Annotated in this window: 53 protein-coding genes and 4 pseudogenes (2 of these 57 only partly in view); 15 read left to right on the top strand and 42 right to left on the bottom strand. The window is 43.1% G+C overall.

Translation table 11 applies throughout. The annotated features are described in order from the left end of the window. A protein-coding gene (locus ACH59B_RS08590) for a DNA polymerase III subunit alpha (protein ID WP_249507362.1) crosses the window boundary here: on the bottom strand, positions 1–1,776 show its 5' portion. It extends 1,890 nt beyond the left edge of the window; only the first 1,776 of its 3,666 coding nucleotides appear in the window; its start codon is at positions 1,774–1,776; the stop codon falls past the left edge of the window. A 137-nt stretch (positions 1,777–1,913) separates the two neighbouring features. On the opposite strand from ACH59B_RS08590, the gene ACH59B_RS08585 reads away from it, so the two are divergent. Both ACH59B_RS08585 and ACH59B_RS08580 read left to right on the top strand, forming a co-directional pair. Continuing rightward, a complete protein-coding gene (locus ACH59B_RS08585; RefSeq protein ID WP_013309582.1) occupies positions 1,914–2,243 on the top strand; it encodes a YtrH family sporulation protein in 330 nt (109 codons plus the stop codon). A 12-nt stretch (positions 2,244–2,255) separates the two neighbouring features. Beyond that, a complete protein-coding gene (locus ACH59B_RS08580; protein WP_016819615.1) occupies positions 2,256–2,753 on the top strand; it encodes a hypothetical protein in 498 nt (165 codons plus the stop codon). 44 nt (positions 2,754–2,797) lie between these two features. On the opposite strand, the gene ACH59B_RS08575 is transcribed toward ACH59B_RS08580, so the two are convergent. From ACH59B_RS08575 to ACH59B_RS08565, 3 genes are all read right to left on the bottom strand, one after another. Continuing rightward, positions 2,798–4,132 carry a DRTGG domain-containing protein gene (locus tag ACH59B_RS08575; RefSeq protein WP_013370334.1) on the bottom strand — a complete coding sequence of 445 codons (1,335 nt, stop codon included), beginning with the start codon at positions 4,130–4,132 and terminating at the stop codon, positions 2,798–2,800. A gap of 155 nt (positions 4,133–4,287) precedes the next feature. Next, positions 4,288–4,572 carry a hypothetical protein gene (locus tag ACH59B_RS08570; RefSeq protein ID WP_017425916.1) on the bottom strand — a complete coding sequence of 95 codons (285 nt, stop codon included), beginning with the start codon at positions 4,570–4,572 and terminating at the stop codon, positions 4,288–4,290. A 72-nt stretch (positions 4,573–4,644) separates the two neighbouring features. Further along, positions 4,645–4,989 carry a YlbF family regulator gene (locus ACH59B_RS08565; protein ID WP_016819612.1) on the bottom strand — a complete coding sequence of 115 codons (345 nt, stop codon included), beginning with the start codon at positions 4,987–4,989 and terminating at the stop codon, positions 4,645–4,647. Between the two features lie 162 nt (positions 4,990–5,151). Between ACH59B_RS08565 and ACH59B_RS08560 the strand changes: the two genes are divergently transcribed. Genes ACH59B_RS08560 through ACH59B_RS08535 form a run of 6 tightly spaced genes read left to right on the top strand, consistent with a single transcriptional unit; the run spans position 5,152 to position 11,909 of the window. Continuing rightward, a complete protein-coding gene (locus tag ACH59B_RS08560; RefSeq protein ID WP_016819611.1) occupies positions 5,152–6,531 on the top strand; it encodes a YheC/YheD family protein in 1,380 nt (459 codons plus the stop codon). Between the two features lie 43 nt (positions 6,532–6,574). Continuing rightward, positions 6,575–7,729, top strand: a complete 1,155-nt coding sequence (locus ACH59B_RS08555) for a YheC/YheD family protein (protein WP_017425917.1) — start codon at positions 6,575–6,577, stop codon at positions 7,727–7,729. Positions 7,730–7,741: 12 nt separating this feature from the next. After that, positions 7,742–9,112 (top strand): YheC/YheD family protein, encoded by a 1,371-nt coding sequence (locus tag ACH59B_RS08550; RefSeq protein ID WP_016819609.1) that lies wholly within the window; start codon positions 7,742–7,744, stop codon positions 9,110–9,112. Continuing rightward, positions 9,109–10,215 carry a YheC/YheD family protein gene (locus tag ACH59B_RS08545; protein ID WP_017425918.1) on the top strand — a complete coding sequence of 369 codons (1,107 nt, stop codon included), beginning with the start codon at positions 9,109–9,111 and terminating at the stop codon, positions 10,213–10,215. Before ACH59B_RS08550 ends, ACH59B_RS08545 begins: the two co-directional genes overlap by 4 nt. 18 nt (positions 10,216–10,233) lie before the next feature. Continuing rightward, positions 10,234–10,749: a GNAT family N-acetyltransferase gene (locus ACH59B_RS08540; RefSeq protein ID WP_016819607.1), complete on the top strand. Its 516-nt coding sequence runs from the start codon at positions 10,234–10,236 to the stop codon at positions 10,747–10,749. Beyond that, positions 10,731–11,909 carry a YheC/YheD family protein gene (locus ACH59B_RS08535; protein ID WP_017425919.1) on the top strand — a complete coding sequence of 393 codons (1,179 nt, stop codon included), beginning with the start codon at positions 10,731–10,733 and terminating at the stop codon, positions 11,907–11,909. The genes ACH59B_RS08540 and ACH59B_RS08535 overlap by 19 nt, the downstream gene beginning before the upstream one ends. Before the next feature lie 102 nt (positions 11,910–12,011). On the opposite strand, the gene ACH59B_RS08530 is transcribed toward ACH59B_RS08535, so the two are convergent. From ACH59B_RS08530 to ACH59B_RS08520, 3 genes are all read right to left on the bottom strand, one after another. Further along, positions 12,012–12,713 carry an HAD family hydrolase gene (locus ACH59B_RS08530; protein ID WP_016819605.1) on the bottom strand — a complete coding sequence of 234 codons (702 nt, stop codon included), beginning with the start codon at positions 12,711–12,713 and terminating at the stop codon, positions 12,012–12,014. An 83-nt stretch (positions 12,714–12,796) separates the two neighbouring features. After that, positions 12,797–13,459, bottom strand: a complete 663-nt coding sequence (locus ACH59B_RS08525; RefSeq protein ID WP_017425920.1) for a class I SAM-dependent methyltransferase — start codon at positions 13,457–13,459, stop codon at positions 12,797–12,799. 24 nt (positions 13,460–13,483) lie between these two features. After that, a complete protein-coding gene (locus tag ACH59B_RS08520) occupies positions 13,484–16,327 on the bottom strand; it encodes a bifunctional glycosyltransferase/class I SAM-dependent methyltransferase (RefSeq protein ID WP_017425921.1) in 2,844 nt (947 codons plus the stop codon). Positions 16,328–16,721: 394 nt separating this feature from the next. Here ACH59B_RS08520 and ACH59B_RS08515 point away from each other — a divergent pair, with 394 nt between their 5' ends. Then, complete coding sequence (locus tag ACH59B_RS08515) at positions 16,722–17,795, top strand: glycosyltransferase family 2 protein (protein ID WP_016819602.1); 1,074 nt, start codon at positions 16,722–16,724, stop codon at positions 17,793–17,795. A gap of 162 nt (positions 17,796–17,957) precedes the next feature. Here the strand turns inward: ACH59B_RS08515 and ACH59B_RS08510 are convergent, their stop codons facing one another. The 7 genes from ACH59B_RS08510 to ACH59B_RS08480 form a co-directional block, all read right to left on the bottom strand. Next, positions 17,958–18,527 (bottom strand): manganese catalase family protein, encoded by a 570-nt coding sequence (locus ACH59B_RS08510; protein WP_016819601.1) that lies wholly within the window; start codon positions 18,525–18,527, stop codon positions 17,958–17,960. A gap of 40 nt (positions 18,528–18,567) precedes the next feature. Next, positions 18,568–19,050, bottom strand: a complete 483-nt coding sequence (locus ACH59B_RS08505; RefSeq protein WP_016819600.1) for a spore coat protein CotJB — start codon at positions 19,048–19,050, stop codon at positions 18,568–18,570. Between the two features lies 1 nt (position 19,051). Continuing rightward, entirely contained in the window at positions 19,052–19,276 is a 225-nt protein-coding gene (locus ACH59B_RS08500; protein ID WP_016819599.1) for a spore coat associated protein CotJA, read from the bottom strand. A gap of 293 nt (positions 19,277–19,569) precedes the next feature. Then, entirely contained in the window at positions 19,570–20,928 is a 1,359-nt protein-coding gene (locus ACH59B_RS08495) for a hemolysin family protein (protein WP_016819598.1), read from the bottom strand. 106 nt (positions 20,929–21,034) lie between these two features. After that, positions 21,035–22,165: a radical SAM/CxCxxxxC motif protein YfkAB gene (yfkAB, locus tag ACH59B_RS08490; protein WP_013370310.1), complete on the bottom strand. Its 1,131-nt coding sequence runs from the start codon at positions 22,163–22,165 to the stop codon at positions 21,035–21,037. Positions 22,166–22,262: 97 nt separating this feature from the next. Beyond that, complete coding sequence (locus ACH59B_RS08485; RefSeq protein WP_017425923.1) at positions 22,263–23,423, bottom strand: HD-GYP domain-containing protein; 1,161 nt, start codon at positions 23,421–23,423, stop codon at positions 22,263–22,265. Continuing rightward, entirely contained in the window at positions 23,377–24,831 is a 1,455-nt protein-coding gene (locus tag ACH59B_RS08480; RefSeq protein ID WP_017425924.1) for a bifunctional UDP-sugar hydrolase/5'-nucleotidase, read from the bottom strand. The genes ACH59B_RS08485 and ACH59B_RS08480 overlap by 47 nt, the downstream gene beginning before the upstream one ends. A gap of 270 nt (positions 24,832–25,101) precedes the next feature. Here ACH59B_RS08480 and ACH59B_RS08475 point away from each other — a divergent pair, with 270 nt between their 5' ends. After that, positions 25,102–26,166 (top strand): HD-GYP domain-containing protein, encoded by a 1,065-nt coding sequence (locus tag ACH59B_RS08475; protein WP_017425925.1) that lies wholly within the window; start codon positions 25,102–25,104, stop codon positions 26,164–26,166. Positions 26,167–26,337: 171 nt separating this feature from the next. Here ACH59B_RS08475 and ACH59B_RS08470 read toward each other — a convergent pair whose 3' ends face one another. Continuing rightward, positions 26,338–27,192 carry a manganese catalase family protein gene (locus ACH59B_RS08470; RefSeq protein WP_016819593.1) on the bottom strand — a complete coding sequence of 285 codons (855 nt, stop codon included), beginning with the start codon at positions 27,190–27,192 and terminating at the stop codon, positions 26,338–26,340. 228 nt (positions 27,193–27,420) lie between these two features. Between ACH59B_RS08470 and ACH59B_RS08465 the strand changes: the two genes are divergently transcribed. Beyond that, a complete protein-coding gene (locus ACH59B_RS08465) occupies positions 27,421–28,260 on the top strand; it encodes a manganese catalase family protein (RefSeq protein ID WP_016819592.1) in 840 nt (279 codons plus the stop codon). Between the two features lie 211 nt (positions 28,261–28,471). On the opposite strand, the gene ACH59B_RS08460 is transcribed toward ACH59B_RS08465, so the two are convergent. The 7 genes from ACH59B_RS08460 to ACH59B_RS08430 form a co-directional block, all read right to left on the bottom strand. After that, positions 28,472–28,834, bottom strand: coding sequence for a YmaF family protein (locus ACH59B_RS08460; RefSeq protein ID WP_016819591.1), 363 nt, complete (start codon positions 28,832–28,834; stop codon positions 28,472–28,474). A gap of 254 nt (positions 28,835–29,088) precedes the next feature. After that, on the bottom strand, positions 29,089–30,486 hold the full coding sequence (gene sufB / locus ACH59B_RS08455) for a Fe-S cluster assembly protein SufB (protein WP_016819590.1): 1,398 nt from the start codon (positions 30,484–30,486) through the stop codon (positions 29,089–29,091). A 30-nt stretch (positions 30,487–30,516) separates the two neighbouring features. Further along, positions 30,517–30,939 (bottom strand): Fe-S cluster assembly sulfur transfer protein SufU, encoded by a 423-nt coding sequence (gene sufU, locus ACH59B_RS08450; protein WP_013309555.1) that lies wholly within the window; start codon positions 30,937–30,939, stop codon positions 30,517–30,519. Then, complete coding sequence (locus ACH59B_RS08445) at positions 30,929–32,152, bottom strand: cysteine desulfurase (RefSeq protein ID WP_025364501.1); 1,224 nt, start codon at positions 32,150–32,152, stop codon at positions 30,929–30,931. Before ACH59B_RS08445 ends, sufU begins: the two co-directional genes overlap by 11 nt. After that, complete coding sequence (gene sufD / locus ACH59B_RS08440; protein ID WP_019686826.1) at positions 32,149–33,453, bottom strand: Fe-S cluster assembly protein SufD; 1,305 nt, start codon at positions 33,451–33,453, stop codon at positions 32,149–32,151. The genes ACH59B_RS08445 and sufD overlap by 4 nt, the downstream gene beginning before the upstream one ends. Positions 33,454–33,476: 23 nt before the next feature. Then, positions 33,477–34,259, bottom strand: coding sequence for a Fe-S cluster assembly ATPase SufC (sufC, locus tag ACH59B_RS08435; RefSeq protein WP_017425928.1), 783 nt, complete (start codon positions 34,257–34,259; stop codon positions 33,477–33,479). Positions 34,260–34,651: 392 nt separating this feature from the next. Beyond that, positions 34,652–35,122: a Dps family protein gene (locus tag ACH59B_RS08430; protein ID WP_013309551.1), complete on the bottom strand. Its 471-nt coding sequence runs from the start codon at positions 35,120–35,122 to the stop codon at positions 34,652–34,654. Between the two features lie 309 nt (positions 35,123–35,431). Between ACH59B_RS08430 and mtnK the strand changes: the two genes are divergently transcribed. Both mtnK and mtnA read left to right on the top strand, forming a co-directional pair. Beyond that, a complete protein-coding gene (gene mtnK, locus ACH59B_RS08425) occupies positions 35,432–36,664 on the top strand; it encodes an S-methyl-5-thioribose kinase (protein WP_025364500.1) in 1,233 nt (410 codons plus the stop codon). Then, a complete protein-coding gene (mtnA, locus tag ACH59B_RS08420; protein ID WP_090887731.1) occupies positions 36,661–37,770 on the top strand; it encodes an S-methyl-5-thioribose-1-phosphate isomerase in 1,110 nt (369 codons plus the stop codon). Before mtnK ends, mtnA begins: the two co-directional genes overlap by 4 nt. A gap of 152 nt (positions 37,771–37,922) precedes the next feature. Here mtnA and ACH59B_RS08415 read toward each other — a convergent pair whose 3' ends face one another. After that, the gene (locus ACH59B_RS08415; RefSeq protein ID WP_123797037.1) at positions 37,923–38,225 is read right to left on the bottom strand and encodes a YunC family protein; all 303 of its coding nucleotides are present in this window, start codon (positions 38,223–38,225) and stop codon (positions 37,923–37,925) included. Between the two features lie 1,108 nt (positions 38,226–39,333). Here ACH59B_RS08415 and ACH59B_RS08410 point away from each other — a divergent pair. Continuing rightward, a complete protein-coding gene (locus tag ACH59B_RS08410; protein WP_016819581.1) occupies positions 39,334–40,806 on the top strand; it encodes an amidase family protein in 1,473 nt (490 codons plus the stop codon). Between the two features lie 768 nt (positions 40,807–41,574). Here the strand turns inward: ACH59B_RS08410 and ACH59B_RS08405 are convergent. The 8 genes and pseudogenes from ACH59B_RS08405 to ACH59B_RS08370 form a co-directional block, all read right to left on the bottom strand. Beyond that, positions 41,575–41,889, bottom strand: a complete 315-nt coding sequence (locus tag ACH59B_RS08405) for a hypothetical protein (protein ID WP_100212680.1) — start codon at positions 41,887–41,889, stop codon at positions 41,575–41,577. Between the two features lie 706 nt (positions 41,890–42,595). Next, positions 42,596–42,715 (bottom strand): annotated as a pseudogene (locus ACH59B_RS08400) (DUF1805 domain-containing protein); the annotation flags it as partial. 193 nt (positions 42,716–42,908) lie between these two features. After that, a pseudogene (locus ACH59B_RS08395) lies at positions 42,909–43,447 on the bottom strand (RNA 2'-phosphotransferase). A 284-nt stretch (positions 43,448–43,731) separates the two neighbouring features. Then, positions 43,732–44,007 carry a hypothetical protein gene (locus ACH59B_RS08390; protein WP_225164900.1) on the bottom strand — a complete coding sequence of 92 codons (276 nt, stop codon included), beginning with the start codon at positions 44,005–44,007 and terminating at the stop codon, positions 43,732–43,734. A gap of 26 nt (positions 44,008–44,033) precedes the next feature. Further along, positions 44,034–44,848, bottom strand: a pseudogene (locus tag ACH59B_RS08385) (WXG100 family type VII secretion target); the annotation flags it as partial. 96 nt (positions 44,849–44,944) lie between these two features. Then, positions 44,945–45,274, bottom strand: a complete 330-nt coding sequence (locus ACH59B_RS08380) for a hypothetical protein (RefSeq protein ID WP_225164864.1) — start codon at positions 45,272–45,274, stop codon at positions 44,945–44,947. A gap of 610 nt (positions 45,275–45,884) precedes the next feature. After that, positions 45,885–46,067: a hypothetical protein gene (locus tag ACH59B_RS08375; protein ID WP_225164863.1), complete on the bottom strand. Its 183-nt coding sequence runs from the start codon at positions 46,065–46,067 to the stop codon at positions 45,885–45,887. Between the two features lie 15 nt (positions 46,068–46,082). Next, positions 46,083–46,130 (bottom strand): hypothetical protein, encoded by a 48-nt coding sequence (locus ACH59B_RS08370; RefSeq protein ID WP_249507498.1) that lies wholly within the window; start codon positions 46,128–46,130, stop codon positions 46,083–46,085. 232 nt (positions 46,131–46,362) lie between these two features. Here ACH59B_RS08370 and ACH59B_RS08365 point away from each other — a divergent pair, with 232 nt between their 5' ends. Beyond that, a complete protein-coding gene (locus ACH59B_RS08365; RefSeq protein ID WP_123796968.1) occupies positions 46,363–46,854 on the top strand; it encodes a hypothetical protein in 492 nt (163 codons plus the stop codon). A gap of 192 nt (positions 46,855–47,046) precedes the next feature. Here ACH59B_RS08365 and ACH59B_RS08360 read toward each other — a convergent pair whose 3' ends face one another. The 11 genes and pseudogenes from ACH59B_RS08360 to ACH59B_RS08310 all read right to left on the bottom strand — a co-directional run. Continuing rightward, positions 47,047–47,685 (bottom strand): restriction endonuclease, encoded by a 639-nt coding sequence (locus tag ACH59B_RS08360; RefSeq protein ID WP_123796967.1) that lies wholly within the window; start codon positions 47,683–47,685, stop codon positions 47,047–47,049. Positions 47,686–47,844: 159 nt separating this feature from the next. Next, positions 47,845–48,390, bottom strand: coding sequence for a hypothetical protein (locus tag ACH59B_RS08355; RefSeq protein ID WP_123796966.1), 546 nt, complete (start codon positions 48,388–48,390; stop codon positions 47,845–47,847). Positions 48,391–48,909: 519 nt separating this feature from the next. Next, a complete protein-coding gene (locus ACH59B_RS08350) occupies positions 48,910–49,152 on the bottom strand; it encodes a DUF1871 family protein (RefSeq protein ID WP_123796965.1) in 243 nt (80 codons plus the stop codon). Between the two features lie 332 nt (positions 49,153–49,484). Next, complete coding sequence (locus ACH59B_RS08345; protein WP_123796964.1) at positions 49,485–50,039, bottom strand: hypothetical protein; 555 nt, start codon at positions 50,037–50,039, stop codon at positions 49,485–49,487. 101 nt (positions 50,040–50,140) lie between these two features. Beyond that, on the bottom strand, positions 50,141–51,283 hold the full coding sequence (locus ACH59B_RS08340) for a hypothetical protein (protein ID WP_107735294.1): 1,143 nt from the start codon (positions 51,281–51,283) through the stop codon (positions 50,141–50,143). A 1,312-nt stretch (positions 51,284–52,595) separates the two neighbouring features. Further along, the gene (locus ACH59B_RS08335) at positions 52,596–52,988 is read right to left on the bottom strand and encodes a hypothetical protein (protein WP_123796963.1); all 393 of its coding nucleotides are present in this window, start codon (positions 52,986–52,988) and stop codon (positions 52,596–52,598) included. Between the two features lie 935 nt (positions 52,989–53,923). Next, a pseudogene (locus tag ACH59B_RS08330) lies at positions 53,924–54,043 on the bottom strand (DUF1805 domain-containing protein); the annotation flags it as partial. A gap of 193 nt (positions 54,044–54,236) precedes the next feature. After that, positions 54,237–54,785, bottom strand: coding sequence for an RNA 2'-phosphotransferase (locus ACH59B_RS08325; protein ID WP_123796962.1), 549 nt, complete (start codon positions 54,783–54,785; stop codon positions 54,237–54,239). Between the two features lie 667 nt (positions 54,786–55,452). Further along, a complete protein-coding gene (locus ACH59B_RS08320) occupies positions 55,453–55,578 on the bottom strand; it encodes a hypothetical protein (RefSeq protein WP_016820444.1) in 126 nt (41 codons plus the stop codon). A gap of 129 nt (positions 55,579–55,707) precedes the next feature. Then, entirely contained in the window at positions 55,708–56,487 is a 780-nt protein-coding gene (locus tag ACH59B_RS08315) for a hypothetical protein (protein WP_225164862.1), read from the bottom strand. A 722-nt stretch (positions 56,488–57,209) separates the two neighbouring features. Further along, positions 57,210–57,671 carry the 3' portion of a hypothetical protein gene (locus ACH59B_RS08310; RefSeq protein ID WP_016820446.1) on the bottom strand. It continues 27 nt past the right edge of the window, so the window shows 462 of its 489 coding nt (coding positions 28–489); the start codon falls outside the window, past its right edge — the gene reads right to left on this strand; its stop codon occupies positions 57,210–57,212.

Raw genomic sequence — 57,671 nt, 5'->3', positions numbered from 1 at the left:
GTCATCGTCGGGAATACGGCTAAAGTCAGGTGTTTCTCCATGCTGCTCCGCAACCCAGCGCATGCACCGTTCAATAATGGAGAGCGTACGTAGTCCAAGAAAATCCATTTTCAACAAACCAATGCGCTCCAGATTTTCCATTGAGTACTGCGTTAAAGGAACCCCTTCGCTCCCCTCTTGCAGCGGAACCGCATCGGTCAATGGAGTCCGCGAGATGACAACACCCGCCGCATGTGTCGAAGCATGGCGAGGCATTCCTTCTACTTTGATCGCCATATCCAGCAGTTCACGTGTCTTGGGCTTCGTTTCATACAGAGCCTTCAGCTCAGGGGTAATCTCCAGCGCATGCCGGATATTAATACCGAGCTGCGCCGGGATCAACTTGGCCGCCTTGTCCACCTCACCATACGGCACATTCAATACACGGCCGACGTCACGGACTGCGGCTCTTGCCGCTAATGTCCCAAAGGTAATAATTTGCGCAACATGCTCATTTCCGTACTTCTGTACTACATAGTCGATAACCTCGTCACGGCGTTCATCGCTAAAATCAATATCTATATCTGGCATGCTGATCCGTTCAGGGTTCAGAAACCGTTCAAAGAGCAGATTGTATTTTATCGGATCGACATTCGTGATATTAAGCACATAGGCGACCAAACTACCAGCGGAGGAACCCCGTCCCGGACCGGTTGCAATCTTATGCTTATGAGCAAAAGCAATAAAATCCCATACAATCAAGAAATAATCGCTGAAGCCCATACTGTCAATCGTATTTAATTCGTAGTTTAGCCGCTGGTCCAGTCTTTCCCGCTCCTCCGGCTGCTCCCATACAGGATCGCCTCCGTAGCGACGCTCTAGCCCTTGCATACACAGACTACGCAAATAGGACGAAGATGTCATGTCCTCTGGCAGCGGGCGATATTCAGGCAAAATCGATTGGCCGAATTCCAGCTCCAGCTCGCATTTTTCAGCAATACGCACCGTATTAGCGATGGCTTCTGCTACATGTGGAAATAAACGAGCCATGTCCTCTTGACTTTTCAGATACAACTGACGTGTTGGTATACGCAAGCGCTCCTCATCGTCAACTGTCTTCCCTGTTCCGATACAAATCAGAACGTCCTGGACATCAGCATCCGGCTCGGTTAAGTAATGCACGTCATTCGTCGCCACTAGCGGAATATCCAGTTCCTTCGCCAATGCGATCAATTGAGGATTTACGCGTTTTTGCTCCGACAGACCATGATCCTGAAGCTCCAGATAAAAATCTTCGCCAAAAATGCTACGGTATCGTTCGGCCGCACGCCGTGCTTCGGCTTCCCGACCATGCAGCAAATGCTGCGGCACTTCACCGCCCAAGCAAGCGCTCAAGCATATGATGCCTTCATGATGGGCAGCCAAAGCATCCATATCGATGCGCGGCTTATAGTGAAAACCCTCCAAATGGCCAATGGAGCACAACTTCATCAAATTTTGATAGCCTGTTTTATTTTTGGCGAGCAAAATTAAATGATATATGGGCTGATCCTTCCGGCTGCCACGCTCCTTGCGCGATCCTGCCGTCATATAAGCCTCACACCCGATAATCGGCTTAATGCCGTTCTCTACACATGCTCTATAAAAAGGAATGGCACCGTACATGACCCCATGATCTGTAAGAGCCAGCGCCTCCATTCCATAAGCTGATGCCTGTTTGACCAATTCCGCGGTACGAGCCGCGCCGTCCAGCAGGCTGTACTCGCTGTGAACATGCAAATGCACAAATGAACTCATGCGCTTCTCTTCCCTTCACCGCTTGATTTTCTTCAAACTATTTTATCATATCCACGTTAGTAGCGCCCATAGAATAAAAGTACAGACCCGGGCGGACAAGCGCGGTCCTGATTCGTATACCCAAGGAGGAAAAGAGCATGAGCACTTTTATATCCAAAGCGATTCTCGACTTCTTCATTGCCTTCGGCATCGTGCTCGGAGGAGCCATGCTCGGCGGAATGGGAGCTGTAGTATCGCTTCAGCCGCCTACCCAGACGATGCTGGAGGTTGCAGGAAGGATTAAAATATGGGCGCTTGCCGCCGCTGTGGGAGGAACGATGGACCCGATCCGGGTCATTGAGAGCAATATGTTGGATGGTAATTTGTCACCTGCCATTAAGCAGATATTGTATTTGATTTTCGCCTTTTTAGGCGCTCATATGGGTGCAGAGCTGGTCAAGTGGGTATGCGGCAACGGACGGCCGTGAGGTGAAACGACTATGAGAGTCCCTCCCTTTGAGCGCCTGCGCCCTTTTATGCAATTATCCTCCGTTTTTGTACTCGGTATGATTACGGGAGGATTGATCTACAATGCCATCTGGCATGCGAGCTTCAATCAGCTGTGGATGAACAACCAGGACCTTCAATTCCAGCTCCAGCAAGCTGAAGAGGACAACAAAACATTACGTAAATACAGCAAGCGCCAAACCGTCATCAAAGAAATCAAGCTGATTGCGGAGGAAGCCACGGCTGAAAAAATTGACTCTATTAATCTGAAAGAGCTTCTTCGCCGCGTCAGTCGTGATCTGGAGGTGCTGCGCGGCAGAGATATGTTTGAGATTGACTCTGACAGCAAGCTGGTACGTATGTTGCTGCACCAAAAAAAATACACCGTTCGTGACAAGGAGTATACAATCCAGGTCAAAACGATGCTTGTAATGGAAGGTGTGCTGCAAATCTGGCTGGAGGCCAAAGAAAGACTGCCTCAAAGCCACTAAGTCGATCTATTTAACTCCATCTTCTGCTCCAATCCAGAGGTGGATTAACCATGTTCAATGGATTGAAGCGTCATCACTGCTTTGCACACCAAATGATTTTCCCGAGAAATCGCAATTTCTAGCTTGCATGTGCGGCGACTCATCTCAAGCAGTAAAGGACGAAGAACGACAGCATCCTCAATCTGTACTGGTCGAATAAAATAAGTTGTCAAATTATCCAGCACATAATCCTTGCCGCTCATATCTCTAGCTGCCCGGTAGCCCGCTTGTGTCATCACGTTGACCAGTACGCCTTCCGAGATCGTCCCTAAATTGGTAGCCATCTGTGGAATGATAAAGCCGCGAAAAAATAATGATCCGTCCTCATTACGCTCCTCAGCAAAACCGTTCCAGATCAGCTGGTCGAACGTCTCGCCAAGTTGTGGCTGCTTTTGGGCGTTACGCAGCGCCTCCAGCACCTCACGCCGTGTAACGGACCCGAGCAGCTTACGGTTGCGGTCCACGACCGGCAAGTAATCTACACCTTCCCATGCCATCATTTGAGCAGCAGAAGCCAGCGAGGTCTGGTAGGTGACCGTAATTGGGTTACGGATCATACATTTATCCATCGTATGCTCAGGTTGAAGTCCTTCCACATCTTTACGGCTGACGATACCAATTAAACGATTCCATTCATCCACTATGGCAAAATGATGATATCCCGTGGTCGCTGATAGCTCTTCAAATTCGGTCAGCGTGCTGTTGATTTTCAAGGTCAGCGTCTTCGGTTTGCTGGCCGCAATGTCTTCAATCAACATAATTTTCTTTTTGATCAAGCGGTCAAATATCGCCCTATTAATCATAGAAGCCACGGTAAATGTATCATGACGCGAGGAAATAATCGGCAGACTGATCTGGTCTGCAAGCTGCTTAACCTCCCGACTCGTACCGAACCCCCCTGTAATCAGCACACCTGCTCCTTGCTCTAATGCAAGCGAATGCGCATCCTCTCGGTTACCTACGATCAGCAAACTGCCTGCGTCAATATAACGAGCCATGGCTTCCTCACGCATCGCCCCGATCACATACTTGTGCAGCGGCTTCTCGAGCCCCTCGCTTCCGCCCAGCACATGTCCCTCTACAATATTCACAACATCCGCAAAGGTCAGCTGCTCAGACAAGCCGCGTGGACGCTTCTCCACTCGTACTGTTCCGATCCGTTCCTTGGTAATGACAATTCCCAAATTCTCTGCTTCTTTCACAGCCCGATAAGCCGTGCCTTCGCTAACGCTCATTTCTTTAGCCAACCTGCGCACAGAAATTTTGGAGCCTATTTTTAACTGCTCGATATGACGCAATAGCTGCTCATGCTTCGTAACTGTTTCATCTAGCCCGTCCAACTCTGTTACACCCCCAACGTTCAATCTGTATCATTCTGTATCTATTATACCACAAAACCCCTTTGTTTTAGACCCTTGTTATTAGGATATCTTTGCTTTGAAAATAACAAAAAAGCGGTCCCTTGTTACAAGAGACCGCTTCGTACTAGAAACACTTACAGCATTTTGCCTTTGTCAGCTTTGTTATCCCATTTCATCTGCCACTGCTGCATTTTGGCCCGTCGCACACGCTCCAGCGTTTTACGCTTTTCCTCATCTACACCCAGCAAAAAATGGAGGTTCGCTCCGATGACAAGCAATGCAAAAAGTACCCATACCATCCCAAAGCCGTTGACCCAGTTCAAACCACCTGCCAACGAGATGCGTGGTAATGCGACCAATACCATAGCCAATGCAATCAGTGTGTACAAACCGTGTTTCCATTTCTTAAATGAACCCAATCGTATCCCTTCCTCTCCCTGTGACTCTATGTATCTAGTCTATGAGAGGACAGGAAGGAATATGAGACAAACTTACAGAGACGAACCGTACAAATGTTGAAGACTGTCCGCAATAATCTTATTTACGTCCTCAATAATCACGCTCAAGCGACGTTCAGCGTCGAACAGACGACGGATGTTGAGGTTCAAGCTGAGTACCTCGAACATTTTTTCCATCTTTTCCATCTCTTCCTGTGCTGGCATATCGCCGCTCATCATCCGCTGTTGCACTTCCATTTGGCGTTCACGGAAATCGTCGAGCATTTTCTTGGCTTCTGGATCCGTTTCAATCAGCTTCATCGCTGACGTAATTTCCTCTACCTCTTTGCTTTCTTTCAATGCTTTTGCTAAATCATGGGCTTTGTCATAGATATTCATGATTGTTCATTCCTCCATTACAAGTTTTGTGTCAACATTTCACATTGTCCGTCAATCACCAAGGTATATATGTCCTCATATGATGAATCAGTGCTATTACAGCCCATTCACGTTTCCCGTTACTTTCAAGACATCAAGTTGCTGCCCGGAAGGAGATCCACGATGTCCATCAAAAAAACAACGATTCAAATCATCGGATCGGGCATCTTGCAGGATGACGTACTCATGGTCGGCGAGTCCCTGCTTCGCAAATGGAAAATATCCGCAGGCCACCCCGTTCAGCTCGCCTTCGGTTCGTTCCGCCAAGAGGTTACCGTCATATCGGTACCCCGATACAGCGGTCTACGCGTGGGAAGCGTACTGGCCCGAAAAATGGGGCTTCATGCCAGTCATGACAGTTGTAATCTGCGAGTAACCTACAGCCGAGGCCGCCGGACACTTCGAGTGGGCCCACTTATTAGCGTGCTGGTTAGTCGGGATTATCCCGAACAACCCGACAAGCCTTTCGGGTCGATCACCCTGTTCTGCCGTGAACTAGTCGGGGAATGCCGCAGACAAGGAGCATATGTGTATTTCTTCACCCCGGAGCATATCGGAAGTCAGCCCGGGCGAGTTCAGGGATGGGTGTATGACGGAGGCTGGAAAAAGACGGTCATGCCTGCCGGCGATGTCGTCAATAACCGGCTTACCTCCCGTAAACTCGAGAACAGAACTAGCGTACAGCATTTCATGAAAGAAGTAAAATCGCAGTACGGCACAGCCTTTTTTAATGAAAAGTTTTTGGATAAGAATGAAGTGTTTGATGCACTCAAATCGAATTCTTCCCTACGCAAGTATTTACCCGAGTCCCACTTGCTGCAAACCTTTGCCGTTTTCAAAAAAATGTGCACCCAGTATCCCTCTGTTTTTCTCAAACCCGTGCGCGGAAGCCTTGGTAAAGGCATCATGCGCATTAACAAGCAAACCGATGGTACCTTTTCAGTGCTATCCACGACAGCAGGCACACCCCGAAAGCAAACGTACGCCAATGTCGATAAACTGTACAAAAGCTTAGCGGGAAAAATGAAATCAACACGCTTTCAGCTGCAACAGGGTCTTACCTTGATTGATCACGGTAAACGTCCGGTCGATTTTCGCGCGCTTGTACAAAAAAATGCGTCTGGAACCTGGACCGTAACATCCATTGTCGCTCGGATCGCCGGAGGCAGCCACTTTGTATCCAATCTGGCAAGAGGCGGTACGCTCAGTACAGTCAAGGAAGCACTGGCCAAAACCACGCTGCCCGCAACTGTTAAATCGAATGGTCTTACCTCTCTTAAAACAGCAGCACTGGATATCGCAAGCGGAGTAGAAAAGGCAATTCCCGCCCATTTCGCGGAATTTGGTATTGATTTGGCGATTGACAGCACGGGGCGTATCTGGTTGCTGGAGGTCAATTCCAAACCATCAAAAAATGACAATACGCCGTTAAACGATCAGAAAACCCGCCCGTCCGTAAAAAAAATGATTGAATATTGCTGTTATTCAGCCGGATTCAAATGAATCCATCTCTTCCAGAGTCCGGCTGCCAAAGGAGCTGTTGTCGGTGTCTCTTGTTATGCCAGGCATGCTGGGCGTGCTTGTTAGCCGAAAGCAGGACGCTACTCCCCCTATTACCGAAGCCGACTTCTGCCGCAGGCTAAGCTTGTTGGGCAAGCGCTCTGGTATTAGCGTAATGGCGTTTACCGCCGAAGGAGTTTCACCTGAAGATCATTCCATACGGGGTTATGTTTATCGTGCTGGAGTATGGACATTTGGCCGCTTTCCCTTGCCGGATATTATTTATAACCGCTGTCTCCATATCCATGAGAGCCAGAATGTCAAGCGCACACTGGGAGACATAGCGGAGCAAAAGTCGCGCAAGCTCATCTACTGGTCGCGTAACTTGCCAGGCAAATGGCAGGTGTATCGCGCTCTGCATACGGTAGATAAAGTACGGCCCTTTGTACCGCCTACGGCCCCATACCGGGATACGACCCAGCTTGTGGAGTGGCTGCAACGCCATTCGGAGCTATTTATGAAACCACAGTCCGGAACACATGGCAAGGGCACGCTGTATCTCCGGCTGGCGGAAGGAGGGCAGGGACTGTACGTACAAGGCAGGAACTCCCAAAACCGCCCGTTCCGTCGCTTGTTTACTGAATTGGATGCAGGATTGTCATGGATTGACGGTATTGCACACAAACGCGCCTATATCGTGCAGCCTTATTTGAAATTAACAAGCCAAAGCAATCATCCCTTTGATGTTCGCGCGCTCATGCAAAAGGACGGCAACGGCTGTTGGCGCCTGACGGGCTTTGCCGTGAGGGAAGGCAGAAAAGGAACTCTGACTTCCAATCTGCACGGTGGGGGCGAAGCCCATCCGGCAGAGCCTTACCTTCGTGAACAATTTGGTGTGGACAGCACACGTCTCATCATCGGACAGATGATAGAGCTGTCCTTGACCATTGCCGGGGCGTTGGAGGAACGCTATGGCCGCCTTGGCGAGTTGGGAATTGATTATGGTATTGACCGGAGCGGGAATATCTGGCTGTTGGAGGTTAATTCCCGCCCTGGCCGGGCCTCCTTTTTTCAGACTCGTCAGCCAGAGTGCGCTTTTCGGTCGGTCAACCGCCCGCTCGAATATGCTCGATATTTAATGACCCATTCCAAAGCGACAGGGCCAAAGGGCGCGGGCGCCTCCCTTGAACATACGGTATAGGAGGATAAACAGATGAGTTTAACGCATTGCAATGTGCATTTCTCACAGCAGCCCGACAAGGTGGCGTATATATCCACTGCCTTGTTGAAAAGCCTTAAGTTATCTGGAGCCAAGTCCATTCGTCTGCGACTTGGCAAGGATCAGATTCCCGCAACAGTAAAACCCATTCAGAAGGCGGGACGTCATCTATACTTGACCTCCGGCTTGCGCAACGCAATCCGTGTTCCCAAAAGCGGGTCTATTTATTTGCGGAATCTGGACGGAGATGTTCAGCTTGGACCGTTGATTGGAGTATTGTCTGATGCTACTAACTCCACCACCCGCCCTTTCGGATCACGCACAGGCTTTATTAAACAACTTTTGAAGGAAGGCAGCAAAAAATCTTATATTTTTGCCTTCACCCCACGGGATATCAACTGGCAAAATGATACGATTAACGGCTATTTCCTGTCATCCAGCGGGGAGTTTACACGTAAACTCGTACCTCTGCCGGACGTAATTTATAATCGTTTGCCGAGCCGCCGCTCAGATTTTTCCCCAGCGATTAATCAACTACGCGAACGCTTTTCCCGCAAACGAATTCCTTTCTTTAACTGGAGCTTTTTCAATAAATCCGATATCTATCATCTGCTAGAAAATAATCCAGAGGTTAACCGTTATGTCCCTGAATCCTATATGAATCCCAGCTCTGAACGTATCCGAGGTATGCTGGAGCGGCATCAATTTGCTTATTATAAGCCAAGTAGCGGCAGTCTGGGCAAAGGAATCTATCGTCTGTCCTATGTCCCCAAGCAAGGATACTATGTGAGGTATCGGAAGAAAAATAGCAATGTACTGCTGCGGTTTACCACTTTTAACTCCATGCTGCGGATGCTTCACTCCAATAAGGGACAGACGCTAAAAGGCTACGTCATTCAGCAGGGCATTCAGCTGATCGAGATTGATAATTGCCCGATTGATTTCCGGTTTCATATGCACAAAGACGGCAATAACCAATGGGTCGTCGTTGGCATTGGAGCCAAAAAAGCCGGACGTGGCAGTGTCACGACTCATATCAAAAACGGCGGTTCCCTGATGACACCCGAGCAAGCGCTCGGTCGGGTATTCGGAGACCGAGCGGGTGAAGTGCTTCAACGTGCCAAGAATGTAGCAGTTACGCTAGCAGAAGCCATTGAATATCACCACCAGCATCTACTGGGTGAAATCGGATTCGACCTGGGCATTGATCAGGATGAAAAGGTATGGATGTTTGAAGCCAATTCTAAGCCAGGTCGATCCATTTTTCAGCATCCATCGTTGCGTGCGGAGGGTAAAGCATCCGTGGAGCATATTTTGGACCACTGTCTTTACCTCAGTAAATTCCGCAGAAAAGAGGAACTATGAATACCCGGGCGGAGCAAAAACCAGTTGTTGCTGTATTGACAGTGCACGACGATGAACAATTTTTCAAGGGAAATCAGCGAAACTTCAGGGATATTCTAGAAACGGGAACGCGCATGGGGTATCAGGTGTACATTGTTACTGTCAGGGACTTGAAGCTGGCAGATGAAACAGTGAAGGGCTACATCTACAACAAAAACTCACAGATATGGGAGGAACAAGATTTCCCATCTCCACAGGTCATTTATAATCGTATCCCCAACCGTAATTATGAACTTAAAACTTCTGTGCGCGCAAAGCTGGATGAAATTTCACATGCCTCAGGTGTTGAGCTGTACAATCCGGGCTTTTTTAACAAATGGGAACTGTTCAAATGGCTCCGTACCTCGGAATCCACTCGTCAGCTTGTTCCAATTACCAAACGGTTGAGCAACCTGTCTTCCTTAGGAAAAATGCTGTCTGCATATCCATACCTGTATCTCAAACCGGAAAACGGTAAAGCCGGAAAGGGAATTATGATTCTCAGATTCAACCCTGAGCATCTGATGGCATACAGATTGACCATTCAACATGACAAAAAAAGCATAACCTACCGATCTGTATCCTTGTCTCGGTTATGGGGACGTATTCGCCGAGAAACAGGCAACTCGCCTTATATCATTCAGCAGGGTATCGATCTGGCAACCTATCAGAAAAAGCCCTTCGATTTGCGGCTTCTGGTGCAAAAAAATGCCCGTGGCGCATGGAGCATTACCGGAGTAGGCGCCAGACTAGCGGGTAAGGGAAGTATTACAACACATGTTCCGCGTGGGGGAAGTGTGGAGGATCCGTTCAAGCTGCTATCCTCAATCTTTGGACCTGAGGACAGCACAGATTTGCTGGATAAGGTTAAAAGTACGGCCATTCAGATTGCACGTCAAATTGAACGCGCATCCGGTCTTTCTCACGGTGAAATGTCTATGGATTTGGGCGTAGACACACTCGGGACCCTCTGGTTTTTTGAAGCCAATGCCAAACCGATGAAATTCGACGAGCCCGAAATCCGTCAAAAATCACTTAGACGTATATTTCAATACAGCTCCTTTTTGGCCGAACGAATGAAATAATCTCAAGGAAGTGGAATCATGCCGCAAATTAGCGATGTTCAACATTTGCCTGCCCGGAGTTGGGTACTGAGACGACGACAGTTGCTGTTTCTGGCTCGCAGTTCGGGCGGCATGCGCATTACTCGCAATGCTCTGCGGCAGTTGGCTGTTTTAACGCCGGAGCAATTGAACACCCCTGGCTCCTCCCTCCTGTGCGCATATGTGCGCACGGAGAAGGGGCTACGGATTGCGGGATTTTCCCTCGCTCTGAATTATGGGAAAGATGCTTGCATCGTGATTGTTCGTCCGCTTTACCGGGGCCGCAGACTGGGCGCTAGACTGCTGTCCGCCCAGCTCCAACAGCTGCGCCGTCTGACGTGCAGCGTAGCCACCGACAATATGGCCAGTCTCAAAACCTGTTTCGGCGCTGGACTTATTGCGCATGAAATGACGACTGGACCGACGGGAAAGCCCACGCTGATATTTTGTGGGGAGTTGTCCGAAGATGAGCAGACGGCAGAGGAAGGTGGAATGCTGTGCCAAAACCTGTCCTAGGCATCATGACTTTGTATTTGAACAGTAAGAAGCAACTGGAGGAACGTGACATATATGAACGCATGATCGCAGAAGGCAAAAGGCTGGGGCTGGATATGTATGTGTTCACTCCTGCGGATGTCCATAAGGATCGCAGACTGCTCCTTGCCCAAATTTATGATCCACATAGCGGTAAATGGACTCGAAAATGGCGGGAATTTCCGGATATGATTTTCGACCGCTGCCGAGTGCAGCGCAGTGAGCGGTATCGTCAATTAAAGAAATTCCGATTGCAGTATACAGACCTTGTTTATTTAAACCGACCGCTGAGCAATAAATGGGCCATTCATCAGCAGCTTGCGAGAAAGGCTGCCTTTCGCCCCCATCTGCCTGCAACAGAGCCGTTCGATGGATTTCATAGTGTAAAGCGAATGCTCAAACAGAATTCACTAGTATACCTCAAGCCAATTAACGGCACAGGAGGCCGCGGCATTTTACGCATTGAGCCTGTTAACAAGCAGAGTGGCCTGTATCTGATTGAGGGACGCAATCGCAAGCGCCATATTATTCCCCAGCAACGGGTACGTCTGGATCGTCTGGAGCCGCGTCTGAGCAGCTGGAACATGGATAACTATATTGTTCAGGAAGGCATTCCTGTGCAGTTGCCGAATGGCAGGGTCCATGATTACCGTATGCTGGTACAGAAAAATAGCCAGGGAGTATGGGAGCTAACGGGATGTGCCGGGCGCATCGGGGCACATCGGAGTGTCACTTCCAACCTGCATGGCGGAGGCAAGGCAGTACCGATGAAGCAATTGCTGACGCAATGGATTCGTGATGAAGGCCACAGAGAGAAAATCATCAAGCAAGGGGAAAAGCTCGGACTGGACATTGCTGCATATCTGGAAGAAAGCTATGGGGCATTATGTGAGCTTGCGCTCGATTTGGCAATTAATAAGGACGGTCATATCTACGTGCTTGAGGTCAACCCGAAGCCGGCTCGCGAGGTATTTTCACGCATTGGCGAAAAAGAAACCTATCGTCGTGCCATCACCAAACCTATGGAATATGCCCTATGGGTCTACCACACTCAGATTAATCCGAAGCCGCAGACGGAACAAAAAGCAGAAGAACAAACAGAAGATAAGACAGAAAGTAAAACAAAGGAAGGCTCCGCCTAAGTGGCTGCCTTCCTTTGTTTTGTTATCTGCTTAACATCGTTTGCATGTATTATTTATATGGTACGCCACAGCGATTTATAACTCTTATCTGCGTTTTCACCGTTACTCTGCGTTTTTATAAAGCGTAAGCAACTGCGTAAAGTCTGTAATAATCGCATCGGACCCTTCCAACTCATCATTCACACCAAATCCAGCATAAGCACAGCCGATCACTGTCTGTCCGTTCTTTTTGCCAGCTTCCACATCTGAGGAACGATCTCCTACCATCCATACATTCGAAATATCGTGCTTGCTCAACAGAATTTCTAGCAAATTCACTTTGGAAAGCGTACTGTATTCCCCAGCGCTGTACAGTCCTTCAAAAATAGGAACCATTTCATACGCTGCAGCGATCCCCTTTACATAATCCTCCAGCCCGTTACTGGCTACGAATAATCGGACACCTTGCTCATGAAGTGCCTGAAGTGTTTCTTTTACATGTGGATACAGAGCATGACTTCCATTCTTCAATCCCTCCAGCTCCAGCTGAAGCAACAACTCGTCCGCTCTTCTGTGAGCCGCTTCACTGGCTTCTGGCATCACTCTTCTCCAGATTTCATCCAGCAGCATACCCAAACTATTCAAAATAAGCTCCTCGGGAGGAGTCTCTCCTTCATAAAGCCCTTCGGCGCGCAGCGTATCAAACAGCTTGTGGTACGCAGGAAGCAATAGCGTCTCTGTCTGAAAAAGCGTACCGTCCATATCAAATACCATAGCCTCAGGTTTCTTCAACACAGGTGCATTGTTCATGTAGTTATCAGTCATTCCTTTCCTATGTAAGTTTACACTCCAACCCCTCTCATGATAAGCAATAAGAGAGGTCTGTGTAAACCTCATTGCGCATACCGTTAACTCTTATATTTTTTTAGAACAGTCCTAAAACAATGTAAACCGCCCCACATATCTGTGTGTAGAGCCCCCCGTGGAAGCTTAAGATCCACACCACTCCAATACGAAAACCCCGCTTCTTCTATCCATTGTTCCATCGTTGAAAGATCCACTGTAGGATAATCAAATGTCAACAGAAGCATGCCGTCATCCCGTAAAGTTCGGTGAAATTCACGCAAAGCTGCCAAAGATTCATCGGGGGTTAAGTGCTCCAACACTGATATACATACAATTTTGTCAAAACTGGCATCCTCATAGGGCAGAGCAGTTAAATTGGCATGTGCGGAGTGGAGCCGAACCGGTAAAATCTCCTGAATGCGCTCAGCAGCCTCCTCTCCAATATTCCGCCGCACCTCGGCCAAGATAGCATCTACAGAAACGATTCGTATATCCAGATCGCAGGCATAGACCTGAGCGCAACGACGGGCCAGCTCAAATTTGAATGGATGAGGGATTCCACATGCCGCGTCCAATACTGTATCTTGCCCGGACATAAATTGGAGACACCACTCATACTCATAGGGACGACTCCACCAGCTTTGAGGGAGTCTGTAAATCATATTGGACGAATTGGGATCAGAATATACAAAAAAGCGAGACAGATACGGGTCAGCCATATTCATGAATGTAGCCTCCTTTGGAGATGTTTAGATTACTCTTGCTACACAGCATAATTCATGACCCCGTTTCTCACCTTGAAGCTTAGCCAACAATCCCATTTGCTCTGTAAAGGCAAGCTCACCGTACAAAGGATGTGCTTGCAGCAAGGCATCCAAACCAGCAGGAAGCTGGCGGGTGAACAAAGCCACCGGGCGCAAGCCGGACTTTTCCAGCAAGAGCGTCAGTGTATGATCCGAATAATGGTACAAATGATCTTCCTCCGTAAATAAAGGTGAGTGAACGCCATAAGCCTCGTTGGTAAACGAGTTTTTATTGGGCACCGTAATATATAACGTTCCATCAGGTTGAAGCTGATCACGCAAATCCGTCAAAAATTTGATCGGGTCCGCGATATGCTCCAGTACATGCCAGCATGCTATGGCTTCGTATTGGTGCTCCAGAGGTAAGTCGGCTTCTTCCTCTAAACTTTCAGTCTCAATCGCTTCCTGATCTTTATAATCTTGATTAATTTCTAGAGATTGTTGAATTTGAGCATCTAGCTCTGTTTCACCGTTCCAATAACCCGGTAATAATTCCACCTCATATTTGCACTTGGCATAGGCACGCGATTCACTGGACGGCTCAATGCCCACTGCATTCCAGCCAGCTTGAAGGGCAGCATGGATAAATTCTCCAGTCCCTGAACCAATCTCAAGCAGCTTTCCTTTTTTGGGACTGAACATATCGAGCAACATAAGTCCAAAAAGAGCATGATCCCCATAGGTGGACGTCGCCGCACTATCCCGCATAGCAACCCAATTGGCATTATAAATCTCTGCTATCATTTCCTCAGACTGAATATGATCTACATCCTTACGAAAAACCAATCCACAGGAGCCGCATCCCATCAAGGTAAAGCGTTGATAATCATGAAATACTACCGTGTCAGATAAGCCACACAGTTTGCATTTTACACTCTGCTCTGCTCCTTTCCCCTTCTCCGTAGCATAAAAGGTGTCCTTGGCTTCACTTTTTATTTGTAGTTCGGGTTTGTTCATGACCTGTACACTAGCCACCTTGGCGACATCCAAGGCGTTCACCTGATGGTCAGGTTCATATTCTGATGTAGGTTCTTTTTCTGTATTTTTGTTGTCCTGATCCACCCAGAGCGTGAGTCGTGGATTCGAGTCCAAAATGGATTCATATTGCTCTTTCCATCCATAACGAGCACTTGGGTCAAGCAGCTGGTACCGCTCAAATTTAGCCATGCGAATAGCAGGTGTATACCATCCCCAATGCTGAATACGGTAGTTGCTGATCTCTGTGGGAAGGTCAAGTACATTTTCGGGTAATCTCCCACAGTGCAAGGACTGCTCCTTCCATTTATAAGGGAACCCCTCTTTATATCGAATTAAAAAAGGACGGTAATACCGATGAGCCTGCCAATAGTCATCATCACGGTAATGCGTCGAAGACCACATATCAAACAACCTGAAACAAATCGTATCCGCTTTCGTTCCCGCTAACAAAGAATGTACCCCTTGGGCAAAGCGGGATTCGAACATTTCGTCAGCATCCATGCTTAATATCCATTCGGGAGAGGAAGCCAATGTCTCTCTCCACTGCTGCTTTCGAAGTTCGACTTCATTGATAAAAGAGGGTGTTTCATTGCGGATCAGACGCAGAGGGATTCCTTGTAAGATTTCCCGGCACAACGCTCCGCTATCGTCATGACTACCATCATCAATAATGACTGCTTCATCAATGTATTCCCGGTGACTCAGCAGCACGTCTGTAAGCTTGCGATCTGCCTCATTGCATACCGTCATGGTCAGCGTCAATTTAGGATTAGAGACAGGCGGTGTATAAAGCTCACTTTGTCGTGGACCAGTGAACGCCGGGGGTACAACAAACGAATCTGCCGTGTACTTGGCAAAGACAGCAGTTTCGCGGAGATCATCGGGTATAACTGGAGGTTCGTTGAATTTAGGGGTTCTTGACGATGCGGGACGATTGAAGGCTGGAGAGCTTGGAGAAATATCGGAGTGTTCCGCATGTGTTACATGCTCTGGGCGGTTCGATGTAAAGTACTTTAGGGTGAATAATAGCTGTTCTGCCTTCATTCGATCGGCTTCCCGATATAGATGCATTGCCGGATAGTGTGTGTCTACAAAAAGTGGAAATCCAAATGCAGCCGCTCGAATACAAAAATGTCGATCTTCTCCCCAATAAGAAACGTTTTTGATTTTACCAAAATGAATCCCTGCTTCCAGCGCCCGTCTGCGGATTAAGGTACACGCGCCTAGACCACCCACCTCATACAAACCTGGAACATGCAACTGGTGTATAAAATGCAACTCACGTTGCGCTCGCTCCTCTGCCGACAACACTTCGCCATCTTCACGATGGAACAAGTTATATTCATCACTAACCCACACTTGAGGCAATAGCGGTCCTTCCGGTTGCCAGCGTGTCCAGAAAATCTCTGATACAATATCCTTCTCCGTCTCCACCAACCTGCACAAGGTACGGGAATGGAGAACCAGGTCTGAATCGACCAGAAACAACGCGTCATAATTGTGCTGAAGTGCATAATCAATAAGACGATTTTTAAAGCCAGCCACTTTCCAGACAAGCGCAGGCGGCCAATAATGAGTGTGCTCATCACTTCGGGTTTCCACTTGCTGCGAGCCTGTTAACAAGGGTAAAACCCGTCCCGGAAGTCGATTGGAAAAGTCAACTAGCCACTGGCTTGAAATCGGATTGTCATTATCATCGACAAACAAATAATCCGGTAGCACGTCAGGTGCCTCCAGACGCTCCAATGCTTGAAGGAACAAAGACAAAATTTCCGGCTTCTGGTGCACCGGGCTGCCGATTAGTATACGCATGTGTCAACGCCTCCATCAGGCGGAAGCCTCATAACCATTCCCCCTCCATGTCCTAACGCATACCATAATTGCGACCAAGCGATATGGGAGTGAGCGTAGTATGAATGGACTTACACCTGGAAATATCAATGAAAACGACATCAATACAAAATACAATCTCCCCATTCAACGATAAAACCCATCCTGTCGCACATCCTAACCCGGAACGTCACCCACATCTTCAATCCATACCCTTCCCCCAAACATCCAGCTTTGATTTTCTAATTTATTAGAGCAGAACTGAATTTATGATCATCATATCCCCTTACATGTTCAAACCGAATTACTACATAATGAGCAAGCTATCCTAATAAAATGGAAATTATACCAAGTTTTTTGGGGAGGGACAAAGAGCATGGTGACTGTCAGCTTATGTATGATTGTCAAAAACGAAGAAGAAGCCCTTCATACCTGTCTGAAATCAGTCCATGACCTGGTGGATGAAATCATTATCGTTGATACTGGATCTACCGATAGAACCCAAGAGGTCGCTGCATCATTCAACGCTCGGATATACAACTTTGAGTGGTGCGATGATTTCTCCGCTGCCCGTAATTATGCGTTTGATCAGGCCACGCAAGAATATCAATTTTGGCTGGATGCCGATGACATACTGGAAGAAAAAGATCGACTATCCTTTCTCAACTGGAAAAAACAAGCCACCCTCTCTTATGACAGCATTACAATGGATTATGTGCTATCCGTAGATGAACAAGGACAGCCGTTGTATAAGCTCAAAAGAAACCGAATTGTACGGCGTGATCGCAGATTCAGATGGACCGGATTTGTTCACGAGTTCCTGAATGTAACAGGCAGCATCTTTCATAGTAATATGGCGGTGACTCATAACAAAACACGAGCTTATACTGCTCGTAATTTGCACATATATCTCAAGCATCGGGAGCAGGGCACCGTATTTTCTGAACGAGATCACTACTACTTCGCCAATGAATTATATGATAACGGACGCACACTAGAAGCCATTCAGCAGTACGAACATTATCTAGGGCTAAATCAAGGATGGATAGAAGATCGGATTGCTGCTTGCTTTAAGCTTGCGGATTGCTACGGTCGTCAAGCACAAAAACAGGAGCAACGGATGGCACTGCTCCGCACACTTACCCTCGATGTACCACGCGCCCAATTCTGCTGTGCTTTCGGCAATTTGTTCATTGAAGATGAGCAGTATGCTCAAGCCATTTATTGGTTTCGTCAGGCGACGCTGATTGAGCCCCCGCAAAATGTGATGGCCTTAACCAATTCGTCGTACTATACCTGGTTTCCACACTTGCAATTATGTCTCTGTTATGACCGAATCGGTGACATCGAAAAAGCAAAATCGCATCATCGCATAGCCCAGTTGCACCATCCTACTCATCCAAGTGTTTTATATAACGAGCAGTATTTTGCACAGCTAGACCAAAAATAATATTCTGTTGAGCGCCATTAAAAAAGTCGATTTCTTTTGTAGTAAATCGACTTTATTAGCTACAATCTGCTTTGTTTACAAGTTACTAGTTTTATAGATAGGAAAGGCCACCTGCACGTGATGCTTGCAGATGGCCTTTCCTATTCGTCATACAAGACTCCTTCAGAACACCTTTTTCCGGTCTCTTTCTCCCTTCAAAATTTCTACTGACTCACGGAAACGCAACGAATGAATCACCTCACGTTCACGCAGAAACTTCAAACTATCCTGCAAATCCACATCGTCTGTCAAATCAATCAGCCACTGATATGTAGCTCGCGCCTTTTCCTCTGCCGCAATATCCTCATACAGATCAGCAATCGGGTCACCTTTAGCTTGGATATAGGCCGCTGTAAAAGGCACTCCGGAAGCGTTTTGGTAAAATAACGCATGGTCGTGTGCCGCATAATATTCGCCTAGACCGGCTGCCTCCATTTGCTCCACACTCGCATCCTTGGTTAGCTTGTAAATCATAGTCGCAATCATCTCGAGGTGCGCAAATTCCTCAGTGCCGATGTCATTGAGTACACCGATCACTTTATCGGGAATCGTATACCGCTGATTCAGATAGCGCAATGCCGCTGCCAGCTCGCCATCCGCTCCGCCATACTGCTCCATCAGCAGTTTAGCCATATGAGGATCACATTTGCTGACACGTACGGGATATTGCAGTTTTTTCTCATATACCCACATTTATGTTCCTCCTTTATACAAAAGGTTGACGATTCCCTACCTATACCTGCCACGGCCAAGGTGATTGGCTCCACTCCCAAGGATACTTGGAATAGGCACGACCAAAATTCTGTAAGGGTCCATATAGGAGTTGATACTCGTTAGCAATCGCCGTTCTTTCCTGTGTCAGCTTGTTGAACTGTTCGATGGCCTGCAAATCATCCGGGTGTGTATCCAGATACAAATTCAGTTCCACCAGCACAAAATCCACCGCTTGGAGCTTCTCCAATAGCGCATAAAACTGGGCATCACCCGGCTTGGTTTGAGGCGCATAGGCTTGGGGCGTATAACCTTGGATCGGTTCTCTGGGTTGACTATAGTCCTGGGCTTGATTTTGATACTGGTTCTGATATTGATATTGGTTCTGGTATTGATATGAATTTGAATAAGGGCTTTGAGACTGATTCGGCTGTTGATGTCCACCCTCAGGCTGATTTGGCTGTTGGAATTGATTTGGGGACTGACCCTGATTTGGATTCTCCATTTTATTCGCCTCCCCCCTGGTTTCTCCTAGGCTCATAAGGACTGTAAAGCAATGGCCATAGCGTTCCTTTCGTCAGTGCTTCCTCTGGACTGAATTGTGGCAGACCAGGGGGCTGAAATTGTATAAACAAGTTTGGCGGGAGCACATAAGTCTTGCACAGAACGGGCGGACACGGATCGAACGGGCCGACAAACGGGGCATACTGACCTTGCTGTGGAAATTTCACGGGCCGGGACCTCCTTTAATTGATCCATCTGCTTTACTATTCAACATATGCCGCATCGCCCAAGTCTCGAACAAAAAAATAACGGATACAAATTTTTGTTCAAAGAAATAAACTATCGAACTGCTGCTCAAGCTGATTATGGCATCCTCCCCGCTATCTATATTTCGATTGAATTGCAGTAGTAACTAACTCAAAAAGAGCCTTTAAAACCACGATAACGTGGATTTAAAGGCTCTTTCTTTCAGCACTCTATATAACTACATATCTGAACTAATCATGGCTATCTCTGTGGATTAGGATTCCTCATCGTTAGAAAGCTCATCTTCAATGACAGGCTCAGTTTTACGGTGAATTTTCACTCTCATAATGCGAAGCCTTGTTGCTTCCTCCACTTCAAAGGTCAGATTATAAAACTCTATTTTCTTCCCTTTCACCGGACTGCCTTCCAATTCCTTGAACAGCCAGCCTCCGATGGAATCCACTTCGTCGTCTTCAATGTTCACTCCAGTTAAATCATTCACATCCTCAATGAGCATACGACCGTCCACAGAGATAAAGTCTTCCTTCATTTCCACGCTTGGACGTTCATCCTCAAACTCATCATAGAGATCCCCGACGATTTCCTCCAGAATTTCCTCCGCTGTCAGCAGACCGGCGGTTCCACCGTATTCATCCACCACGAGAGTCATTTGGGAATGCTTTTTCTGCATAAGGCGTAGCACATGACTTACTTCCATGGACTCAGGCACGTTCAGAATAGGACGCACCACCGAGGCCAGATCCAGTTGCTCACCCTGCTCGGCTAACAGAAGATCTGTAATATGGACAAAACCGATAATCTGATCTTTATCCTCGACTGCTACCGGGTAACGGGAATGCTTGGTCTCACTGATAATCTTCAAATTTTCCTTAAACGACAAATTCGTGTACAAGCAATCCATATCAGTACGCGGCAACATGATTTCACGAGCAAGCAAGTCGGAAAAATCAAAGATATTATCCATCAGCTTGATTTCATCCTTATCGATTACACCACTCTTGGCGCTCTGATTCATCAATATACGGATCTCTTCCTCAGAATGTGCCGCTTCGGCTTCACTCGCCGGCTGAATGCCGAATGCCCGTAACAACATGTTTGCGGCAGCATTTAACACCCAGATTACAGGTAGAAAAACCTTATAAAAAAGCAGCAAGGGCGCCGATAAAAACAACGCCACACCTTCAGTCTTTTGAATCGCCAAAGACTTGGGAGCCAGTTCGCCCAATACAATATGCAAAAAAGTAATGACGCAAAATCCGACGACAACGGATACCGTTGTAATCAGTGTACCGTCAGTTACACCGAGTTTGTGCATGAGTGGCTCTATCAGGTAGCCGGATATTGCTGGCTCACCAATCCAGCCTAGCCCCAATGAGGCCAGCGTAATGCCCAATTGGGTGGCAGACAGATAAGCATCCAACTTTTGGTTCACCTTCAGCGCATAGCCTGCCAGGCGATGACCCTCACTTTGGAGCTGCGTCAATCGGGATTGGCGCATTTTGACCAGCGAAAACTCTGCGGCCACAAAAACACCGTTTAGAAAGACAAGCAGCAGTACCAAGAAGAGATTCACCCCTAGCAATCCCCAATGAAACTCGGTATGACCATCCAATACGAACTCCCCATTTCTTTAGTTAGCATTTTGCACCATTCGACTTGTAAGTTATTCAATTCAGTATTTATGATTGAAAACTGTAATTGTAATCATGTAAAAATGCTTATAATTGCAAAGCTTTTCTTGATTTAAAGTCTACACCCTTGTAATACATATCTGCTACGAGTAGATTCGGTCCGCAACACGCAGCCGCATCGCAATGACAGTTCACGGTCTGATTCAGCGGATGCTCATTCAGCCATTCACCGAAAATATTGTCCAGACTGTTTTCCTGAATGTTTCCGAAAGCTGGAATGTCTGCAAAATCCGTCACATATACGCTACCCGTGAACATATTCACATTTACACGGTTTCTTCCGTCTGGATCATTACGCACCGTAATATTCGGTTCTTGACGCAAGCGACGAAGCAATTTACGGTCTTCCTCCCGCTCAGAACAAGCAAAGAACGGTAGTGTCCCAAATAACATCCACATGTCCTGATTTCGCACATCCAGCAGCTTATCAATAGAGTTCCGCATATCGTCAAGGGACAGTACAGGCAAGGCAGAAGCAAAATTCGATGCGTACATCGGATGAACCTCATGTCGGCGGCATCCCATTTCGTTGATCAACTGATGAATGCCTTCTAGCTTCGTATGTGTCCGATAATTAATCATGGACTCAGCTGAAATGAACATCCCCATTTCGCTCAATCTGCGTGCATTCTCTATCATTTTTTCATACAGGCGCACAGCACCCGCGCGTGGAGTCGGACGTCCGGTATTTGCAAATCCCACTTCATAAAAATCGTCTGCATTTAAATAATTAAACGATATATGCATGACATCCAGATACGGAAGCATCTTCTCATATCTTCTGATATCCAATGTCAGGTTGGAGTTAATTTGCGAACGAATACCGCGCTCTTTAGCATACTTCAACAGCGGAACGATCACATCGTCCACTGTTTTATCAAGCAATGCAGGTTCTCCGCCTGTAATACTTATTGTCTCCAGATGCTCAACTTCATCCAGCCGCTTCAGCATCAAATCTAAAGGAAGGAAAGGGGCCTCCTTCATAACCAGCATATCGCCGACAGCGCAATGCTCACAGCGCATATTACATAAATGTGTTACGGTCATTTCCACACTTGTAAGCAAATGACGACCATGTGTACGCAGTGAGACAATCGGGTCCCACGGATCATACGTTGGCGATATTTGGGGTAGTGTGTTATTTTGTAGAACTGTCATTATGTTTTCACCTTATTTCTGTTATTAACCTCAAAAGACGTATAATTATCATATCATGATGTGTAAAGTGCCTGCATGCTTTCTTCCACATCCTCTGCTAATCTACGCGTACTCCTCCGAAAGGGCCGGTAGCAGCGCCTAATGTATTTGTAATCATAACCGAAAGGGATACGGATAAATCCACATCATAAGGCGCCTTCAGTTCCTGCCCATCCCGGTCTCTTACAATACGAATGACAGGCCTTTGCGGGATTTTGGAATGTATACGCACTACGACTCCCTCTTCCCCTGTGTTGAGCATTACAGAAAGCCCCAGAGGGTAAATAGCTACACAGTCACGAAAGGCTTCCAGCATCCGCTGCTCATACAGCGTTCCTGCCCCGGCGTATAGCACCTCCATTGCTTCATAAGGCAACAAAGCCTGCTTGTAGATTCGACTTGCCGTCATCGCGTCATACGAGTCCGCCAGACCGATCCATTTCGCATATTCGTGGATTTGGTCCTTCTTCCAACCGTGTGGGTATCCACTACCGTCAATACGCTCATGATGCTGTAATGCACAATGAGCTGACAACAAGGGAATCCCGGGTTCGTCTTTAAGTAGCTTATAGCCGATCACTGTATGTGTTTTCATATGCTCATATTCCTCGTCCGTCAATTTACCCGGCTTATAGAGCACTTGAGGTGAAATCTTCATTTTACCGATATCGTGCAGTAATGAACCTATCCCTAGCTCCATGAGCTGATTATTATCGTAGCCATTGGATATCCCCAGGACTAGTGAATACAAGCATACATTCAAAGAATGATGATACAAATCCTGATCCGCGGCCCCGATATCCATCAACATAATGATGGCATCCTGGCGGCCTCCAATATCGTCCAGAATCGATTCCATGACCTTATAAAATGACTTGCCAAAATATTTGTGCTTATGATCTACGGAGTAGGATGACAAACCCTGAAACTGCTTTTTGATTTCCTGTAGCGCCGCCGCCCTTGTCTGTTCATGGATCATCTCGGGTATGACGATATCTTCTGTCACAGCATCCTCAATGTATACATATCCAATTCCGACTTGGCCTAGACGTTCAATCAATCGCGAAGTAAGCTCAACACCTTCCGAGAGCAGCACCATTCCATTTTCATTGTATATTTTTTTGCCCAGCTTCATGCCGGCTCTCAATAATGTAACAGGTACCAGTCGCAGCTTAATCCTCTCCCGATTGTTTTGATACCTGAAGCCACCTAGCTGCAAAACATTCTTCCATCGCGCCCGGACGCTTCAACTCCATTTCAATCAAATCCCGTAAAAATTCTGGAAGCATAAATCGGAGATCTGTTCCGTTCGCAAGCACCTTATAGCCTGCTTTGAAAGTGAACATATCCAACGTGCCCACTGTGTATTCCTCATCTTCTTCCAAAGGTTGACCCGCTACACGAATGTCCGTCACTTTTTCATAAGGAGCACGGTCCGGATCATACTGAATGGTCAACCCTTCCACACACATCGTGCCCAGCACTTTGCCTCTGAAGCCAAAGCCCGACATGGGCTTGTCTGTAAATTCAGGCAGCAAAGATTGCTCCAGGGCCAACCGAATGTCTCTTCCCCGCAACTTCATAACACAGGGATTAATCGGCGATGGGCATAAGGAATGCAGTATTCCTTTGCTAATATCTCCTTGAGGCAATGGACCAAGCAGTTGACCTGCATTGACGAGGGCAATTTCGGTTCCTGTAAAATGGGACACCGATTGTGCCAGCAAATTCCCGAAAGGGGACTCCTCATTATAGGCGATCTCCAATTCCCGATCTGTTACTGCTACCGTGCTCTCCATGGCGCGTTCTGCTTGTCTGCGATGCAACACAATGGCCGATGCCACTTTTTCGTCTAGCAGCGTCTGATCCACAGGAACTACGCCGCCTGAGGTAACTCGAAACGGTTCAAGACTATGGTTACGGGTTAGCGTCACTTCACCGAGCAACGTTCCGAACTTCCCAGCCCCACATAAAACGGTGTTCCCGATCCGAAGCGGTTCCTCCAGCACATGGTGGGTGTGACCACCAAGGATAACGTCAATCTCAGGAAACTGGGACGCTAATTTCTCATCAGAGGGTAAACCCAGGTGAGACATCACGACCACCACATCCACCTGCTTTCTGAGTGACGCGATCTGCTTCCCCAGCACCTCAAACGGATCGAGCACATCCCAGCCCAACAATTGATAAAACTCTGTAAAAGGAGCCGTCACACCTAGTAAACCGATCTTGATTCCTGCTTTGTTTAGAATAACAGATTCCTTCATCCACAAAGGAATCCTCCCCGTAGCACGCTCTGTCAGATTGCCACATACAACTGGACAATGAATGCCCGCATATGCCTGTTCAATCATATCCGAGGTAAAAGTCAGTCCCTCATTATTACCGATCGTAATTGCATCGTATCCTGTCAGATTAATCACATCCACATTTGCCCCACCGAGCGTTCCTTCCGTTTCGGGGGCCATCCGATCCATGTGGTCTCCTATGTCCAGCACAAGAAGCGCATCCCCTGATGCAGCTTTTCGTTCATTAATCATCGCGGCTATCGAAGGCATACTGCCAAAATGACTATGGATATCATTGGTATGCAAAATGGTCAACGTTTGCCGAGTCGTCATCTCCATAACCGCCCTCCTCTATATTTTATATATCGACTTTGGAGCTTCTAATGTTTAAGCATACCATGTTATTTAGCAATATGGTACATATGAGGTGGACATAGATAGTGAAAATCATTGACATTGCCTTCTATATGTAACTCAGAGGAGACGGGTCCTTGGGACCTATTTTACAGCTTGGAATAATAGTAAATTAGTCGTTGTCATCCCATATAATTCTTGATATATTAAGTTTGTTTCGTATTTTCGACAAATTTACGACAAGGAGGTTAGCACATGAGAGTTCACGTTACCGATGCCAAGCCGGGAGATCGCCTCAAATCCGATACATACAATGGGCACGGTGTACCTGTCTTGATTCAGGGCACCGAGCTTCAGCATGACGATATTTCCAAGCTCATTATGCATGGTGTCGATTATATTGACATTGATGCTGGTTCTACGAGCATTCCGGTTGGCTTTGCCCCCGATGTTCCTGCTTCCCCCGAGTCCCTCAAACGCGCCGTTCCCCTCATGGAGCAAACGATCAGTGGCTTTGAAAGCATGTTCCTCGAAGCTTCCTCAACTGGAAAATTTGATGAACATCGAGTTGATGAGCTGTTCGCCCCTCTTGTTTCAGAGCTGGCTCGTCAAAAAGATGTCGTATCTCTACTGTTAATTATGGAACGGGGAGATCACTATACCTATAACCATTCTCTCCAAGTAGGTATACTGTCATATTACATTGCCACTTGGCTTGGATATACAGAGGAAGAGGCATATGCCGCGGGAAAAGCTGGATATTTACACGATATAGGCAAGTCTATGATACCAGATGAAATTTTAAATAAACCGGATAAACTAACACCTGAAGAATTTCATGAGATGAAGAAACATTCTCTGTATGGCTATGATATTATTCGCAATTCAACCAGCGATGATATTTCAGCAATTGTCGCCTTGCAGCATCACGAACGCGAAGACGGAAGTGGATACCCCCACGGACTGTTCAAGGAAGAAATTCATCCTTTTGCCAGCATAACAGCTGTTGCCGACGTATACAGCGCGATGATTTCCAATCGTGTGTATCAGACGAAGCAGGAGTTGCTCACTGTATTACGCGAGCTGCACAGTATGAGTTTTGGACATCTAAATCCAGAAACTACCCAAGTGTTTATCAGACATATGCTACCGAATTTTATTAATAAGCAAGTTCTATTGACTACAGGCCAGACAGGAACCATTATTCTGAACAATCCTGTGGATTACTTCAGACCGTTAGTAAGAATTAACGACGATGAATATATAGATTTATCCAGGGAACGCCATGTATCCATTGATGAGATTTATCTGGAATCCTGATCTGCCACTGCCACCCGGCGTTACTTTGTTTGTATGGAATGATTGTTCGAAGCATAGGTTACACGAATGAAAAGAGACTGTCCTTAATCCGTAGGTTTTCCCTACAAAGGACAGCCTCTTTTTGTGTTACGGACATAAGCCTAGTTACTATCTGTATTTATATATTTAATCCTAGGAATTAAGATCTTGTAGACCTGGGCTATGTTCATTAGGCAATTCAGGCATATACGGAAGAGGAAAGCCTTCTGGAGGGTCAATGACATTCAAATCCCCACCGTTTCTGCTTGGAGTTTGCCCATTGAATATTTCTCCAATACGGGTAGAATCCAATCGAAAATTAAACTGTGCATTGTGAAAGCCCATTTCAACATACTTCCGGCATTCTGGATACTTGTTAATATCGTAGTTTGGAACCGGGAACAATTTTCCCCAATCCACTCCAAGTGTCTCTAATGCTTTGGCAAATGCATTTTGATGAGCATTATCCCGTACAATCAAAAAAGCCAATGTTTCCCGGAATGTTTTGTTCGAGCTCATTTCGTAAATTCGAGATTTTTGCAGAACCCCTGTAGATTCGAGTACGAGATTATCAAGCAAATCACTAATCAGATTACCGTGGGAATAGACATAACTACCTAACCAAGGATTACCACTTGCATCAACGGGTAAGGAACTTTGAGCTCCCATAATAAAATGATGAGGATTGGCATGTTTTATCGCTTCATCCAAAGGAGCATGATCAACTCCAGCATCGCCGGCTTGGTCTTCACCTGAGCCAGTCAGAAGTTGATTTATGGTATGTTGGACCAGTTCAACATGACTAAGCTCCTCTAGGAAAACTCCTCGAATCAAATCCCTATATTGAACAGCATTACCACGAAAATTATTACTTTGAAAGAAAAACTGCATCATGGTACGCATTTCTCCAAATCGACCACCCAATACCTCCTGAATCACTTTTGCAGCAGCTGGGTCGGGTTTATCAGGTACTATTAAGTTAATTAAATCTTCTTTATAAAAATACAATACCAAAACCCCCTGAGAGTTTTATTTTGAAGTGAAACATATGCTACCCTTTTTTATCATTTTTATACAAGTCAAAGAACCAGAAAAGTTATTTTCATGAAGGCTCCTATCATTCTAGTAGAATTAGGGGATTTTATGGTTAGGCAGATCCTTCGTTTTGTTGCGCATTGAATAGGTTAATATAGCTTGGATTCACTAAACTGCTTTTAACCTATAGGAGGACTAATTATGTTTAGACATCAAAAAGAGTTGCAGTTCGAAGTGAAAGTAGAGCGACCTGACCCTCTATTTGCCCGACAGGTACAAGAAGTTTTGGGAGGCCAATTTGGAGAAATGACCGTGATGATGCAATATTTGTTTCAAGGGTTTAACTGTCGCGGTGATGAAAAATATAAAGATATGTTAATGGATATTGGAACAGAAGAAATAGGACATGTGGAGATGCTGTGTGCTTTAATTAGTCAATTACTTGATGGGGCTAAACCAGAAGATCAGGAGCAAGCTGCCAAAGACCCTGTTACAGCTGCCATTATGGGAGGAATTAACCCGCAGCACCTGCTGGTCAGCGGTCTTGGTGGATTGCCTACTAATTCCAATGGAGTTCCATGGAATGGTTCTTACATTGTGGCTAGTGGCAATCTTTTGGCAGATATGCGGTCCAACCTGCATGCAGAGAGCCAAGGTCGATTGCAGGTAGCCAGACTATATCATATGACGCAAGACGAAAGCGTTAGGGCTACATTACGGAAAATGCTAGCACGCGACCGCTATCATCAATATCAATGGATGGCGGCAATTCAAGAATTAGAAGAAAAAAATGGTGTTGTGGTACCGGCTTCCTTCCCTCCTGAAGCAGAGCAAGAATCTCAGCCTGAAGCATATGAGTTTTGGAACTTGTCAGAAGGCGAAGAATCTAGTGAAGGTCTGTGGGCAACAGGAAGTGCGCCGGATGGAACCGGGAGCTATGTATACATCTCTAACCCCATTGCCAAAGGACAGATCTATAATGCCAAAATACCAGCAACCGAGTTGCATCATGACTTAGACCATAAAACTTCAGATAAATAAATATGTAGAAGCGAGCTGTCCCAACTTTTGGGGCGGCTTTGGCTTTTTGTCGACCTATTAAGGATCTGTAAACCCACTTCAAACGTAAACACGTATTTACAAGTAACCAAAAAAAATAGAAGAAGACGAACTTAAAAAGTTCGCCTCCTATACTAGCAGGAGATCCGAGTCGGTACACAAACGGCCTCTGCTTCAGTCAAACCATCGTTCATTAAACAAGAGGTTCCTCAATCAATGTTGCGAAATTAAACTGGTGTACATGACCATCATTTAATGTAGTTTGGCCCGTAACGAAATGTACGTGTTTTCCATTTCCGACTGGAATAGCTGGTCCTGTTCTAATCCTTCTCAGATTATGAAAATGGTTCACAAAATCAGTTTTCGTAAGATCAATTTCGTGGACATGACTTCTTCCAACTCGAATCGCTTGCCCAGTAACACCTGCAAAGCGGTGGTTATGTCGGTCTGCGCCTGCTTCAGCCAGTTTGGTACTACCTTCAAATTCATGTACATGCCTCTGTGTCTGTTTAGCTGAGATTGTTTTCTTCTTGACTACAGGTTTATTCTTCTGCATCCGTTGCCTGCCTCCTTATGTTTATGTCGCTCACAACATCCTATTAAGCAAACATACATAAGTGCTAGGCAACTATTGCGGTCCTAACAATAAATTTTTGGTTTCACATGGCATTAGAAAAAAAGAAGAAGACGAACTTAAAAAGTTCGCCTTCTACATTAAAAGGAAATTCGAGTCGGCACAAAATCGGCATGACTCGGATTAAACAGCTTTAATTACCTCAAGTACCTTGTCTCACCAAGAGTTACCGCGTTTTAACCAATACTGCCTTCCATTTCGAACTTGATCAAGCGGTTCATTTCTACCGCATATTCCATCGGTAGTTCTTTGGTGAACGGCTCAATGAAGCCCATAACGATCATTTGTGTTGCCTCAGCTTCGGTCAGACCACGGCTCATCAGATAGAAGAGTTGATCTTCCGATACTTTGGACACCGTTGCTTCGTGCTCAAGTGTAATATCGTCATTCATGATCTCATTATAAGGAATAGTATCTGAAGTTGACTGATTATCCAAAATCAACGTATCACACTTAATATTCGATTTTGCACCTTGAGCCTGACGACCAAAGGAAGCTAATCCGCGATACGTTACTTTACCACCGTGCTTACTGATCGATTTGGATACAATGGTGGATGTAGTATCTGGTGCCAAGTGGATCATTTTCGCACCTGCATCCTGATGCTGGCCTTTGCCTGCAACAGCGATGGACAAGACCATCCCTTTCGCTCCACGACCTTTCAGTACAACGGCAGGATACTTCATTGTCAGCTTGGAACCGATGTTGCCATCAACCCATTCCATCGTTGCATTTTCTTCAGCAACCGCACGTTTAGTTACCAGGTTGTAAATGTTTGGTGCCCAGTTCTGAATCGTTGTGTAACGAACGCGTGCGTTTTTCTTACAAATAATTTCAACCACAGCACTATGCAGCGAGTTCGTGCTGTAAATTGGAGCTGTACAGCCTTCTACATAATGCACAAAGCTGTCTTCGTCAGCAATAATGAGCGTACGCTCAAATTGACCCATGTTTTCCGAGTTGATACGGAAGTAAGCCTGCAATGGAACTTCACATTTCACACCTTTAGGCACGTAGATAAAGCTACCGCCTGACCATACCGCACTGTTCAGGGCCGCAAACTTATTGTCCGCAGGAGGTACGACTGTGGCAAAATACTCTTTCAAAATCTCAGGATGCTCACGCAACGCTGTATCGGTATCCATGAAAATGACACCCTGCTCTTCCAGATCCTTTTGCATGCTGTGGTAGACAACCTCGGATTCATACTGCGCAGATACACCAGCCAAAAACTTTTGTTCCGCTTCAGGAATCCCCAGTTTATCAAAGGTTTCCTTAATTTCTGTAGGAACCTCTTCCCACGTTTTCCCTTGCTTCTCGGAAGGTCTTACATAGTACTGGATATCATCGAAATCCAGTTCATCCATGTCTCCGCCCCATTTTGGCATTGGCATTTTTTCAAATTGCTTCAATGCTTTCAGACGGAACTCCAACATCCAATCCGGTTCACCCTTAATTTTGGAGATTTCCTTTACAATTTCCGGAGTGAGACCCTTACCTGTTTGGAAAATGGACTTGTGCTCGTCACGAAAGCCATACTTATACTCTTCCATTTCCGGTGCTTTCTTGGCCATGTTTCTCAAACCTCCTCTGTTCTATTTAAATTATTTATCTTCGTCAATCCCTTTGCGCAGCGCGTTCCAAGCCAATGTCGCACATTTAATGCGAGCCGGGAACTTATTGACCCCTGACAAAGCTTCCAATTCTTCATAATCATCAAATTCGACCGCTTCGCCCTTCATCAGAGAGGAGAAGCGACTCGCCATATCCAAGGCCTGATCAATCGTTTTTCCTTTGACCGCTTCTGTCATCATCGAAGCCGAGGACATACTAATCGAGCAGCCTTCACCTGTAAAACGGGCATCCTCGACTACGCCGTCTTTCGTTTTGAGTTGAAGGGATATCCGGTCACCACACGTAGGATTATTCAAATCCACCGTAACAGCATCGTCCTCAAAACGTCCGCGATTGCGCGGATTTTTATAATGATCCATAATCACGCGTCGGTACAAGTCATCAAGTTGCATCGCCAAAATACTCCTTCGTTTGGATTAAGGCGCTGACCAGAGCGTCGATATCCTCTTCCGTGTTATAGAGGTAAAAGCTGGCACGTGCAGTTGCACTGGCTTTCAACCAGCGCATCAATGGCTGGCAGCAATGATGGCCCGCACGTATGGCCACCCCTTTGCTATCCAGTACAGTAGCTACATCATGCGGATGCACATCATCCAAGTTGAATGTTACAAGCCCGACATGACGTTCAGCAGGTCCATAGATCGTCAAACCCTCCACTTCACGGAGACGTTTGAGTGCATAATTCGTTAGACGGCTCTCATGCTGTGCAATGGCGTCTAGTCCGATGCTTTCCAGAAAATCAATGGCAGCTCCCAAGCCAACTGCCCCAGCAATAATCGGGGTGCCACCTTCGAATTTCCAAGGTAGCTCCTTCCATGTGGATTCATACAATCCCACATCGTCGATCATTTCACCGCCAAACTCAACGGGCTCCATGTTTTCCAGCAACGCCTTCTTGCCGTAGAGTGCACCAATTCCTGTAGGAGCACACATTTTGTGACCAGAGAAAGCATAAAAATCAGCATCTATGTCTTGCACGTCTACTTTCATATGTGGCGTACTTTGTGCACCGTCGACAACGATAACTGCACCTTTGCGATGTGCAATAGCAGCAATCTCTTTGACCGGATTCACAACGCCAAGCACATTGGAGACATGCGCAATCGCAACAATTTTTGTGTGTTCTGTGACGGTTTTCTCCACGTCTGCAAGATCAACGCTACCGTCCTCTTGAAGCGGAATATATTTTAAAGTCGCACCCGTGGCTTTGGCTACCTGTTGCCACGGAATCAGATTACTGTGATGTTCCATCGGAGTGATGACAATTTCATCACCCTCCTTACAGTTAGCTCTACCGTAAGAAGAAGCCACCAGATTCAGCGCGGTTGTTGTCCCGCGTGTAAAAATGATTTCCTGACTGCGCTTGGCATTCAGAAAACGGGCTACCTTCTCCCTCGCACCTTCATAAGCATCCGTAGCACGGCTACCCAAGGTATGCACACCACGGTGTACATTCGAATTATCAAACTCGTAATAATGCTTGATCGCCTCGATGACCGCTAGCGGCTTTTGCGAAGTGGCCGCATTATCCAAATAAACCAGCGGATGACCGTTAATCTCCTGATGTAAAATCGGGAATTGTTCACGGATCAATGCAGTGTTCATTGGCCTAACTTCCTTTCAACAAGGCTTTGCAGCTGATGTTGAAGTCCTTCGAGCGGAATTTCAGATACGACAGGTGCCAGGAAGCCATAAATAATCAATCGTTCAGCTTCTGCACGGCTAATTCCGCGGGACATCAAGTAATACACTTGCTCACGGTTAACCTGACCAACCGAGGCTGCGTGTCCAGCCGTTACATCATCTTCATCAATCAACAGGATCGGGTTAGCGTCACCACGTGCTTTCGGGCTGAGCATCAGTACACGCTCCGTTTGCTGACCGTCTGCTTTGGTAGCGCCTTTTTCAATTTTCGTAATTCCGTTAATGATGGAAGATGCTTCTTCACGCATAACTGCGCGTGTAATCATCTGACTAGCGGAATTTTTACCAAAATGCTGTGCTTGTGTCGTATAGTTCAGCTTTTGTGAACCAGAACCTACAGCAATAACCTTGGCATCCGAGTTGGAGCCATTGCCTTTGAGCACAGACATGGTATTGCTCGCTGTATTGCCGTTGTTCATTTCGCCTACAATCCATTCGATAGCAGCGTCATTTCCGAGCGTGGCACGACGAATGGAAATATCCGTTACTTGCTCTCCAAACTGATGCACTGTCGCGTAGCGTACTTTAGCGCCTGCATTCGCAACCACTTCTACCGCACCGTTATGAAGAACAGGTGCCGCCAGATCTGCAGATACATAGTTGTCTACGTACGTCACGGAACTATGGTTTTCAGCTATGAGCAGCACATGCGGCGCAAAAGTTGCAGTCGCATCATCCGTGAGGAACACAGCTTGAAGCGGTACGTTCAGTTCTACATTTTTAGGCACATAAGCAAATACTCCACCGTTCCAGAGTGCTGCATGCAATGCCGACAATGAATTTTCTTCAGCCTTAATAACAGTGTTCAGATGAGCTTTGACCAAATCAGCATGCTCTTTGACCGCCGTTTGCAAATCCGTGAAAATAACACCTTGCGCTGCCAGTTCCTCGCTCAGCTTCACGTATACCGCACCGGAGTTGCGCTGGATGATCAGACCGCCCTCCTGTTGTTCTTTGACCAGATCAGCAATGGCTGCAGGAACCTGACCTACAGATGCAATGACCTCGCTCAATTTATGTTGACCGTAGTCGTTTAAATTCCAACGTTCGATTTTTGTTTTTTCAAATACCGGAAGCTCCAGTTGGCCTGCAAGCTCAAGTGCTTTTTGTCTGTCTTCGACCAGCCAAGATGGCTCGCCATTACGTTCGGACAGAACACGCAGTTGCTCGGAATCTACCGGAAGGATTGTTTGTGTTGTCATCAGTTTTCCTCCTCGCTTCCGGCTTACGCCTCTTGTCCTACAGTTTCATCAACGATACCCAGCTCTTCCTTGATCCAGTCGTAACCGTCCGCTTCCAGACGCTCAGCAAGCTCAGGACCACCGGATTTAACGATACGTCCTTGCATCATTACGTGTACATAATCTGGTTTGATGTAGTTCAACAGACGTTGGTAGTGAGTAATCACAAGGAAGCCACGGTCTTCAGAACGCATAGCATTTACACCGTTAGCTACGATTCTCAAAGCATCGATATCCAGACCGGAGTCAATTTCGTCCAGAACGACAATTTTGGGATCAAGCATCATCATTTGCAGAATTTCATTCCGCTTTTTCTCACCACCGGAAAAACCTTCGTTCAGGTAACGGTGAGCAAACTCAGGATTCATTTCAAGCTCTTTCATTTTGCCTTCCATTTGGCGGATAAACTTAATCAGGGAAATCTCTTGTCCTTCTTCACGGCGCGCGTTGATAGCACTACGCAAAAAGTCGGAGTTTGTTACCCCTGCAATTTCACTTGGATACTGCATCGCCAGGAACAATCCTGCACGTGCACGCTCATCCACTTCCATATCCAGCACGTCTTCTCCATCCAAAGTTACTTTGCCATCTGTGACTTCATATTTAGGATGACCCATCAAAGCAGATGCGAGCGTACTTTTACCCGTTCCGTTAGGACCCATGATGGCGTGGATTTCTCCGCCCTTCATTTCGAGGTTAATCCCCTTCAAAATTTCTTTACCTTCAATGGTCGCTTTGAGACCTTCAATCTTAAAGTTTGTAGCCATATTCGCAATACCCTCCAAAAAATGTAGTGTGGTGTCGAAATCAGAAAGATATTTAAACAGGGGAGCCCCCTGATTTCAAGCAAATGTAATAATTAAAAATTTATTTATAATCATTCTAAACTGATTCTCAATGATTCTCAAGTTATTTTATAATAAATATCTTTAAGGGTGCAACCAACAGACGCACGTTATCCACCTTTCTTCATAAAATGTTCATCCTACCAATCACACAAATGGCAAAATACATCCTTCGAATGATTACATAGTTATAGTGTAGTACAAAAACCATGGGATACATAATCTCTTTTTTAGCCATAAAAACGCTACTGACAGCTTGACGTCAGTAGCGTTTTACATGTAAAGGGGTTATTTTAGTGCGAAAGCCTGATGAGTTAGCCCAAATAAGAGCGAAGCATCCACATGTGTTTCTCCAAATCTGCTTTGTAGCCGATCAACAAATCTGCAGTAGGCTGGTCGGAATTACTTTCCGCCAATTCGATACCTTCCTGAAACTCCTCACATACCGTCGCAAAATCCTCAATCAGGGTTTGCACCATTTTTGGAGCATCTTCATTACCGGTAGCCTCTTGAATTGAGGACAGCTCCAGGTATTCCTTCAATGTTGCGGAAGGAGAACCTTTCAAGGCAAGCAAGCGCTCGGCAATCTCATCCATTTTCAATGTCACTTCATTGTATAATTCTTCGAATTTAACATGGAGTGTATAAAAGCTGGAGCCTTTCACGTACCAGTGATAGTTATGAATTTTTACATATAACACATTGAGGTTAGCGACTTGACGGTTTAAAAGTTCCTCCACCGATTTGGTTTGCGTATTTTTCGAGTTACTTGTTGTTTTAGCCATCATAAATCCCTTCCTTTTTCATCAAATTGACTTTCAGAAGCGTTTACGTATTCATCACCGTCCCTGCTGACGGTAAGACGCCAGCGGGCATTTGAATATCACCTGCCGGACGTCTGTTTCATATTTACCCTTTCTATACAGAGACGAAACAAAAAGAAGAAGCCCACCTCTTCCAATCCATCATAAAAAAAATGTACAAAAATTCAGTGATTTTCGTTATACTTTCTCTATCCTATCAAAATACTTGGTTTAATATTGTGATGTTTTTTCTTACCATTTACATGTGCGCAATTTACGGAGGTGACCTCATTGTCCAAATATCATCCCTTAACGACCGAAGAAGCAATCGAATTCGTGAAGAACATTCCCGGATTTTTTAGCCAGGAAGCTCATCTGGAATGCCGAGAAATCGGCGATGGCAACTTAAATCTGGTTTTTCATATTACAGATTCCAAATCTAACAAGAGTATCATTGCCAAGCAGGCACTTCCCTATGTAAAAATTGTGGGTGAATCCTGGCCGTTGTCGCTGGATCGCGCCCGTATTGAACGCGAGGCACTTCAGCAGGAGCACCAGCTTTGCCCCGAATTGGTTCCTGCGGTACTAGGCTATGACGATGAGCTTGCGTTAACCGTGATGGAGGATCTTAGCTCACACACAATCATGCGCAAGGGACTAATTGAAGGCAACACATACCCTCTTTTTGCTAATCATATTGGGGAATTTCTGGCACGCACGCTCTTTTTCACCTCAGATTTGGGCATGAATCAGCAGGCTAAAAAAGAGCTGGTTAAACGCTTTATAAACCCTGAACTCTGCAAAATAACTGAGGATCTGATTTTGGATGAACCCTACCGATTTTCAGATAATAACAACTATGGTATGTACATTGAAGACGAAGCAGAGGCACTCCGTACAGATCAGATCCTTCATCTGGAAGTAGCTTTGCTGCGAGAAAAGTTTATGACACGAACAGAAGCACTGCTACACGGCGACCTCCATACAGGTAGTATTTTTGTAACAGCTGAATCGACTAAAGTCATTGATCCTGAATTTGCCTATTACGGCCCCATGGGGTTTGATATCGGAGCGGTCATCGCCAATCTGCTGTTGAACTACGCAGCACAGCCCGGATGGACTTCTAGCGAGACGGCGCTAAAGGAACGACGTGACTGGCTCCTGGAGACCGTCATTCAAGTATGGGAGCAGTTTGAGAGCAGGTTTCGTACACTGTGGAACGAGCACGTCACCGATCATTTGGCACGTACACCCGGATATCAGGACTTATACCTCCAGAAAGTACTGCAAGATACGATTGGCTTTGCAGGGTGCAAAGTGATCCGCCGGATCATCAGCCTGTCGCATGTGGCGGATATCGATACCATTGCCGATCCTGATATCAAGGAAGCTGCGGAACGTCTCGCGTTATCGATCGGAAAAGCCTTGGTTCTCCGCAATCGCGAGCTTCATTCGATCCGGGAACTAGAAGACATTGTTCGGACAGCAACAGCGACCCAAAATAAAGGAGCATCACGCATATGAGTGAAAATAAAGAATCTCTTCCCGCATCCTCCCATGAAGCAACTGTGTCTGGACAGGCTCTAACTTCACTGGTGTGGAAGGGAAACCACTTGTCCATGCTGGATCAGCGTCTACTGCCCGAAAAGATAGTCATGCTGGATTTATTCACCACCGAAGAAGTGTGGGATGGCATCCATGCCATGAAGGTACGGGGCGCCCCCGCCATCGGGATGGCCGCAGCCTACGGTGTGGTGCTGGGGGCTACCTCCTATCGCGGCAATGACGCTGCTGAGTGGCTGGAGCATGTACACGCGGTGTGCAGACATTTGGCTACCTCACGGCCGACTGCCGTAAATCTGTTCTGGGCTCTGGACCGCATGAAGAAGCGAGCCGGCGAACTCGTCACAGAGGCTGAGGTGGGCCAGATCGAAGACTGGAATGCAGGGCTGGAGCGTGAAGCTATAGCCATTCAGGCAGAGGATGAAGAAGTTTGCCGCCTAATCGGCATCCATGCTTTACCTCTGTTCAAGGATGGGATGGGCGTACTCACTCATTGCAACGCAGGCGGCTTGGCAACAGCGAAATACGGAACAGCGCTCGCGCCTATGTATTTGGCTCAGGAAAACGGAATCCACCTGAAAGTATTTGCTGACGAAACCCGCCCCGTATTGCAGGGTGCGCGTCTGACCGCCTTTGAGCTTCAGCAGGCAGGCATAGATGTCACCCTGCTCTGTGACAATATGGCAGGCATGGTGATGTCTAAAGGATGGGTGCAAGCTGTCATTGTCGGTACAGACAGAGTCGCCGCTAATGGGGATGTGGCCAACAAAATCGGCACCTATAGCCTGGCAGTGTTGGCGAAGGCGCATGGTATACCTTTTTACGTTGCTTCGCCACTATCTACCATTGATTTACAGACCGCTACAGGCGCAGATATTCCGATTGAGGAGCGTTCTGCGGAGGAAGTTACCGAGAGCTTTGGCAAAAGAACTGCCCCACAAGGTATCAAAGTCTACAACCCGGCTTTCGACGTTACACCACATGAGTACATTACCGCCATCATTACCGAAAAAGGAATTGTCCAAGCCCCCTTTAGCGAGAACCTTACCGCTTTGTTTGCCGATTAATTGTTCTTGCAGGTTATACACTTCGTATATAATTCAAATAGTTCCACTCGATAGAATGAAAAATTTCACAGAAAAAACCGGAGCTGTAGCGCCCGGTTTTTTCTGTGAAATTTTTCTTTTTTGCTTTTATCCAACAACTATTACTAGGCTTCTTACACCAGTTTCAATAATGCTTCATAGCCTGGCATCCCTGGCTTAATTCCAAGTTGCTCAGCTTCCGTCGTCACTGACTCCATTGGTGCTTCCAACAGTTCCTTTAGTGTTTTTACCCCTACAGCACGTGCGGCCAGAATTTTCCGATCCGCCAGTCGTTCATTGAGCAATCCGACATCCAGCGCACCACACATGATGTAACCACGGGAGTTGGAGATCGTCAACAGCGTTGTTTTAGGCAGTTTGACCTCGACTCCGGTAAATGTATGCTCACCCACTTGAATGGGTTCCATGTGTATCATGGTTATTACATGCACCTCCTCTTTGTTCATCCGGGATATTTTATGCGGCATTTGCAGGTGGGTGTGGACACCCGTGGATACATTCAAAATTTTAGGAGGATGATGTATGTACAGCAAAACAGGCGACATTAAAAAGACTAGACGAATCGTTCCATCTAGTCTCTATGATCATCGTTAAGGTTCTAGCTCTGTGCTTTATTCACACTTCTTTAAGTACTGTGGCGGTACAAAGTCGGCAAGCCAAACACCATGGTTGGCTTTATAAAACTTCACTTGATTAGCTAATGCCTTTGCTGTGTCGACTTCGAGGATCACGAGTTGAAAGTTACTTCGTTTAACTAACCGTGTAATTGAAGATTCTCCTTTTTAACATCGTCTCTTAATTCTAGGGTAGATGAGAATTTTCCTTTTATCAGATGGATTGCTATGAAAAAAAGCCTACTCTCATTTTATTATCAAAGGAGCAAGCTTGGTTCATATTATTGAATTACTTTATGATTCAAATGTCATCTTATCGGGAAATATCCCCCCTTCTTTAACGAAGCAACGTGCCATCCGCTGTGCAGCCCTATCAAAATAAAATTTATTTGAATGGCTCTGATCTGGTAAAGGTTCAATTTCAGAGAATAACTTAGTCTCTTTGTTCAATTGAATTTTCCCCATAATGTGTTCATTAGGGCCATATCTATAAATAACTACATTCTCATCTTCATGTTCTTTTAAAAAGTAAAACAAATGCTCCCATTATAAAATCTCCTCTACTCTATTTCCCATGGACGACCCGACCTTACCGCAGCTTTATGAGCAGTCTCATAGTCTGTTTTAAATATACCCTCAAATCTGGATTCAAACAATTCATGGTTAAGCAAATCCATATCTTTTTCTGTTTGTAATCCTTTTTTGTAATCTGTCCCATACTTGAGCTATTTCGTAATCAGAGTTATCACATATACCGTAGGCACTTCCATAGACCGACTATAAGCAGAATATGAAGCGATAACGGATATAGTAGGGAGTTCCAACATATGGTAGTATAGAAGATAGTATACAAAGCATAGATTTCATGTGATTTCTAATAGAAAAGTTCATCATTGGAAGGAGCAACTAAATGGAACCTAATTTTAAACTTAAGAATCTAAATGGTGAGGAAGTAACCATTTTTGAATTGCAAGAAGCAATGGGAAAAGGGGAGGTTACTTCTAGGGAACTTGTTATGTACTACATGTATCGTATTGCAACACACGACCAGAGTGGTCAAAATATAAATTCTATAATGGAAATCAACCCAGATGCGATTTTTATTGCAGAAGCCCTAGACAAAGAAAGAAAAACAAGAGGAATTAGAGGGTATTTACATGGTATACCTGTTTTGTTGAAAGAAAATATTGAAACAAAGGACAAAATGCGGACGAGTGCAGGAGCGTTGGCACTGGAAAACAACATTAGCGAAACGGATGCCTTTCTTGTAAAAAAACTTAGAGAAGCTGGAGCCATTATCCTTGGAAAAACAAACATGACTGAATTGGCAAACGGCGTATCCTCAAAAATGTGGGCAGGTTACAGTTCTAAAGGCGGACAAGTATTAAATCCATACGGTGACTTTTTCGTGGGTGGGTCAAGTTCTGGTTCTGCTGTAGCTGTGGCGTCAAATTTTACAAGTGTTGCAGTTGGAACGGAAACTTCAGCATCAATTTTAAGTCCAGCTATTCAAAACTCGATTGTTGGTATAAAGCCTACAGTTGGGCTTATAAGTCGTACAGGTATAATACCTTATTCCTATTCTCAAGATACCGCTGGAGCAATTGCACGGACCGTATCAGATGCGTCAATCTTACTTAGTGTACTTGCAGGTAAAGACGATAATGACCCTGCTACATGGAAAAATGATGATACGATTGACTATTCAACTTACTTAGACAAGAATGGCTTAGAAGGGGCGAAAATTGGGGTTTATAGAGATGTACCATTAGAGCAATTTCGTGACCCTGACGAATATGATAAAATATTATTTAATAATACTGTAGAGGAACTAACAAAAGCGGGAGCAATCGTCATTGAAGACATTGAAATGCCAGCCTTCGATAGGAAATGGAATTGGAACAAGTTGAATAACGAATTTAAGCATGGTCTTGATAACTATCTCCGAAACCTTCCACAAAGTATGCCTGTACATACATTTAGTGAATTGGTTGAGTGGAACGAAAAAAACTCCGAGAAGGCTTTGAAATATGGACAAGATTTACTGAAGAACCGTCAACATTTAGTGAATCCATTGAAGAATCCGAACTATATATTAGAGTCTTTAACTGATTTATATTATTCCCAGAATGAAGGTATAGATTATGCCATAGCGAAATACGGATTGGATGCAATTATGTTTCCATCATATGTGGGAGCAGAAATTTGTGCAAGGGCAGGGTATCCATCAGTAGCTGTTCCCGCTGGCTTCAAAGACAACGGCAGACCATTTGGAGTTACGTTTGCAGGAAAGGCATTTAGTGAACCTATGCTAATTCGTATAGCATTTGCATATGAACAACGAACAAAACATAGAAAAAAGCCGTTACTCAGTTATAAGTAAAAGAGAAGTTCCATGCAAAGAAACCACTCCATTGTAAGGAGTGGCTTTGTCTTTATATAGAGGTATATTTTGTGGTCAAATTGTACTTTGTGTTTAAATACACTACGGTACGGTGAACCGTATCATATATTCAAATATCATGGCTACGCCATACTGCCCGTTAGCTTAATACCAGCAGCCAGTCTACAACTTTGTTTTCTTGGTCTAAAACTTTATTTTCACCGGACATCAAGTTGTAACGACATCGTTACATTGGACAATTCTGTCCAGCGAAGAATAAAAGTGAGACATCACAATTTCGTACCTTCCTAAGTGAAGGAGTATTTCGCGAAGCAAGTAAAATAGCAGGGTGGACAGAATTGTCCAGCGAGGTATCGTGTCACTTGGTGACATATATATATAGTGACAACAATACAATTTGGTTTGCCCTACTTTGAACCTCCTACGTTTAACTTAGCAGCCTAATACTGAAATTGTTTAAGTATTTGGCGACAGGGAAGAACACCAAGAAGGTTCCCCGAAATTTCCCTAGAAGCTTCCCAATGACGCATTTGGATACAAAAAAATCCAGTCACCGTCAATATGTGGACAACTGGATGGTAAAATTGGTGTTTTATATGGAGTACTGAAGATAATATAGAATAATTCACCTTTATTTTAAGAAGAAAGAATCCAGCAAAATAAAGATTTTAGTGAGTAACAAGTTAACAAATAAAACCTCCTCAAATATATAAAGATACTCAAGGAGGTTTTATACAGTTTTAAATATTAATAAGTAACCCATCCTGCATAAGTGACTGTCCAAGTGTAACCTGTTTGTCCATCGACTGAACTCAGCGTTAATGTTCCACGATATGGATCTACGTTATAACTAGCGGTTGTTGGAATGTCTCCAAGGGTAGGGAACTGAGATTTTGGTAAAACTATTTGCCAAGTAATATATTTAGTAGCAGCAGGAGCTACTGCACTTTCTGTTGATACATTGCTCGAATTTGATGTTACTGCTGTTGCAGCAAAAGATGTTGATCCAAGAGTGAAACACGCTACAACAGTCAACAGGCCAACTAAAAGTTTCTTTTTCATCTCTATCATCCTCTCATATTTGGGATACACGTTTATCATAGTGATTTTTTTACCATAAGTAAACAATATATTGAAATAAATGTTAATATCGATGAACATTCTGTGAACAGTCATTTAAATTTAAAATATATCGTGTGTAAAATTGATACTTCACATGAACTTGGAATGAATTAAACATATATTGTCCTTTGTACGCTCTCACATTCGTTTTAAGGCAGTTATTCACGTTATAAACAGGGAAGTCTCAAAATCCCCGTAACTTTAATCAGTGTTGGCTTAATGCTCTCCTTTGAGCTTATCTTGTTTACTATTCTCTCCTGCTGATATTCATAATCTTTTAAGATCATTTCATAATTCATAGTTGTAGTTTTTTTTCTCTAGAATAAATTTCCCAGAACCACTGTTACGAAGAATGCTATATCATTCGATCATTTTGTCCATATACATATATCTTCTTTTTAATAGATTTTTTATTCAACTCAAACAACCATTTGAGCAGACCTCACAGAAGTAAAATGCACAGTCACATGCTTGTTCCCCTTAAAAAGGTCACAAATGCGGTCACAAAATTCAGTCATTTATAAGATTTTAATAGAATAAATCAGTACAGATCAGTAAATGAAAATTGCTATGAAAGCTTGTCCCGCTTGACTTTACGGCTTAAACAGCGGAAAATTTCACTGCCCCAAATTCGGTACATCTTAGACGCACCACACATGATGTAACCACGGGAGTTGGAGATCGTCAACAGGGTTGTTTTAGGCAGTTAGACCTCGACTCCGATAAATGTATGCTCACCCACTTGAATGAGTTCCATGTGTATCATGGTTACATGCACCTCCTCTTTGTTCATCCGGGATATTTTATGCGACATTTGCGGGTAAGTGTGGACACCCGTGGATACATTCAAAATTTTAGGAGGATTATGTATGTACAGCAAAATAGGCGATATCACAGAGACTATATGGAATGATTTTGTCTAGTCTTTGTGATCATCGTTAATGTTTTGGGTTTACGTTTTATTCAAGCTTCTTTAAATACTGTGGGGGTACAAGGTCAGCAAGCCAAACACCATGGTTGGCTTTATAAAACTTCACTTGATTAGCTAATGCCTTTGCTGTGTCGACTTCGAGGATCACTAGTTCTCCACGTCTTTTGCCTGCTAAAATTGCAAACTCAAGCAATTCAGACATATGTATATACTTTCTCCCCATCGGCTTAATTCCTTCGGTGAAAATGTTATGGATTACCTTTGTGTTTGTACCGTGATAGAAAATCGTTAGTGGAGTAGCTTCCTTATAATTCAATCTGCCTGCACTGTGCCCGTAATTAGCTCTTATGTACCCATTAACCATCTCATATCTCTGCTTTGGACAATAGCTTACTACTTGCTTGATATCCGACTCACTGACCTCAGACCATCTGTTCTCTGATTTTACAGGTCTTGAATGTCACAATAACCCTCATGGTCTAGCTCAAGACCAAACTGTTCTGGTGTATGCCTAAGAATCTTACTCATAAGTTTACTGAGGCTCTCTTCTTGTTTTGGTGTTAACATGATATACTCCTTCTAATAAAATATTTGTCTATCTATAATAACCTATCCGATGATTCATAACGCCTTGTGAAGTAAAGTACCAAACCTCCGATAAGGGAAATGTAGCCCCAATCCACAAGGGAAATACTCGAAAACACCTTTGATTAAAGCCATGATAAAAAATTTCCGATTCATAAATCCCCCCTCCTCTCTAATAATGTACTTTATTATATTAAAATAGTTAGATTCTCACATGAATTTTCCCCATACCAGTCTTCATCAACATTATATTCGCTTAATTTATTTTACAAAAATCGTACTATCTGTGTTCCCTTTTTTATATCTTCAATGTCTCCTGAATCCTTTACATTAATTCCAATTAGCGGATGGTTAGCAATGGAGAAAGAAATGCTTATATCCAATACGTCCAGTTCGCATTTCGTTCCATCTATCTTATCTACTTGTATTTTTGAACCTATCAAACCTTTCAAATTGGTATGATCCTGCTTATCTGAACCAAGATTTGTTCCAATTAAAATGATTCCTTTATTGGGTGTTTTAATAATATCGTCTAACTTCATAATCTCCAAAAGAGAACCTCTCCATTCTAACGTTCATGTATGAACAGTATATCTTTAACTTCCCTAATTTTGATACCTTCGTTTTTAATCTAGTAATTCCATCTCTTAATAGCATAATTCTTTCTAATTGGGTCAAATCAGGAGCAAATCGTGCAGCTCGGATACTTGCTTGGGCTTCGTCAAGTGCAAAGTTCCTAGTTATAACGTTAAATTAATCATCCATAACCTGGAAGTATCTCCCTGCTAGTCCTGCTTCATAATGTCCGACAACTTCATGCGCTATTGTTCCATGACCAGTAATCCGGCTATTAGCTGCTAATTTACCTGTCGCATTAGAAGGTAATACATCATTATTTATATTGAGAATCGTATCAAATAATAATCCAGTAGGAGATGTGTCATTAGGCCCCGCTACACAGATATTTTCTTGTGGCATCCCTAATTTTTTTGCATACTGAGTTAAACCTTCAATTTGTGCTACAGTTAAAGGCACTTCATTACGCAGGCCATTAGTATCAATAATTTTTCTTGCATTGTCCGCCTCTTCTATTATTCGGGTAGTTCCATCTTTTAATGGAGTATATTTTATAGACCCTGATAACCCAATTTTAGGCTTAATAACTGAACTAACTCCTCTAAACAATCCTGCTGTACCGATCATATTAGCCCAGTGTTCCTTCGACCACGCATTGGTAGGATTAAATGCTCCCTGAATCATACCCGTTATTCCAAATGTACCGAAATTGAGCATGTCATTCCATGAATCGTTTTGTTTAGCTGCCCGTTCCATGTACCCTTGATACATTCCTTTTGGAATACCATATGACATAGTGTTGGAAAAGACTTGGATAAATTGAATAATAAAAAGGGCAACCGAAGTCGCCCTAGATATTCTAATTATTCAACTTAACTCTTCAAATGCTTTAGTTACACAAATCTATTTACTGTCTTCTTCCTTGATATAAGTAGCGTCATATTGAATGATGGCTTTTGTTTTATCCGTAGTCTTTGAAACGTCGTAGACTATTTCATCTTGATTGAATTTATCTTCATCATGGAGAGATTGCGGTTTTTTTACAAATAATGCATCTTTAGTATAAATTTTATCAGGATGATTAAGTCCTTCTAATACACTATCAGGGACTACTGCTTTTGTAACACTCTCCATTTCTTCTGAAGTATCATCACTAGCAAAAACATTATTACTAATAACTACAGCAAACGTAACAGTAAGGGCAGCCAACCCCAAAAATTTTAATTTAACCATCACTTCTTTCCTCACCCTCCATCACCAAATTCCCAGCCATTAGGTTCAACAACTCTATAAACTTATCAATAAATTTTCGTGATCAATGTTACCTTTAGTAGCAAAAACTGCTCCGCTAATTTTTATGCCTTTTTTCATGGAATCCTCTCCTTTAATTGATATATAGCTTATAGCTTGTCGTTGCTTTTCCAGTTGAAATTTAAGAGTTTGCTTTCTTCTTCTTTTACTACTTCGCTTAACCTAACTACAAAGTGTTTTTTAAGTAATACCTTAAATAAAAATTAGCTGGTTCACTTTCAGGTTTATCGTTGTATATAACATTATCATTCAGTACTACGACAAATGGTTCCACACTATTGATGTACCCATCATAAATATACAAATCAATGCCCTTAAAGTTTCGTAAGGGAAAGATCATCCTCAACTCAGTGGAAAATACTCAATTGAGAAGGTTGATCTAACTTATTCATTTTTCCAAATAAGAGACCCTTCAGAAGATGTGATCATGCTAGGGGGGGGCGTCATGGAGAGAAATTTCAATAAAGGAACTTTTTCCTTTTTATAACCATTTATATATACTTCCTTCATCGTTATTTGGCTTAGATACTATTTATTTAACGTCAATAACCGCAGCATCATATTCAAGGAACCCATTATCATCTTCATCTAAATTATTGTTTGTTTCATAGGTGGTGTCCCTAGTACCAATAATCTTTAATCCATTTTCCCAATCAATTGTTAGTTCTTCTTTTGGTACTGAAATAATAGCTTTAATTAAAGAATCATATCCCATATATTCCTCCTTGGTTTAGGGCGCTGCTGGTACAATATGTGCGCCATCTCTATTGTAATGAATAATTCCTTTTGTTGTTTCCTCGAGCTACCAGTATCTCTATTATAGTACTTCCTAGTAGATTTTCCGAAATCAATCCTTTCTCGTCCGGCTTTAAACATATCACCTTCTCCAGAATAACTATCAAGTAATTCTTGTGCGGTTTTGTTATCACACCCTTTAGTTCTCTTTTTCCAGAAAACAGACTACCATAAGAATAAAAACAATAACTTGATGTTTTTTGGAGGGTTGTGAATTGGTAGAAAAATTTGAAAAGACATTCGTTCAATTAGCTCAATGCGAGCTGTCTCCAGAAGAGCGGCAAGCATGGTGGGAAGAAAATAAAGTTCAATTGGAAAACACTTATCCCGTGGCGTTTTTCTTAAACTCAAACCCATCAAGCACGACTTTCGATGGGTGCCTATCCTTGCCAGCCAAAAGAGAGCCGTCGAATATCTTTCGGCGAGAAACATTCCATTCGAAAATTCCGATCTATACCAACAACACTATGGAGCTGAATTCAAAGCCATTTCGTAAGATTCAAAAAGAGCAGGATAAGATTCAACTTGACCATCTTAACAAAAAGATACCACAAGTATTCCAGACATATCTAAAGTTTGCGACTTCGCTTAGAAACGTTTACAGTAATTCGGATGTTTTGGATGGCGGCGCATCTTTACATAAAATTGAACAGGTAGAAGCGTCATTAGATTTTCAACTGCCAAGCGATGTAAAAAAAGCATTTTGAAGTAGTTGAGAATATTTCAATTGAAGGTACACGTTTAGAATTGGAATCATTACGAAAAATAGATATAAAAGAGAAGCCCTATATCGTTTTGGGTGAATTTTGGAAAGAAGCTGACGGGGACTTACTGCTGATAAAGCGAAAACCGGACCGGTAAGGGGGTATCCCTATCCGATCCGGTCCCGTTTTCCTTCGTCACAACACAGTTTGTTTCTGGTATTTTTCAGTCTTACGATCCTTTTTAATCACTTTACTGTTATTCCTATAATCATCCCATGAATCTAGACTCAAATAAGGCTCTCCTTCGATGATATCTTTTACTTTGCTGTGCTGTTGTTCTTTGAATAGCTCAATCATTCGAATTAAATCATTGCGATCCAACAGCTTCACTCCATTATAACTGGCTAACTGTTCACACGAGGTTGTGTATTTACTTGAAGTAATCACAATAGATTTCTTAGCTCTGTAAAATCGCATACAGCTATACACTTCTTGAACCGCACCCAACCCAACAGGATTGGTGACTGCATACCGTTTGGCCTGAAGGACATTACGGTATCCCTCACGATCTGTAAATACCAAATCTGCTCCAAAATCTCTACTGTCTTGTGTCTTATACACATCACTATAACCCAAGAAATTGAACAGCTTGCACAAATAAATTTCAAAATCCTTGCCATCTTCCATACGATCAATTTCGCTTATGCCGATTTTGTAAGGATCAATATCCTGCGTTACTTTATATCGCTCTTGGACTTTGGGCCTTTTAAGAAAACGTAACAGAACCAAAGCAAGTAATACAGCAATGACACCAACAACTATAAATATGTACAACTCTGCTCCTCCTTAGCTATTCAACCCTTTTTCACACTTGCTTATAATACAACAAATAGGTACAATTTACCATTTAAATTCAGAGAAATATAGTAGATTAGAAACAAAAATGAGTCTAAATAAAAAGGCAACAGGTAATACCTGCTGCCTCACTTCCTATTATTCAGCTTCCCTTAATGTTTTTAAAGCTCCAGTAAATGAATTGTCGATCGACATAATTTCTCCATTAACTTGATTGCTAAATTCGGACTCCGTAAGTTTATCTTTTCCTGCCGTGTGATTCTTAATGAATTTTATAAGGTCTGCTTTCTGTTTTGCAATATCCTTTAAAACTTGGTCACTTTCTCGCTTGTAATTTTTAATACTTTTACTTAGTTCCACCTTTGCCACGCTGAGCTGCTTCTTTAATTTATCGCATTCAGCCTTGGCTTGAGCTATTACCGCTTTACTAGACTTATTTTTCACTTCATTTTTATAACGTGCAGATGCTTGATTTAATCTTTGCGTTAGCTGGCGAACTTCTGCTCCTAGAACAGCATTAAGCTTTTTTTCTGCAGCTTTAATTTCTTTTACACGATCTTTGTAATTCTCAAAATATATTCTTTCGATTTCACTTGTTGACATAGCTTTTGTAGATGTTGCCGCCAATACTTGTGATGGAATTAAAACAACAAACATTAATAATAGTAGAATAGCTTTCTTCATATGTATCCCCTTGTCTGGTAATAGTATAATTATCATAAGGGAAATGAAGGGAATAGACAATATATCTTATTTTATTATCATGATATTTCTAAAGAAGCGTTAGAATGATTACAGTAGAAATGCAAAACAAATAATAAACAAAATTCATTAAATACTTTTTCAAGCATTTGGAACGTAGCTCTGAACTCTCTTCACCAATTTCATTTATAGTTTCCTCGATGATTTCCCTTATCTTCATCCAAATCTTTGTTTAAAGATTCTTCCATCAAGTTATAGCTACTTTTTAAGTTCAGATTAACAACAACTAAAGAATATACATCTACTATCTTTAATTCCAAGATCCACTGGTATATGGGTAATATTTTGCTGATTGCTCCTATACAAATTCCCGTCAGTACCCAAATACTTTCTTCCTATTTTAATTTGTGCGCTCTATCCGTTATAGGAGTTGCTTGTAGCAAGCTCAAATGGAGAAAGCTTACTCCTATTTATTGTTAAGGGAGCAAGCTCAAAAATAAATTATTTTGTAACATTAATTATCTTTTCAGCGATTGACCGACATTCTTCAATACTTTTGTCGAATTTCTTTTTAAAAGATTGAGCGAATACCGAATGAATCTGCTTTGCTAATTCTTCAACAGAGTTTGTTTCCTTACTTTTTTCATGGATTCTACGTATTTCTGAATAATATTCCTCTTCTAATAAAGGATATATTTCGACGGGGTTCCATTCATTAATCATTTGTACAATATCATCGTTCATTTCTATACACTCCTACTCTCCAAATAACGATTTAGATAGTGTTTTATATGCATCATCATACTTACTCTTAGGAATAACTGTAACAAGTGTCCCGTCGTTAGCAACTACAGCAGCACCTTCTTTTGAAAAAAACAAATGCTTACTACCATTATTCTGGGAAAGGGCCTTCCCATTCTCCACTCAAGAATCTGCCATTTCTTTGGTTACGCCTCGCTCTTGCATTCTTTCTAAAGTATGATTAGAGGAATTATGTAGTATATAACTGGAAGAAAAAATATTTCACAAATATCAAAAAAGGTGTAGTCATTAAGTTGACTACACCTAATTAAATATCATTTGTCATTGTATGTTAGAGAAACATGAAGATAGCCATCTCTTATACCAGGTAAACCATCCGTTTCTTTTATATCTAAAAAATCAAGTTTTTCTCTCCAAGCTTCTCTTTCTTTATCTTTATAAGTGTTACCGTATCTATCAAAAACATAAGCGATAACTGATGCTTTTATTTCAACGCTCCCCTTTGAAATACGTGTCCATTCTGTCGGTGCAACTATTTGGTTACTTAAAGGAGTTATTTCTTTCCCCGAGACATTCAATACAAACACTTTCCCTTGATTTCCTACAAGCGCTACCTTCTTCTTAGCATCCCATGAAACTGAATCGACATAACCACCAAACAAATCTTTTATAGGTATATATCGGGACTTATAATTAAATTGTTTCCCTTTTTGCTTATATGAGATTGTTAAAGCCGTGTTTTTAAGATTTGAGTTGTACGCATGATCAGCTTTTTTGGCTATTGAATCACTAACACTTGCTGCTTGTATAATTCCTCCTAAAACAAAAAATAATGAAAAAGACAATAAAAATATAACTGCTTTTCTCATAAATATCCCTCCAAACCTTTTCATTAAGTAGCTGATAACCTTAGTTAGGTCAATACCTATTTCAAAACATATACAGGCACTGACCTAACACTACAATATACTTAGAAACCTACAGTATTAACTGTTACTGTTTGGTAAGGTACACTACCAGATTTACTTATTGCTCCACTAGGCGTATCACACGTACCAAACGTTTTTCCATTATACGTGTGACTACTTAAAATGCCTTGTGTCAAATCAGTTGTTGATCCATCTATTCTCGTAACCTCAGTACCAGAATAATTAACCGTTACTTTACCAATGTCACCACCAGAATAATTCTCTTTAGCTAAAGCTGTAACTCTTTTAACAACTAAATTAGAAACCTCAGAGCTACTCAGTGGTTTTGAATAAGTAAAGAGAAGGTACTGATTTGTACCATTAACATTAGTTCCGTTCACAAAGTACTTAAAACGCGAAGTAGTAGTATCATAAAAAACATTGCTTATAACATTAGTACCTGCTTTGTATCTAGGAGGAACACTAGTGGAACCATCTGGAATAGGATTCTGTAGCGTACCCTGCGGATGAATAACCGCAGTATAGCTGTTTTGTGCTTGACTATACTGTAACCCAGCTTCAAGCTTAAACCCACTCAAATAAGAAGAAGAAAGCACATCTATACCATTATATAAATATCCAGCTACACTTCCATTAGGTGCATTAATTGCAGGATAGGAAGGTAAAGTAAACGTTGTTCTAATACCTTTATATCCAGTAGCCGTTACTTGTCTAGCAAAAGCTCCACTATTAGAGCCTAAAATATTGGGATCGATAGTTGCTCTTTGTAGAGCAATATTGTTTTCTACACCCTCTTCCTTTTTATTTAAATCAATTTCATTAACAACTTCCCCATTTTTGTCATACACAAATCCATTGTCATCCATTGTATAAATATAGGCATTATCCAATATGTTTTCAAACTCATCTTTTAATGATTCATTATTGTATGTAGACTCAGATGCAGAAATGCTTTTTTTATTCACTTTAATACCAAACTCGCTTAAGTAGTCATTCTGATCTGTCTTGTTCAGGTGTGCAAGTTCATTAAGATGGTAATTCACTTGATCAATACGATCCTTGTCAATTTGTTGTTTGATGATCTCTTTATCCAATGGTACAGCACTACCTTCTGCTTTTACTGAGGTGAGAGGAGCCATACCTATAATTAAGGCCAACCCCGCAATTGCTAAATGCTTTTTCATCTAAAAACCTCCCAATGTTTGATAGACACAGGATATAATATACAATGTTGTATATTGATTTACAATATTTTTTTCATAAAAAAAGGATTTTTTATAATAATTTTTAAAAAATGCGAACAATTCATTGTCACATTTACAAAATAAAAAGGTTAGACGGACAGCCCGTCTAACCTTCACTTAATTTTCATGGTTTAATGCATATGAATAAACGCTCCGAACTATTTATACAAATGTACTAACTACCAATGTGCCAGCTCTAAACTTGAAACCAACCACTTTGAGCTGCCGATGGTATAGTTGTAACTTGACTACTCGTTGATTGTGTACTTATGACTAATACTAATAAGAAAGTCGTCGTGCATAGCTTTCTAAATTATGATACTCCGTCTTGGCTTCAGTTAGGACAAATTTCTGATAACGTTCGACAATTATCCTGTAACGAAGGATTGAGCGTTCATCATTAATTATAATTGATTTCCTCATACCATCTAATAAGAACCGAACTCCCTTTTCGTACTGGCCTCTGGATAAACAATATTCAGCCAATTCACTCAATACGCCAACAAGCTTCACTATGTAACAAGGGGAAACGAAATTTCGTTCCACATGCATAGGATTTCGAATATCGCGTTTCACGATAATTAAGTTTAGCTTTCATACCTTTCGATTCAGAGGGTTAGAATTACGATATGGAAATTCACCATGTCTGGATTGGCAACGCACGTCCACAATGGACACGAGTTCAATTATAGCGTTACTCAGTGTCACGCTATTTTCAGAACGCAAAGTTGGCTGTGAAGATTGTATGTAAACTTGCTTTGGGATTACCCGAAACGAAGCGTCAAAGTTGGAGGTTGGAAAGTTAAGGTTACCATCAGCAAAATTATCCTTTGGGTGGCACTTGATGACACCCATTTCGTTATGTAAACAATACTATCAGCTATGACCCCGTGAAAGCTTCCCAATGACGCATTTGGATACAGAAAAATCCAGTCAGCGTCAATATGTGGACAACTGGATGGTAAAATTGATGTTTTATTCAAAAATATGTTAACTTTAAAGGCCCCTCTATTATTTAGGAGGGCAATGCCAGCGAACACATTAACGACTCCGTTGGGCTTGTATGTGGTTGAATACGAACGGCTGCTGTGGTATGTGCTTCTGCCAAATTTGAAATCGAATCGTAAGAAACATATTTTGAGGGTCTGTTTAAGCAATTAAAATAGGACTAGTCAGAAGGGAATTCCCTTCCGACTAGTCTCTTTAAATTACTATTATCGATATTCTCATAGTGAAGCAAAACCAATGATTTTTAATAATAAACGTAGAATGATCCATCGTTTATATTTCCACCTACGTAAATTTTATAGTAACCATATAGTTGTGTTTTTATATATTCTTTACCCTTTATTTGTCCTAAAAATTTTTCACCACCATTTGGGTCGACAGCATAAACTGGAAAACTTTTGGTAGAAGAAGCATTAACCACAATCTTGATAGCCCCAGTCATATATATATCCTGAGTTGAACTTCCGATATCTCCCCATTCTGTTCCTTGAAAATCAAAAGTTCCAACGTCCTGAATTTCCTGTGCTGAAGGGGTATTATTAGTAACGGCTTCGTCAGCAAAAACGGCTTGTATAGGTGTTAAGATCATCATCAAGGAAGCAAAAGCAGAGATTGATATTTTCTGAAATTTTCTCACATTTAACATCTCCTTTAGGAAATAAATTGAGAATCAAAATTACCAATTAATCTAATGATTTTACAATAGATTAGCTAAACTTCTCGAAAACATTGTGTATAAATTAAACCGTTTACTCCTCCTCCAACGTTTGTATCTTGCAATAAAAAATATACAATATTCTCTTTGGAAGAAACAGGTTCTTTCTTTATTGTCATTTAATAAATTGTTATTTATTGTAAATATAAAATTTGATAAATCCCCCCCTTTTGTGAAGAAGTATTGTATTTTGTTTACTTGACGAGTGTTCAGTGACAACAAGTTTACCCTATCATTCTCTTTAAGAAGGATATCTTATTGCCTTTCAATTTCAATTATTGTTAATGTGTAGCTGATGAACTGGTATCAATACGTTGTACATTGAACATATATACCTGTTATACGCTCTCATGTTCATTCTAAAGCTGTTATTCACTTTATGAATATGGAAGTCTCAAAATCCCAGTAGCTTTAATCTGCGTTGGCTTAACGTTCTCCTTTGAGCTTATCTCATTTACTTTACTCTCCTGTCGGTACTCGTAATCTTTTAAGGTCATTTCACAATTCACAGTTGCAGTTTTTCTCTAGAATAAACTTTCCAAAACCACTGTTCCAAAGAATGCTATATCGTACGATCATTTTGTCCATATACAAATATCTTCTTTTTAATAGATTTTTTATGGCTCAACTCAAACAACCATTTGAGCAGACCTCACAGGAGTAAAATGCACAGTCACATGCTTGTTCCCCTTAAAAAGGTCACAAATGCGGTCACAAAATTCAGTCATTTATAAGATTTTAATAGAATGAATCAGTACAGATCAGTAAATTGAAAATTGCTATGAAAGCTTGTCCCGCTTTACTTTACGGCTTAAACAGCGGAAAATTTCACTGCCCCAAATTCGGTACATCTTAGACGCACCACACATGATGTAACCACGGGAGTTGGAGATCGTCAACAGGGTTGTTTTAGGCAGTTAGACCTCGACTCCGATAAATGTATGCTCACCCACTTGAATGAGTTCCATGTGTATCATGGTTACATGCACCTCCTCTTTGTTCATCCGGGATATTTTATGCGACATTTGCGGGTAAGTGTGGACACCCGTGGATACATTCAAAATTTTAGGAGGATTATGTATGTACAGCAAAATAGGCGATATCACAGAGACTATATGGAATGATTTTGTCTAGTCTTTGTGATCATCGTTAATGTTTTGGGTTTACGTTTTATTCAAGCTTCTTTAAATACTGTGGGGGTACAAGGTCAGCAAGCCAAACACCATGGTTGGCTTTATAAAACTTCACTTGATTAGCCAATGCCTTTGCTGTGTCTACTTCGAGAATCACCAGTTCCCCACGTCTTTTGCCTGCTAAAATTGCAAACTCAAGGGATTCAGACAGATGTACATACTTTCTCCCCATTGGCTTAATTCCTTCGGTGAAAATGTTATGGATTACCTTTGTGTTTGTACCGTGATAGAGAATCGTTGGTGGAGTAGCTTCCTTATAATTCAATCTGCCTGCACTGTGCCCGTAATTAGCTCTTATGTACCCATTAACCATCTCATATCTCTGCTTTGGACAATGGCTTACTACTTGCTCGATATCCGACTCACTGACATCAGACCATCTGTTCTCTGATCTTATTCCTTGCATCAGGTCTTGAATGTCACAATAACCCTCATGGTCTAGCTCAAGACCAAACTGTTCTGGTGTATGCCTCAGAATCTTACTTATAAATTTACTAAGGCTCTCTTCTTGTTTTGATGTTAGCATTGTATACTCCTTTAATAAAATATTTGTCTACCTATAATAACTTATCCAATGATACATAGCGCCTTGTGAAGTAAAGCCCCAAACCTCCGATAAGGAAAGATGTAGCTCCAATTAAAAAACCTCTTAGACTGTATCTGTTATAAGCCTCCAATATTTTTGCAAGTCCCAGCCCACAATGAAAATAACTGAAAATACCTCTTATCAAATCCATGATAAAAATTTCCGATTCTTAAATCCCTCCTCTCTCTAATAGTTGTCCGATGAAAATAAAGATTTAGACTGGATTTGTTGCTCCTAAGCTGATTCTGAATTGCTAAATCGTCAGACTTGGAATAATAAGTTTTAGACTGACCCAAATATAAAACCAGCGGCAGTCAAGGACCTGAAAATAAAGTCCTAGACTGCCGCTGGTTTATTGAACTAACGTTCTCTGTTAGCGTAACAAGTGGTGTAAAATTATTTCATGCGATAAGACTGGCTGTTTTGATAAATTTTATTTGATACAAGATGAGGTTCTTGTCATCCGCCGTACCGATCCAGCTAGTCGCGCTGCCACGCCTCGAAGGACTTGCCACTTATACTCTGCAGCGGCTTGCCACTAGGGAGCGAGAACATGTCACCCCCGTTGATATCTACAACCGTTTCGGTGCTACCGATCGGCTTGCCGTCAGTAAGAAACACCGAGGTCGATAAATTCTCCCTGAATCGCTAGGCTTCCAATCGCCTTAAATCGTTCCACCTCTATGGTTTTGCCGAAATAATTGGCTGGATCAACGTCTTCCATCAGTTCCATTCGACCATATCTGGCGTACGGGTCAGCACTTTCCGATGCGACTGTCGAGAATCCTCTCTATCGCTGGATATTCCTCGAATCTTCGTTCGATGAAACGTTGAATAACCGCCCCGTAAAGGGGCGGTTTTCTTATGCTTGCATGAATGCTTCTAACGGCTCCAGAGTCGAGAACGTCTTCTTTGCATCCTTCTTCCGTTGTTCATCATAGAGTTTGGTCAACTCTACGAATGATTCAGCTTTAATCTTCGTATAACTCGATTTGGTGTATCTGTTTATGTACGTCTTTTGCCCTTCCTCTTCAACCCACTCGTAAACGACGTCATATTTGTCCCTCAGATTCTTCAAATGAAGTGCCCGGCGCAACACTGCATAGTGTTCTTCAATGGCTTCATCGCATTCTTCCATAATCTTCTCGTATGCGCAGCCAACTCGCATCAGAATCTCTGATGCCCGTTCATCGCCGTATCTCGCGAGAAATTCCTTCAACGAAACCAGCGCATATAGCGTTATTTGTTCCTTGTCATTCGGATTCTTATATTCATAACAGCCTACAACCAAATTGCGGTCGGTCATTTCCTCCTTACTGAATTGCATCTTGAACAAATACTCGAGTGTCTTCTGCTTCATAACGGTTTCCAACATCTGTTCTTTATCAATCTTGATGCCTGTTGTCACCCACGGAAACGGTAGTTGGCCGTTACTTTCACGCGATAAGCTACCCCTAATATTTAAAATCGGTAGACCCGTAGCAATTGCGTACGACCTATTATATCCTTTGCCCACGAATATTTCCTGTTCTTCTCGCATGTGTCCTCCCCCTCCTTTTAGTACCAAGTTCCATTCGGCGCGTAGTGCCACCAGTTGTCTGCGAAGTGAATCTTCGCTCGATTCCAGCGAATTGCGATCCAAATTACCCTCCGCATTTTCCAGTAATTTCTTGGTTAAGCTATAGTTCTCCGTTCGTATTATGAGCTGTGACCTACGCTTACGGGCTTTGCCACTTCACTTCCGCTCTTCCAATCCCGCTCTGTCCATTGTCAGGTAACACTTTTATTTCCATCTCTCCAGGTACTTCATGAATCTCCGTTACAATCGGTTCAGACGAACCGAGGAATAAGATCCTATAGTAAACTATTATTGCATATCCATAAAACCACCACTTTTTTGTGTTGGTCTCCTATTAGTTCGTCACCGCTGCTTTTCATTAACCCGCGAAGATACTTCTGGGATAAATTGTATCATATGAGAACCATAAGTCCATCTAATGGTTGCGTTATCCTGCCCGTCGGCTAACGCCGGCTGCCAGTCTACAACTTTATTTTTCACGGTCTAATGCTTTGTTTTTCAGTCTAACACTTTATTTTCACAGAACAATAGTCTCATTAGACTATTTTGTTCTTCCCATAATTTTAAGAATGTATCATACTTCATAACATTCACGCACCTTCTGTATACTTTACCCATATCGCTAAGTTAGTAGCCTGACTGAAGACTCTCCTGTTTAAACCCGCCTCTTAATTCTTAGGTGCATGCAAATTATCTTCTTTATCAGATAAATTACTATGAAAAAAGCTTGCTCCCATTTTATTGTTAAAGGAGCAAGCTTATAGATATTCATTAATCGTTGTAAATTATATTGATTTAGGATTTTTATAGCACCAGTTTGGATCATAAGGCAGAGATCTAAACTTCTGCATATCCTCCCAACTGTAAACCCAATCATAATCAGGAATCCAAAAATAGTCAGTAGGATTAAGTTTGAGATATTCATATATAAATCGAAAAATAAGCTCTTCAACACCATAAACATCTTCAATATATCCTACTTGGTACAAGGACAAGCTTGAATCTAATCCACTAACATCCTCATCATGCTCATAATTAATTTCGTGATTTTCAATTCCGTCAATATAGAATATAAACTGCTGGTTATTTTCAGTACCTAGTGGGTTATAAGAAATATTTAGAGTTGTTGAAAAAAACTGCTCGTTCTTATATTTTTTATCATTGTCAAAATATAATCCAGCATCTGCATGAAAGGCAGCTACGATTGCATCTCCTAGTAATTTCTCAGGTGTATATTTTTCTCGTTC

It is taken from the genome of Paenibacillus sp. DP01 (genome assembly GCF_044784315.1).
Taxonomy (GTDB): Bacteria; Bacillota; Bacilli; order Paenibacillales; family Paenibacillaceae; genus Paenibacillus; species Paenibacillus polymyxa.
The sequence above is the reverse complement of the archived record's forward strand: the minus strand, read 5'-3'. Positions and strand labels throughout refer to the sequence as shown.

Excerpts from the sequence above, each read along its gene's own strand:
- ACH59B_RS08585 (WP_013309582.1), top strand. The coding sequence starts at position 1,914 with ATGAGCACTTTTATATCCAAAGCGATTCTCGACTTCTTCATTGCCTTC.
- ACH59B_RS08580 (WP_016819615.1), top strand. The coding sequence starts at position 2,256 with ATGAGAGTCCCTCCCTTTGAGCGCCTGCGCCCTTTTATGCAATTATCC.
- ACH59B_RS08565 (WP_016819612.1), bottom strand. The coding sequence starts at position 4,989 with ATGAATATCTATGACAAAGCCCATGATTTAGCAAAAGCATTGAAAGAA.
- ACH59B_RS08560 (WP_016819611.1), top strand. The coding sequence starts at position 5,152 with ATGTCCATCAAAAAAACAACGATTCAAATCATCGGATCGGGCATCTTG.
- ACH59B_RS08550 (WP_016819609.1), top strand. The coding sequence starts at position 7,742 with ATGAGTTTAACGCATTGCAATGTGCATTTCTCACAGCAGCCCGACAAG.
- ACH59B_RS08545 (WP_017425918.1), top strand. The coding sequence starts at position 9,109 with ATGAATACCCGGGCGGAGCAAAAACCAGTTGTTGCTGTATTGACAGTG.
- ACH59B_RS08540 (WP_016819607.1), top strand. The coding sequence starts at position 10,234 with ATGCCGCAAATTAGCGATGTTCAACATTTGCCTGCCCGGAGTTGGGTA.
- ACH59B_RS08530 (WP_016819605.1), bottom strand. The coding sequence starts at position 12,713 with ATGACTGATAACTACATGAACAATGCACCTGTGTTGAAGAAACCTGAG.
- ACH59B_RS08525 (WP_017425920.1), bottom strand. The coding sequence starts at position 13,459 with ATGAATATGGCTGACCCGTATCTGTCTCGCTTTTTTGTATATTCTGAT.
- ACH59B_RS08520 (WP_017425921.1), bottom strand. The coding sequence starts at position 16,327 with ATGCGTATACTAATCGGCAGCCCGGTGCACCAGAAGCCGGAAATTTTG.
- ACH59B_RS08515 (WP_016819602.1), top strand. The coding sequence starts at position 16,722 with ATGGTGACTGTCAGCTTATGTATGATTGTCAAAAACGAAGAAGAAGCC.
- ACH59B_RS08510 (WP_016819601.1), bottom strand. The coding sequence starts at position 18,527 with ATGTGGGTATATGAGAAAAAACTGCAATATCCCGTACGTGTCAGCAAA.
- ACH59B_RS08505 (WP_016819600.1), bottom strand. The coding sequence starts at position 19,050 with ATGGAGAATCCAAATCAGGGTCAGTCCCCAAATCAATTCCAACAGCCA.
- yfkAB (WP_013370310.1), bottom strand. The coding sequence starts at position 22,165 with ATGACAGTTCTACAAAATAACACACTACCCCAAATATCGCCAACGTAT.
- ACH59B_RS08480 (WP_017425924.1), bottom strand. The coding sequence starts at position 24,831 with ATGGAGATGACGACTCGGCAAACGTTGACCATTTTGCATACCAATGAT.
- ACH59B_RS08475 (WP_017425925.1), top strand. The coding sequence starts at position 25,102 with ATGAGAGTTCACGTTACCGATGCCAAGCCGGGAGATCGCCTCAAATCC.
- ACH59B_RS08465 (WP_016819592.1), top strand. The coding sequence starts at position 27,421 with ATGTTTAGACATCAAAAAGAGTTGCAGTTCGAAGTGAAAGTAGAGCGA.
- ACH59B_RS08460 (WP_016819591.1), bottom strand. The coding sequence starts at position 28,834 with ATGCAGAAGAATAAACCTGTAGTCAAGAAGAAAACAATCTCAGCTAAA.
- sufB (WP_016819590.1), bottom strand. The coding sequence starts at position 30,486 with ATGGCCAAGAAAGCACCGGAAATGGAAGAGTATAAGTATGGCTTTCGT.
- sufU (WP_013309555.1), bottom strand. The coding sequence starts at position 30,939 with ATGCAACTTGATGACTTGTACCGACGCGTGATTATGGATCATTATAAA.
- ACH59B_RS08445 (WP_025364501.1), bottom strand. The coding sequence starts at position 32,152 with ATGAACACTGCATTGATCCGTGAACAATTCCCGATTTTACATCAGGAG.
- sufD (WP_019686826.1), bottom strand. The coding sequence starts at position 33,453 with ATGACAACACAAACAATCCTTCCGGTAGATTCCGAGCAACTGCGTGTT.
- sufC (WP_017425928.1), bottom strand. The coding sequence starts at position 34,259 with ATGGCTACAAACTTTAAGATTGAAGGTCTCAAAGCGACCATTGAAGGT.
- ACH59B_RS08430 (WP_013309551.1), bottom strand. The coding sequence starts at position 35,122 with ATGGCTAAAACAACAAGTAACTCGAAAAATACGCAAACCAAATCGGTG.
- mtnA (WP_090887731.1), top strand. The coding sequence starts at position 36,661 with ATGAGTGAAAATAAAGAATCTCTTCCCGCATCCTCCCATGAAGCAACT.
- ACH59B_RS08415 (WP_123797037.1), bottom strand. The coding sequence starts at position 38,225 with ATGATACACATGGAACCCATTCAAGTGGGTGAGCATACATTTACCGGA.
- ACH59B_RS08410 (WP_016819581.1), top strand. The coding sequence starts at position 39,334 with ATGGAACCTAATTTTAAACTTAAGAATCTAAATGGTGAGGAAGTAACC.
- ACH59B_RS08405 (WP_100212680.1), bottom strand. The coding sequence starts at position 41,889 with ATGAAAAAGAAACTTTTAGTTGGCCTGTTGACTGTTGTAGCGTGTTTC.
- ACH59B_RS08390 (WP_225164900.1), bottom strand. The coding sequence starts at position 44,007 with ATGAAGTTAGACGATATTATTAAAACACCCAATAAAGGAATCATTTTA.
- ACH59B_RS08380 (WP_225164864.1), bottom strand. The coding sequence starts at position 45,274 with ATGGTTAAATTAAAATTTTTGGGGTTGGCTGCCCTTACTGTTACGTTT.
- ACH59B_RS08375 (WP_225164863.1), bottom strand. The coding sequence starts at position 46,067 with ATGGGATATGATTCTTTAATTAAAGCTATTATTTCAGTACCAAAAGAA.
- ACH59B_RS08355 (WP_123796966.1), bottom strand. The coding sequence starts at position 48,390 with ATGAAGAAAGCTATTCTACTATTATTAATGTTTGTTGTTTTAATTCCA.
- ACH59B_RS08350 (WP_123796965.1), bottom strand. The coding sequence starts at position 49,152 with ATGAACGATGATATTGTACAAATGATTAATGAATGGAACCCCGTCGAA.
- ACH59B_RS08345 (WP_123796964.1), bottom strand. The coding sequence starts at position 50,039 with ATGAGAAAAGCAGTTATATTTTTATTGTCTTTTTCATTATTTTTTGTT.
- ACH59B_RS08340 (WP_107735294.1), bottom strand. The coding sequence starts at position 51,283 with ATGAAAAAGCATTTAGCAATTGCGGGGTTGGCCTTAATTATAGGTATG.
- ACH59B_RS08325 (WP_123796962.1), bottom strand. The coding sequence starts at position 54,785 with ATGCTAACATCAAAACAAGAAGAGAGCCTTAGTAAATTTATAAGTAAG.
- ACH59B_RS08320 (WP_016820444.1), bottom strand. The coding sequence starts at position 55,578 with ATGGAACTGATGGAAGACGTTGATCCAGCCAATTATTTCGGCAAAACC.